At 73.0% G+C, this 57,671-nt stretch carries 44 protein-coding genes and 1 tRNA gene (1 of these 45 running past the window's edge); 11 read left to right on the top strand and 34 right to left on the bottom strand.

Annotated features, from left to right (window positions below; genetic code table 11):
- The 14 genes from glyA to ABT263_RS09510 all read right to left on the bottom strand — a co-directional run.
- Positions 1-130, bottom strand: partial view of a serine hydroxymethyltransferase gene (gene glyA, locus ABT263_RS09575; protein ID WP_352289370.1) — the 5' end (the start) only. Its footprint begins 1,175 nt before the window's first position; the window shows 130 of its 1,305 coding nt (coding positions 1-130); its start codon is at positions 128-130; its stop codon lies off the left edge, out of view.
- Between the two features lie 123 nt (positions 131-253).
- Complete coding sequence (locus ABT263_RS09570) at positions 254-904, bottom strand: arsenate reductase/protein-tyrosine-phosphatase family protein (RefSeq protein ID WP_329492247.1); 651 nt, start codon at positions 902-904, stop codon at positions 254-256.
- A 29-nt stretch (positions 905-933) separates the two neighbouring features.
- The gene (locus tag ABT263_RS09565; RefSeq protein WP_329489610.1) at positions 934-1,581 is read right to left on the bottom strand and encodes an L-threonylcarbamoyladenylate synthase; all 648 of its coding nucleotides are present in this window, start codon (positions 1,579-1,581) and stop codon (positions 934-936) included.
- Between the two features lie 78 nt (positions 1,582-1,659).
- Entirely contained in the window at positions 1,660-2,526 is an 867-nt protein-coding gene (gene prmC, locus ABT263_RS09560; RefSeq protein WP_329489609.1) for a peptide chain release factor N(5)-glutamine methyltransferase, read from the bottom strand.
- Between the two features lie 60 nt (positions 2,527-2,586).
- Positions 2,587-3,663 carry a peptide chain release factor 1 gene (prfA, locus tag ABT263_RS09555; protein ID WP_329489608.1) on the bottom strand — a complete coding sequence of 359 codons (1,077 nt, stop codon included), beginning with the start codon at positions 3,661-3,663 and terminating at the stop codon, positions 2,587-2,589.
- 127 nt (positions 3,664-3,790) lie between these two features.
- Positions 3,791-4,012 (bottom strand): 50S ribosomal protein L31, encoded by a 222-nt coding sequence (gene rpmE, locus ABT263_RS09550; RefSeq protein ID WP_329489607.1) that lies wholly within the window; start codon positions 4,010-4,012, stop codon positions 3,791-3,793.
- Positions 4,013-4,203: 191 nt separating this feature from the next.
- Complete coding sequence (locus ABT263_RS09545) at positions 4,204-5,349, bottom strand: LCP family protein (protein WP_352289367.1); 1,146 nt, start codon at positions 5,347-5,349, stop codon at positions 4,204-4,206.
- A 126-nt stretch (positions 5,350-5,475) separates the two neighbouring features.
- Positions 5,476-7,590, bottom strand: a complete 2,115-nt coding sequence (gene rho, locus ABT263_RS09540; protein WP_352289364.1) for a transcription termination factor Rho — start codon at positions 7,588-7,590, stop codon at positions 5,476-5,478.
- A gap of 604 nt (positions 7,591-8,194) precedes the next feature.
- On the bottom strand, positions 8,195-9,130 hold the full coding sequence (gene thrB, locus ABT263_RS09535) for a homoserine kinase (RefSeq protein ID WP_352289361.1): 936 nt from the start codon (positions 9,128-9,130) through the stop codon (positions 8,195-8,197).
- A gap of 781 nt (positions 9,131-9,911) precedes the next feature.
- The gene (thrC, locus tag ABT263_RS09530) at positions 9,912-11,000 is read right to left on the bottom strand and encodes a threonine synthase (RefSeq protein WP_352289358.1); all 1,089 of its coding nucleotides are present in this window, start codon (positions 10,998-11,000) and stop codon (positions 9,912-9,914) included.
- 8 nt (positions 11,001-11,008) lie between these two features.
- A complete protein-coding gene (locus tag ABT263_RS09525) occupies positions 11,009-12,301 on the bottom strand; it encodes a homoserine dehydrogenase (protein WP_329489602.1) in 1,293 nt (430 codons plus the stop codon).
- A 136-nt stretch (positions 12,302-12,437) separates the two neighbouring features.
- A complete protein-coding gene (gene lysA, locus ABT263_RS09520; protein ID WP_329489601.1) occupies positions 12,438-13,829 on the bottom strand; it encodes a diaminopimelate decarboxylase in 1,392 nt (463 codons plus the stop codon).
- Positions 13,830-13,916: 87 nt separating this feature from the next.
- Positions 13,917-15,578: an arginine--tRNA ligase gene (gene argS / locus ABT263_RS09515; protein ID WP_352289355.1), complete on the bottom strand. Its 1,662-nt coding sequence runs from the start codon at positions 15,576-15,578 to the stop codon at positions 13,917-13,919.
- A gap of 73 nt (positions 15,579-15,651) precedes the next feature.
- Positions 15,652-16,071 (bottom strand): response regulator, encoded by a 420-nt coding sequence (locus tag ABT263_RS09510; RefSeq protein WP_359803315.1) that lies wholly within the window; start codon positions 16,069-16,071, stop codon positions 15,652-15,654.
- Positions 16,072-16,247: 176 nt separating this feature from the next.
- On the opposite strand from ABT263_RS09510, the gene ABT263_RS09505 reads away from it, so the two are divergent.
- Positions 16,248-16,319: transfer RNA gene (locus ABT263_RS09505), tRNA-Arg, on the top strand.
- Positions 16,320-16,464: 145 nt separating this feature from the next.
- On the opposite strand, the gene ABT263_RS09500 is transcribed toward ABT263_RS09505, so the two are convergent.
- The 5 genes from ABT263_RS09500 to ABT263_RS09480 all read right to left on the bottom strand — a co-directional run bounded on the left by ABT263_RS09500 (position 16,465) and on the right by ABT263_RS09480 (position 22,912).
- Positions 16,465-17,298 carry an LppX_LprAFG lipoprotein gene (locus ABT263_RS09500; RefSeq protein WP_352289349.1) on the bottom strand — a complete coding sequence of 278 codons (834 nt, stop codon included), beginning with the start codon at positions 17,296-17,298 and terminating at the stop codon, positions 16,465-16,467.
- Positions 17,299-17,384: 86 nt separating this feature from the next.
- The gene (locus ABT263_RS09495; RefSeq protein ID WP_352289346.1) at positions 17,385-18,386 is read right to left on the bottom strand and encodes a trypsin-like serine peptidase; all 1,002 of its coding nucleotides are present in this window, start codon (positions 18,384-18,386) and stop codon (positions 17,385-17,387) included.
- A 274-nt stretch (positions 18,387-18,660) separates the two neighbouring features.
- The gene (locus tag ABT263_RS09490) at positions 18,661-20,208 is read right to left on the bottom strand and encodes an MFS transporter (RefSeq protein ID WP_352289343.1); all 1,548 of its coding nucleotides are present in this window, start codon (positions 20,206-20,208) and stop codon (positions 18,661-18,663) included.
- A gap of 246 nt (positions 20,209-20,454) precedes the next feature.
- Positions 20,455-22,158 carry a DUF885 domain-containing protein gene (locus ABT263_RS09485; RefSeq protein WP_352289340.1) on the bottom strand — a complete coding sequence of 568 codons (1,704 nt, stop codon included), beginning with the start codon at positions 22,156-22,158 and terminating at the stop codon, positions 20,455-20,457.
- A gap of 64 nt (positions 22,159-22,222) precedes the next feature.
- A complete protein-coding gene (locus ABT263_RS09480; RefSeq protein ID WP_352289337.1) occupies positions 22,223-22,912 on the bottom strand; it encodes a rhomboid-like protein in 690 nt (229 codons plus the stop codon).
- A gap of 239 nt (positions 22,913-23,151) precedes the next feature.
- On the opposite strand from ABT263_RS09480, the gene ABT263_RS09475 reads away from it, so the two are divergent.
- Positions 23,152-23,886 carry a TetR/AcrR family transcriptional regulator gene (locus ABT263_RS09475; protein WP_329489594.1) on the top strand — a complete coding sequence of 245 codons (735 nt, stop codon included), beginning with the start codon at positions 23,152-23,154 and terminating at the stop codon, positions 23,884-23,886.
- Positions 23,887-24,010: 124 nt separating this feature from the next.
- On the opposite strand, the gene ABT263_RS09470 is transcribed toward ABT263_RS09475, so the two are convergent.
- From ABT263_RS09470 to ABT263_RS09435, 8 genes are all read right to left on the bottom strand, one after another.
- On the bottom strand, positions 24,011-24,862 hold the full coding sequence (locus ABT263_RS09470) for a fumarylacetoacetate hydrolase family protein (protein WP_352289334.1): 852 nt from the start codon (positions 24,860-24,862) through the stop codon (positions 24,011-24,013).
- A gap of 332 nt (positions 24,863-25,194) precedes the next feature.
- Positions 25,195-26,463, bottom strand: coding sequence for a serine/threonine-protein kinase (locus ABT263_RS09465; RefSeq protein WP_352289331.1), 1,269 nt, complete (start codon positions 26,461-26,463; stop codon positions 25,195-25,197).
- A gap of 93 nt (positions 26,464-26,556) precedes the next feature.
- Complete coding sequence (locus tag ABT263_RS09460) at positions 26,557-27,546, bottom strand: ABC transporter substrate-binding protein (RefSeq protein WP_352289328.1); 990 nt, start codon at positions 27,544-27,546, stop codon at positions 26,557-26,559.
- A gap of 59 nt (positions 27,547-27,605) precedes the next feature.
- The gene (locus ABT263_RS09455) at positions 27,606-28,358 is read right to left on the bottom strand and encodes an amino acid ABC transporter ATP-binding protein (protein ID WP_352289536.1); all 753 of its coding nucleotides are present in this window, start codon (positions 28,356-28,358) and stop codon (positions 27,606-27,608) included.
- A 20-nt stretch (positions 28,359-28,378) separates the two neighbouring features.
- Complete coding sequence (locus ABT263_RS09450; RefSeq protein WP_352289325.1) at positions 28,379-29,395, bottom strand: amino acid ABC transporter permease; 1,017 nt, start codon at positions 29,393-29,395, stop codon at positions 28,379-28,381.
- A gap of 40 nt (positions 29,396-29,435) precedes the next feature.
- Entirely contained in the window at positions 29,436-30,386 is a 951-nt protein-coding gene (locus ABT263_RS09445; protein WP_352289322.1) for an ABC transporter substrate-binding protein, read from the bottom strand.
- Positions 30,383-30,943: a GNAT family N-acetyltransferase gene (locus tag ABT263_RS09440; RefSeq protein ID WP_352289319.1), complete on the bottom strand. Its 561-nt coding sequence runs from the start codon at positions 30,941-30,943 to the stop codon at positions 30,383-30,385. The genes ABT263_RS09445 and ABT263_RS09440 overlap by 4 nt, the downstream gene beginning before the upstream one ends.
- Positions 30,940-32,106, bottom strand: coding sequence for an LLM class flavin-dependent oxidoreductase (locus ABT263_RS09435; protein ID WP_352289317.1), 1,167 nt, complete (start codon positions 32,104-32,106; stop codon positions 30,940-30,942). The genes ABT263_RS09440 and ABT263_RS09435 overlap by 4 nt, the downstream gene beginning before the upstream one ends.
- Positions 32,107-32,914: 808 nt before the next feature.
- Here ABT263_RS09435 and ABT263_RS09430 point away from each other — a divergent pair.
- The 3 genes from ABT263_RS09430 to ABT263_RS09420 all read left to right on the top strand — a co-directional run bounded on the left by ABT263_RS09430 (position 32,915) and on the right by ABT263_RS09420 (position 38,670).
- Positions 32,915-33,955 (top strand): amino acid ABC transporter permease, encoded by a 1,041-nt coding sequence (locus ABT263_RS09430; protein WP_352289314.1) that lies wholly within the window; start codon positions 32,915-32,917, stop codon positions 33,953-33,955.
- Positions 33,952-35,982 (top strand): FAD/NAD(P)-binding protein, encoded by a 2,031-nt coding sequence (locus ABT263_RS09425; protein ID WP_352289311.1) that lies wholly within the window; start codon positions 33,952-33,954, stop codon positions 35,980-35,982. The genes ABT263_RS09430 and ABT263_RS09425 overlap by 4 nt, the downstream gene beginning before the upstream one ends.
- A 402-nt stretch (positions 35,983-36,384) precedes the next feature.
- Positions 36,385-38,670 carry an FdhF/YdeP family oxidoreductase gene (locus tag ABT263_RS09420; protein WP_352289308.1) on the top strand — a complete coding sequence of 762 codons (2,286 nt, stop codon included), beginning with the start codon at positions 36,385-36,387 and terminating at the stop codon, positions 38,668-38,670.
- 41 nt (positions 38,671-38,711) lie between these two features.
- Here the strand turns inward: ABT263_RS09420 and ABT263_RS09415 are convergent, their stop codons facing one another.
- Entirely contained in the window at positions 38,712-40,349 is a 1,638-nt protein-coding gene (locus ABT263_RS09415) for a C40 family peptidase (protein ID WP_352289305.1), read from the bottom strand.
- A gap of 336 nt (positions 40,350-40,685) precedes the next feature.
- On the opposite strand from ABT263_RS09415, the gene ABT263_RS09410 reads away from it, so the two are divergent.
- The gene (locus tag ABT263_RS09410; RefSeq protein WP_352289302.1) at positions 40,686-41,870 is read left to right on the top strand and encodes an inorganic phosphate transporter; all 1,185 of its coding nucleotides are present in this window, start codon (positions 40,686-40,688) and stop codon (positions 41,868-41,870) included.
- Positions 41,871-41,896: 26 nt separating this feature from the next.
- Complete coding sequence (locus ABT263_RS09405) at positions 41,897-42,151, top strand: hypothetical protein (protein WP_329489580.1); 255 nt, start codon at positions 41,897-41,899, stop codon at positions 42,149-42,151.
- 85 nt (positions 42,152-42,236) lie between these two features.
- Here the strand turns inward: ABT263_RS09405 and ABT263_RS09400 are convergent, their stop codons facing one another.
- Together ABT263_RS09400 and ABT263_RS09395 are read right to left on the bottom strand one after the other, a co-directional pair.
- Entirely contained in the window at positions 42,237-43,733 is a 1,497-nt protein-coding gene (locus ABT263_RS09400; RefSeq protein WP_502885778.1) for an MDR family MFS transporter, read from the bottom strand.
- Positions 43,734-43,947: 214 nt separating this feature from the next.
- Positions 43,948-44,406 carry a MarR family winged helix-turn-helix transcriptional regulator gene (locus ABT263_RS09395; RefSeq protein ID WP_329489578.1) on the bottom strand — a complete coding sequence of 153 codons (459 nt, stop codon included), beginning with the start codon at positions 44,404-44,406 and terminating at the stop codon, positions 43,948-43,950.
- Between the two features lie 110 nt (positions 44,407-44,516).
- Between ABT263_RS09395 and ABT263_RS09390 the strand changes: the two genes are divergently transcribed.
- Complete coding sequence (locus ABT263_RS09390) at positions 44,517-45,560, top strand: ABC transporter permease (protein ID WP_329489577.1); 1,044 nt, start codon at positions 44,517-44,519, stop codon at positions 45,558-45,560.
- A 40-nt stretch (positions 45,561-45,600) separates the two neighbouring features.
- Here ABT263_RS09390 and ABT263_RS09385 read toward each other — a convergent pair whose 3' ends face one another.
- From ABT263_RS09385 to ABT263_RS09370, 4 genes are all read right to left on the bottom strand, one after another.
- Positions 45,601-46,815 (bottom strand): ROK family protein, encoded by a 1,215-nt coding sequence (locus ABT263_RS09385; RefSeq protein ID WP_352289533.1) that lies wholly within the window; start codon positions 46,813-46,815, stop codon positions 45,601-45,603.
- Positions 46,816-46,967: 152 nt separating this feature from the next.
- On the bottom strand, positions 46,968-47,489 hold the full coding sequence (locus tag ABT263_RS09380) for a GtrA family protein (RefSeq protein WP_329489576.1): 522 nt from the start codon (positions 47,487-47,489) through the stop codon (positions 46,968-46,970).
- A gap of 159 nt (positions 47,490-47,648) precedes the next feature.
- Positions 47,649-50,051 (bottom strand): endopeptidase La, encoded by a 2,403-nt coding sequence (lon, locus tag ABT263_RS09375; RefSeq protein ID WP_352289296.1) that lies wholly within the window; start codon positions 50,049-50,051, stop codon positions 47,649-47,651.
- 164 nt (positions 50,052-50,215) lie between these two features.
- Entirely contained in the window at positions 50,216-50,974 is a 759-nt protein-coding gene (locus ABT263_RS09370; protein ID WP_352289293.1) for a rhomboid-like protein, read from the bottom strand.
- A gap of 575 nt (positions 50,975-51,549) precedes the next feature.
- Between ABT263_RS09370 and ABT263_RS09365 the strand changes: the two genes are divergently transcribed.
- The 3 genes from ABT263_RS09365 (at position 51,550) to ABT263_RS09355 (ending at position 57,582) form a co-directional block, all read left to right on the top strand.
- On the top strand, positions 51,550-52,287 hold the full coding sequence (locus ABT263_RS09365) for a response regulator transcription factor (protein WP_209411241.1): 738 nt from the start codon (positions 51,550-51,552) through the stop codon (positions 52,285-52,287).
- Between the two features lie 78 nt (positions 52,288-52,365).
- On the top strand, positions 52,366-53,493 hold the full coding sequence (locus ABT263_RS09360) for a sensor histidine kinase (RefSeq protein ID WP_329489573.1): 1,128 nt from the start codon (positions 52,366-52,368) through the stop codon (positions 53,491-53,493).
- Between the two features lie 336 nt (positions 53,494-53,829).
- Positions 53,830-57,582 carry a multifunctional oxoglutarate decarboxylase/oxoglutarate dehydrogenase thiamine pyrophosphate-binding subunit/dihydrolipoyllysine-residue succinyltransferase subunit gene (locus ABT263_RS09355; protein ID WP_329489572.1) on the top strand — a complete coding sequence of 1,251 codons (3,753 nt, stop codon included), beginning with the start codon at positions 53,830-53,832 and terminating at the stop codon, positions 57,580-57,582.
- The last annotated feature ends 89 nt before the right edge of the window (positions 57,583-57,671 follow it).

Raw genomic sequence — 57,671 nt, 5'->3', positions numbered from 1 at the left:
TCGTCTCGGCGCGGCGCTCGGCCTCGGCGGCCAGCAGATCGGCCAGCTGCGGGTCGGCCCGGCGCAGCGCTTCGGACGCCCACCGCCCCGTCGTCTCGGAGGAACCGGTCGCGGCATCGGTGACGGTCATGGCGGAGCTCCCGGGCAGCGTCGGGCAGGTGCCTCCAGCGTAGGACCGGGCCCCGCCCGCGGCCTGCCGACGCGGACCCGATGCACCCGCCCGGGCGGCGCCGGCCCGGGGGCCGGCGGCGGCTCACCGCACGGAGCGCGGGGAGGGCATGCCGGTGAGGGCGGTGACCACCGGGTCCACCGCGTCGAATATCTCCTCGCCGCAGTTGCGGAACATGCCGATCGGCGCGCCGTACGGGTCGTGGACCTCGTCGGACTCCGGGCTGGCGGCGAGCAGCCAGCCGCGCAGCGCGGCCGCGGCCCGGACCAGGGCGCGGGCCCGCTCGGTGACGTCGGCGCCGCGGCGCGGGTCGGGCAGGGTGCCCGGGTCTATCGTCCGGACCAGGCGGGTGAACTCCTTCAGGGTGAAGGTGCGCAGCCCCGCCTCGTGACCCATCGAGATCACCTGGGCGCGGTGGTCCAGGGTCGCGGTGAGCACCAGGTCGGCCTCGACCACGTGCTCGTCGAGCAGCTCGCGGCCGGCGAACCCGCCGCTGTCGGCGCCGTACTCGTCCAGCACCGTGGCGGCGTGGTCCTCCATCGGCGCGCCCACGTGGCCCCAGGTGCCGGCGCTCTCCACCAGGATCCGGCCGGCCACCCGGGGGCTGAGCCGGGTGTCCAGTTCACGCCGGGTGAGCCGCTCGGCGATCGGCGAGCGGCAGATGTTCCCGGTGCAGACGAACAGGATGCGGAAGTGGTCCAGCGGCCTGGGGCCCACGCTCAGGTACGGCGATATGCCGGGCCCGGAGTGGAGGGAGGCGGTCGTCAACTGCCGGCCTCCAGGTCGGGGACGACCTCCCTCAGCTGCTCGGCGCTGATCGCGCCGGCCCGCAGCAGGACCGGGACCTTGCCCGTCACGTCGACGATGGAGGAGGCGACGGCGTGGTCGGCCCGGCCGCCGTCCAGGTAGACGGAGATCGCGTCGCCGAGCTGCTGCTGGGCCTCGTCGCAGGTGGCGGGGGACGGGCCGCCGGTCAGGTTGGCGCTGGAGACGGCGAGCGGGCCGGTGGCGTTCAGCAGCTCGATCGCGACCGGGTGCAGCGGCATCCGGACGGCGACCGTGCCGCGGGTCTCGCCGAGGTCCCAGCGCAGCGAGGGCTGGTGCTTGGCGACCAGGGTCAGCCCGCCCGGCCAGAAGGCGTCGACGAGCTCCCAGGCCTGCTCGGAGAAGTCCGTGACGAGTCCGTGCAGGGTGGTCGGCGAGCCCACCAGGACGGGCGAGGGCATGTTGCGGCCCCGGCCCTTGGCGGCCAGCAGTGCGGCGACGGCCTCCGGCGAGAAGGCGTCGGCGCCGACCCCGTACAGGGTGTCGGTGGGCAGCACGACGATTTCGCCGCGGCGGATGGCCGAGGCGGCCTCGCGCAGACCGGTGGCGCGGTCCCCGGCATCGGCACAGTCGTAGCGGCGGCTCATCGGTGCGGTCCCCTTCCGAGATGACTCATGACGGCGTTCACAGCGCGGCTCCGCGCCCGGTGGTGGTGCACCGGGTGTTCACAGCGAGACCCTTCGGGCCGTCGTGAAGCGGGGCCGGTTGTTGAGGTCGCGGTGGTCGGCGGTGTCCGTCCAACCGCCTTCCTCGTTGAAGATCCACGGCACCTGGCCGCCCTGGGTGTCGGCGTGCTCGATCACCACGGCGCCGCCCGGGCGCAGCAGGCGGGCGGCGACCCGCTCGATGCCGCGGATGGTGTCCAGCCCGTCCTCGCCGGAGAACAGCGACATCTGCGGATCGTGGTCGCGGGCCTCGGGGGCGACGTACTCCCACTCGGTGAGCGGGATGTACGGCGGGTTGGAGATCACCAGGTCGAAGCGGCCGTCCCAGGAACGGTCGTCCTCGAAGGCCTTGGTGGCGTCGCCGGCGTGCAGGGTGACCCGGGCCCGGTCGGAGCTGGCCTCGATGTTGCGCCGGGTGTACCGCAGCGCCCCCTCGTCCAGCTCGAAGGCGTGCACCGTGGAGCGCGGCAGCTCCTGGGCGAGGGCGAGCGCGATGGCCCCCGAGCCGGAGCAGAGGTCGACCACCAGCGGCTCGGCGACGTCCATGTCGCGGACGGCGTCTATGGCCCACTCCACGACCGACTCGGTCTCCGGGCGGGGCACGAAGACGCCGGGGCCGACCGCCAGCTCCAGGTAGCGGAAGAACGCGCGGCCGGTGATGTGCTGCAGCGGTTCACGCGCCTCGCGGCGGGAGACGGCCTCCCAGTACCGGGCGTCGAAGTCCGCGTCCTTCACCGTGTGCAGCTGGCTGCGCTTCACGCTGTGGACGTGCGCGGCCAGCTCCTCCGCGTCGAAGCGCGGCGACGGCACGCCGGCCGCGGCCAACCGCTGGGTGGCCTGGGCCACCTCGGCAAGCAGCAGGTTCACGAACGACCTCTTGTTTCTGCGCTGCGGCTTCTCTGGTGCATTCGGGCCCGGAGGCCGGTCTCAGTTCTGCTGGGCCGCGGCGAGCTTGGCCTCGGCGTCCGTGTCCACGCAGGACTGGATCACCGCGTTCAGCTCGCCGTCCAGGACCTGGTCCAGGTTGTAGGACTTGAAGCCCGTGCGGTGGTCCGAGATGCGGTTCTCGGGGTAGTTGTAGGTGCGGATGCGCTCGGAGCGGTCCACCGTGCGGACCTGGCTGCGACGCGCGTCCGAGGCCTCCCGCTCGGCCTCCTCCTGCGCGGCGGCCAGCAGCCGCGAGCGCAGGATGCGCATCGCCTGCTCCTTGTTCTGCAGCTGGCTCTTCTCGTTCTGGCAGGACGCCACGATACCGGTCGGGAGGTGGGTGATCCGGACCGCCGAGTCGGTGGTGTTGACGGACTGCCCGCCGGGACCGGACGAACGGTAGACGTCGATCCGCAGGTCGTTGGCCACGATCTCGACCTCGACCTCCTCGGCCTCGGGGGTGACCAGCACGCCGGCCGCGGAGGTGTGGATGCGGCCCTGCGACTCGGTGGCGGGGACGCGCTGCACGCGGTGGACGCCGCCCTCGTACTTCAGCTTGGCCCAGACGCCCTGGCCGGGCTCGGTGCTGCCCCTGGTCTTCACGGCCACCGAGACGTCCTTGTAGCCGCCGAGGTCGGACTCGTTGGCGTCGATGATCTCGGTCTTCCAGCCGATCCGCTCGGCGAAGCGCAGGTACATCCGGAGCAGGTCGCCGGCGAAGAGCGCCGACTCCTCGCCGCCCTCACCCGCCTTGATCTCCAGGATGACGTCCTTGTCGTCGTTCGGGTCACGCGGGACGAGCAGCAGGCGCAGCTCCTCGGTCAGCTCCTCGCGCCGGGCCTCGGAGTCCTTCACCTCGGCGAGGAACTCCGGCTCTTCGGCGGCGAGTTCGCGCGCTGCCTCGATGTCCTCGCCGGCCTGGCGCCAGGCCCGGTAGACCCGGGTGATCGGCGTCAGCTCGGCGTACCGCTTGGCGAGCTTGCGCGCGTTGGCCTGGTCGGCGTGGACGGAGGGGTCGGCCAGCCTCGTTTCGAGGTCGGCGTGCTCGACGAGGAGCTCTTCGACTGCCTCGAACATGAAGGGGCCTTCTTCCCTGGGAACCGGTGGAGGGATGACACGGACGAGTCGTGGGACGCGAACGGCGCCGGTCTCCAGCGCCCCCGGAACGAGTACGGGGGCACCGGAAACCGGCGCCGAGGGAGCGCTAGGCCTTCGCGCTGTGCTGCTTGCCGAAGCGGGCCTCGAAGCGGGCCACGCGGCCACCGGTGTCGAGGATCTTCTGCTTGCCGGTGTAGAACGGGTGGCACTGCGAGCAGACCTCGGCGCGGATCTCGCCACTGGTCTCGGTCGAGCGGGTGGTGAACTCGGCGCCGCAGGTGCAGGTCACATGGGTGACCACGTACTCGGGGTGAACGTTGGGCTTCAAGGGGATCTCCTAGGTTCGGGAGGGCACCGGGTCGGCGGCTTGAATGCCGCACGTGAACCGGGACCGACGTACCAGTCTGCCAGGACCGGTCGCTTCTTCCCAAACCGGGTCGCGTTCCGGGATATTCCGGGCCCGGCCGACGGGACCGCCGGGGCGGCCACGGGGCGGCCGCCGGCCGGTCGGCGGACGGGTCAGCGCCGCGGCGAGGGGCTCGCCGCGGTACCCGCGGCGGGCTGCGCGGAGGCCCTGCCGGAGGCCTTGGGGGCCGCCGTGGGGGCCGCCGGGGTGGTCTGGGCGGGGTTCTGCGGCTGCTCGGCCAGGACGGCCTGCGGGAGCGGCTGGTCGGCCTTCAGAGCCGCCCAGAGCTGGTCGGCCCGGGGCTGCTGGGCGACCACCCGGTTGGCGTCGCCAGGCGCCGTCACCACCGGCAGGGTGACCATCGAGAGCTGGTCGGGGCCGATCCCCTTGAGTTCCTCGGCCAGCCCCACCAGCGAGTTCACCGAGGCCAGCGCCGAGTCGGTGGTGATGCTGCGGGTCAGGGTGTCGCCGACCGACCAGAGCTTGACCGGGTTGCCGAACAGCCCGATCCCGCCGGCCTGGCCGAGCAGCGACTTCACCATCTGCTTCTGCAGCTCGATCCGGCCGAGGTCGCTGCCGTCGCCGACGCCGTGCCTGGTCCGGACGAAGGCCAGCGCCTGCTGCCCGTCGAGGTGGTGCTCGCCGGCCGCGAGGTTCAGCCCGCTGTCCTTGTCGTCGATCGGGACGGTGGTGGTCACGGTGACCCCGCCGAGCGCGTCGACGACCCGGGCGAAGCCGGCGAAGTCGATCTCGATGTAGTGGTCCATCCGCAGGCCGGTCAGCGCTTCGGTGGTCTTGACCGCGCACGCGGCGCCACCGGTCTCGTACGCGCTGTTGTACATCGCCCGCTTGGCACCGGCGGCGGTCTTGCCCTTGCCGTCCGTGCAGTCGGGGCGGGTGACCAGGGTGTCCCTGGGTATCGAGACCACGTCGGCCCGGGTGTGGCCCTGGTCGACGTGCACCACCATCGCGGTGTCCGAACGGGCGGTGTCGCCGGTGTCCCCGCCGGCCAGCGCGCCGTTCCCGCCGGCCCGCGAATCCGAGCCCAGGACGAGGACGTTGAACGAGCCGTCGGTGGCGGACGGCGGCCGGGCCGTGCCCAGCCGGGCGTCGATGTCGACGCTCTTGATGTTGCCGTTCAGCTTGAAGTACGCGTACCCGGCCGCACCGGCGCCGAGGACGACGAGCGCGGCGAACGCGCAGGCGGCCGCCCGCAGGACCGTGCGGCGGCGGCTCGGGATCCTCTTGTGGTCGGCCATACGGTCCAGAGTAAATCGGACAACATGATCCATAGGGTTCCAAATGTCCCAACTCTGGAACAAGCAGAGAACCCTGGCCCGCTCGCGCGGACCAGGGTTCTGTGCTCACGAGCCGCTCGGCAGCGGTCAGTCGCCGGACCCGGGGGTCGTCTTGGCGATCTGCATGAGGAACTCGGCGTTGCTCTTGGTCTGCTTCATCTTGTCCAGCAGCAGCTCGATCGCCTGCTGCGAGTCGAGCGCGTGCAGCACCCGGCGGAGCTTCCAGACGATGGCCAACTCCTCGCTGCCCAGCAGGATCTCCTCCTTGCGGGTGCTGGAGGCGTCGACGTCGACGGCCGGGAAGATGCGCTTGTCCGAGAGCTTCCGGTCGAGCTTGAGCTCCATGTTGCCGGTGCCCTTGAACTCCTCGAAGATGACCTCGTCCATCCGCGAGCCGGTCTCGACCAGCGCGGTGGCCAGGATCGTCAGCGAGCCGCCGTTCTCGATGTTGCGCGCGGCACCGAAGAACTTCTTCGGCGGGTACAGCGCGGTCGAGTCGACACCACCGGACAGGATGCGGCCGGAGGCCGGCGCCGCCAGGTTGTAGGCGCGGCCCAGGCGGGTGATCGAGTCCAGCAGGATCACCACGTCGTGGCCCAGCTCCACCAGGCGCTTGGCGCGCTCGATGGCCAGCTCCGCGACGGTGGTGTGGTCCTCCGCCGGGCGGTCGAAGGTCGAGGAGATGACCTCGCCCTTCACCGACCGCTGCATGTCGGTGACCTCTTCCGGACGCTCGTCCACCAGGACAACCATCAGGTGGCACTCGGGGTTGTTGTGGGTGATCGCGTTGGCGACCGCCTGCAGCACCATCGTCTTACCGGTCTTCGGCGGCGCGACGATCAGACCGCGCTGGCCCTTGCCGATCGGCGACACCAGGTCGATGATCCGGGTGGTCAGGATGCCCGGGTCGGTCTCCAGGCGCAGTCGGTCCTGCGGGTAGAGCGGGGTCAGCTTGTTGAACTCGGGACGGCCGCGGCCGCTCTCCGGGTCCATGCCGTTGACGGAGTCCAGCCGCACCATGGCGTTGAACTTCTCGCGGCGCTCGCCGTCGCGCGGCTGGCGCACCGCGCCGGTGATGGCGTCACCCTTGCGCAGGCCGTTCTTGCGGACCTGGGCGAGCGACACGTAGACGTCGTTCTGGCCCGGCAGGTAGCCGGAGGTCCGGACGAACGCGTAGTTGTCGAGGATGTCGAGGATGCCCGCGACCGGGATCAGCACGTCGTCGTCGCCGACCTGCGGCTCGGCGGGGCCGACCTCGAAGCCCTCGCGGCGGGTGCCGCGGCCCCGGCGGTCACGGTAGCGGCCGCGGCGGCCGCGACGGCCGTCGCCGAACTCGTCGTCGTCGTAGCCGCCCTGCTGCGCCTGCGGCTGGGCCTGCTGGCCACCGCTCTGGCGGCTCGGCTGGCTCTCGCCCTGACCGCCCTGCTGCTGGCCCTGGCCACCCTGGCCCTGACCCTGGCCGCCCTGGCGGTCGGCACGGTCCCGGCGGTTGCGGCGGTCGCGGCGCGACTCGCGGGAGTCGGCGTCCTGACCGGCCTGGGCGTCGCCGCCCTCCTGGCGGCCCTCGCGCTCGCCGCCCTCGCGGCGGTCGCGGCGGTCCCGGCGGTCCCGGCGGGTCTCGGTACGACCCTCCTCGCGGCCCTCGAAGCCGCGGGTCTCGGCCGGGCGGGCCTCGGCCTGCTTGGCCTCGGTGGCGACGGCGGCGGGCGCCTCGGCGACCGCGTCGGCGGTCGGCGCGCCGGCGGCCGAGGTGGCCCGGCGGCGGGTGCGCTCGGCACGGGCCGGCGCGGCGGTCTCGGCGGCGGCCTGGACCGGGATGTCGATCTGGGCCTGCTCGTCGGCGGCCGGGGCCTCGGCCTGGGCGGCCTTGGTCCGGCGGGCGGGCTTCTCCGCCGGCTCGGCGGAGCCGGCCTTGGCGGCGGTGCGCTTGGCGGCCGGAGCGGCGGCGGGAGCGGCACCGGCGGCGAGCAGCGGGTCCCCGCCGCTCTTCTCCTTGATGGCCTCGATCAGCTGGCTCTTGCGCAGGCGTCCCGTGCCGCTGATACCGAGCGTCGAGGCGAGCTTCTGCAGCTCGGCCAGGACGAGGCCGTCCAGGCCCGCGGCAGCGGTGCGACGGCGCCGGGCCGGGGCCGCGGGGGCGGCGGCTGCGTCCGACGCCTCGGCGTCCGGGCGCGCGCCCATCAGATCGGTGGTGTCGCTCACTAAGGGTCCTTCCCTGGAGCGGACGTCGGCCTGTCTGGCTCGGCGACCGGTTGTGCTGTCCTGACCAACGCTCGACTGCGTCGGTCCGAGGCGGTGATCCCCCGGATGGCGGGTAGCCAGTCGGAGGAGAGCTGCGAGGTGCGGTGCGTGATGCACGGTGGTGCTGATTGGCGCGGTGGGACGGTCGCATGCCGACCCTCCCCCAGCCGGCCATGGCCGGGTGGTACCCCCACGCTGCCTGCGAATCCCGGGCCCCCGTCGCGTGACGGTGGCCCGCGCTCCGCCCGTCCTTGCCTCAAGGTGGGAGGCCGCGGGTGGGAGTCAGGTGCCGTCACGGCTTCGGGATGCGGCCGCAAGTCGCGCAGGCAGGCTGCGTACGCGCTGCGGTGGGCTCCCGGAGAATCGTCGCCCCGTACATCGCCGGGACTCCGCCTGGGCGGAGTGCTGGGATCGGGACGCGGCGCACCGAGCCCCGGAGGGCACCTGGTGCAGCAATGAGGTTAACACTACCGACCCCCTCAGACATTCCCCAGCCTTGCGCTTGCCAATCGTGTCCGGACGGTCCGGCCCGGACACGGCCGGATCCGGGCCGCCGGACCGGTGCTCAGCCGTCGAGCGGGAGCACCGAGGCCCCGGCCCGGTCGAGCTCCAGACGGTGTGCGGCGAACACCGCACCGCCCTGACCTGCGTCCTCGGCGAAGGCCAGCACCTTGTCGGCGCCCGCCTCGTCGGTGAGCGCGAGCACGGTCGGGCCGGCGCCGGAGATCACCGCGGGGATGCCCTCCGCGCGCAGCGCGCCCACCAGGGCGGCGCTGTCCGGCATCGCGGAGGCCCGGTAGTCCTGGTGCAGCCGGTCCTCGGTCGCGGCGAGCAGCAGCTCGGGCCGGCGGGTCAGCGCCTCGACCAGCAGGGCGGCACGGCCGGCGTTGACGGCGGCGTCGGCCAGCGGGACGGTCCGGGGCAGCAGACCGCGGGCGGTCTCGGTGAGCACCTCGGTCGCCGGGACGAAGACCACCGGGACGACCCGGTCGGACGGCTCCAGGGTGACGGCCTTGGCCGACTCCTCGTCCGTCCAGGCCACCGTGAAGTTGCCGCGCAGGCAGGCCGCGACGTTGTCGGGGTGGCCCTCCAGCTCGGAGGCGAGGGCCAGCAGCGCGTCGTCGTCCAGCGCGGACGGGCCGCCGATGGTGACGGCACGGGCGGCCACGATGCCGGCGCAGATCGCGGCGGAGGAGGAGCCCAGGCCACGGCCGTGCGGTATCCGGTTGGCGCAGACCACTTCGAGGCCGCGCGGCTGGCCGCCGAGCCGGTCGAAGGCGGCGCGCATCGCGCGCACCACCAGGTGGCGCTCGTCCCGGGCGAGCGTCTCGGCGCCCTCACCGGCGATGTCGACGGTGAGCCCGGAGTCGGCGACCCGGACGACCACGTCGTCGTACAGACCCAGCGCGAGTCCGAAGGCGTCGAAGCCCGGGCCGAGATTGGCGCTGGTCGCGGGAACCCGGACCCGGACGGCGGCGGCACGGAACGCAGGACCGGCCATGCGGTGGACTCTCCTGGGGAAATCGGGCGGCGCGAAGCGCGTCGGTGCGAGGGTGGGAGGGGGCCGCGGGCCCCGATCGGGGTGGGCGGTCACAGCCGTCGTCGCGGCCCCTGGAGGGGTCGGACCCGGGGCATGTGCCACACGGCCGAACCCAGAGTATCGAAGAGAGGTTCCACAGTGGTACACCCCGTGGGCCTTCGATCTGGTGTGTTGCCGTTTCTGGCCGGAATACGTGCCGGAATGGCACCGGATTACGTGGCTGAATTGACACAAAAGTGTCAGCCGAGAACGGCTGTGGGCCGCCCCCCGAAAGGGGGGGTCGGCCCACAGTGTGTTCGCCCGCTCGCCTCCGGGGCGCTCGACCCGGTGCCGACGGTCGTCGCTCCAACACCCCTCGTTCCTCGGGGTGTCCTCGCTTCTCCCTTTCGGCACCGGCGCGCCCCTTCGGCTCGGGGCGGGTTCGGCTCGGGGCGGGTTCGGCTCGGAGTGTCCTCGCTTCTCCCGCCCCTACGGCGTCACCGTGCCCCCTCGGCTCAAGGCGGGTTCGGGGCGGGGCGGGGTCGGCTCGGGGTGTCCTCGCTTCTCCCTTTCGGCACCGGCGCGCCCCTTCGGCTCGGGGCGGGTTCGGCTCGGGGCGGGGTCGGCTCGGAGTGTCCTCGCTTCTCCCGCCCCTACGGCGTCGCCGTGCCCCCTCGACTCAAGGCGGGTTCGGGGCGGCGGATCCTGGTCCGGGGGCGGTGATTCGGCCAGGTCAGGCGGGTTCCGGCCAGACGGCTTCCGGTCAGTCGAGCAGGCCGAGGCGCTGGGCGGCGGCCTCGGGGTCGATCGGGACGATCTGCGGCTGCGGCGCGCCGGCCACCGCCCAGTCCGGGTCCTTGAGGCCGTTGCCGGTCACCGTGCAGACGATCCGCTGGCCCGGGTCGACCAGGCCGGCCTCCGCCTTGGCCAGCAGGCCGGCCACCGAGGCGGCCGAGGCGGGCTCCACGAAGACACCCTCCTGCGCGGCCAACAGCCGGTAGGCGGAGAGGATCTGACGGTCCGTCACCTTGTCGATGAGGCCGCCCGACTCGTCCCGCGCGGCGAGCGCGTAGTCCCAGGAGGCGGGGTTGCCGATCCGGATCGCGGTGGCGATGGTCTGCGGCTTGAGCACCGGGGCGCCGTCCACGATCGGGGCCGAACCGGAGGCCTGGAAGCCCCACATGCGCGGCGTCCGGGTGGACAGTCCGTCGGCGGCGTACTCGCGGTAGCCCTTCCAGTACGCGGTGATGTTGCCCGCGTTGCCGACCGGGAGCACGTGGAGGTCCGGCGCGTCGCCGAGCATGTCCACGATCTCGAAGGCGGCGGTCTTCTGGCCCTCGATCCGCACCGGGTTCACCGAGTTGACCAGCGCCACCGGGTACTTCTCGGACAGTTCACGCGCAAGGGTGAGGCAGTCGTCGAAGTTCCCGTCCACCTGAAGGATCTTGGCGCCGTGGACCAGTGCCTGGCCCATCTTGCCGAGCGCGATCTTGCCCTGCGGCACCAGCACCGCCGACACCATCCCGGCACGCACCGCGTAGGCGGCGGCGGAGGCCGAGGTGTTGCCGGTGGAGGCGCAGATGACGGCCTGGGCGCCGTCCTCCTTGGCCTTGGAGATGGCCATCGTCATACCGCGGTCCTTGAAGGACCCGGTGGGGTTGGCACCCTCGACCTTGAGGTAGACCTCGCAGCCGGTGCGCTCGGAGAGCACCTGGGCGGGCACCAGCGGCGTGCCGCCCTCCAGCAGGGTGACCACGGGCGTGGTGTCGCTGACCGGCAGGCGGTCACGGTACTCCTCGATCAGCCCGCGCCACTGGTGGGTGTGCGCGCCTCTGGCGATCACGGCGTTCATGGCTCTTCCTACTCCCCTTCGACCCGCATGATGCTGGCCACGTCCCGCACGCTGTCCAGCGCGCGGAGCTTGTCGACCGTCGCCGACAGGGCGGCGTCGGTGGCACGGTGGGTGACCACGACGAGCGAGGCGTCGCCGTCGCGGCCCTGCTGGCGCACGGTGTCGATGGAGACCCCGTGCTCGGCGAAGACGGACGCCACCTGGGCGAGCACGCCCGCGCGGTCGTCCACATCGAGGCTGACGTGGTACCGGGTGACGACCTCGTCCATCGGCTTGGCCGGCAGCCGGGTGTACACCGAGTCGCCGGGGCCGGTGGCGCCGGCGAGCTTGTTGCGGCAGACCGCGACGAGGTCGCCGAGGACCGCCGAGGCGGTCGGCGCGCCGCCCGCGCCCGGGCCGTAGAACATCAGCCGGCCGGCCGCCTCGGCCTCCACGAACACCGCGTTGTACGCCTCGCGGACCGAGGCCAGCGGGTGCGTGAGCGGGATCATCGCGGGGTGGACCCGCGCGGTGACGGACGCGCCGTCGGCCGCCCGCTCGCAGATCGCCAGCAGCTTGACGACGCAGCCCATCTGCTTGGCGGAGGCGATGTCGGCGGCGGTCACCTCGGTCAGGCCCTCGCGGTAGACGTCCGCCGCGGTGACCTTGGTGTGGAACGCGATGCCGGCCAGGATCGCGGCCTTGGCGGCCGCGTCGAAGCCCTCCACGTCGGCCGTCGGGTCCGCCTCCGCGTAACCGAGCGCGGTGGCCTCCTCCAGCGCCTCCGAGTAGCCGGCGCCGGTGCTGTCCATCTTGTCGAGGATGAAGTTGGTGGTGCCGTTGACGATCCCGAGCACCCGGTTGACCTTGTCCCCGGCCAGGGACTCGCGCAGCGGGCGGATCAGCGGGATCGCGCCGGCCACCGCGGCCTCGTAGTACAGATCCACCCCGGCCTCGGCGGCCGCGGCGTGCAGCTCGGTGCCGTCCTTGGCGAGCAGCGCCTTGTTGGCGCTGACCACCGAGGCGCCGTTGCGGAACGCCGACAGGAGGAGGTGTTTGGAGGGCTCGATGCCGCCCACCACCTCGATCACCACATCGATGTCGCCCCGGTTGACCAGGGCCTCGGCATCCGTCGTGATCAGGTGCTCCGGCACGCCCGGGCGCACCCGCCCGGCCCGGCGGACCGCGATGCCGGCGAGCTCGACCGGCGCGCCGATGCGCGCGGCGAGGTCGGCGGCGTCCGTCGTCATGATGCGCGCCACCTCGGAGCCCACCACACCACAGCCCAGCAACGCCACCTTCAGCGGCCGCGTACGCATCATCCGACTCCGCTCTGCATTCTTCGTGCTTCGGTTTCCGGCGGTATTTCGGGGATCCGCCGGATCTTCGGTCTGTACCAGTCTCCGGGACTTTCCGTACGGATCTACGGTCGTTCCATGATCTGAGACAAGAATTTCGTCATCCGATATCGAGACGCAGGAGATCCTCCTCCGTCTCGCGCCGGACGATCACCCGGGCCGCACCGTCCTTGACGGCCAGCACGGGGGGCTTCAGGGCGTGGTTGTAGTTGCTCGCCATCGAGCGGCAGTAGGCACCGGTGGCGGGCACCGCGATCAGGTCGCCCGGGGCCAGGTCGGCCGGCAGGAAGGCGTCCCGGACGACGATGTCGCCGGACTCGCAGTGCTTGCCGACCACCCGGACCAGCATCGGCTCGGCGGCGCTGGCGCGCGACACCAGGGCCACCGAGTACTCGGCGTCGTAGAGCGCGGTGCGGATGTTGTCCGACATGCCGCCGTCCACGCTGACGTAGGTGCGCAGACCCTCCAGCGGCTTGATCGTGCCGACCTCGTACAGCGTGAAGGCGGTCGGGCCGACGATCGCGCGGCCGGGCTCGACGGAGAGCCGGGGGGCGCTCAGGTTCGCGGCGGCGCACTCGCGGCGGACGATGTCGGCCAGCGCGGCGGCGATCTCGGCCGGCTCGCGCGGGTCGTCCTCGCTGGTGTACGCGATGCCGAGGCCGCCGCCGAGGTCGATCTCGGGCAGCTCGACGCCGTGTTCGTCGCGGATCTCGGCGAGCAGGCCGACCACCCGGCGGGCGGCGACCTCGAAGCCGGCCGTGTCGAAGATCTGCGAGCCGATGTGCGAGTGGATGCCGCGCAGCTCCAGGCCGGGGTGGCCGAGCACCCGGCGGACCGCCTCGGCCGCCGCGCCCCCGTTCAGCGAGAGCCCGAACTTCTGGTCCTCGTGGGCGGTGGCGATGAACTCGTGGGTGTGCGCCTCGACGCCGACCGTGACCCGGATCAGCACCGGCTGGCGCACGCCCTGCCGGCCGGCGATCGCGGCCAGCCGCTCGATCTCCTCGTAGGAGTCGAGCACGATGTGGCCGACGCCGGTCTTCACCGCGTGTTCGAGCTCGTCCACCGACTTGTTGTTGCCGTGCAGCGCGATCCGCTCCGGCGGCATCCCGGCGGCCAGCGCCACGGCCAGCTCGCCGACGCTGCACACGTCGAGGTTGAGGCCCTCCTCGTGGAGCCAGCGCACGACCGCCTTGGAGAGGAAGGCCTTGCCCGCGTAGTAGACGTCCGCGCCGGTGCCGAAGGCCTCGCGCCAGGCGCGGGCCCGGGTCCGGAAGTCGTCCTCGTCCATGACGTAGGCCGGGGTGCCGAACTCGGCGGCGAGCCGCTTGACGTCGAGGCCGCCGACGGTGACCACGCCGTCCGCACCGCGGGCGACGGTCTTCGACCAGACCTTGGGGTCGAGCGCGTTCAGGTCGCTCGGCGGCGCCTGGTAGTGGCCCTCGGTCAGCACGTCGCCGTGCCGGGGGCCTGCGGGGTGTGCGGAGCGGCTCATCTCTGCTTACTTCCTTGGCTTATGGCGAGGGGCGGCGACGGTCCTCGTTGACCGTCCGCCGCCCCCGCTGTGCGCTTGGGGGTGGTCCTACATCCGCTCGGGCGCCGTCACGCCCAGGAGCGTGAGGCCGTTGGCCATGACCGTGCGGGTGGCCTCGACCAGCCACAGCCGGGCCCGGTGCGTGTCGTTGAGCTCTTCGTCGCCCTTGGGCAGGAACATGCAGTTCTCGTACAGGCGGTGGTACTTGCCCGCGAGGTCCTCCAGGTAGCGCGCGACCCGGTGCGGCTCGCGCAGCTCGCCGGCCGTGGCCAGGATCCGCGGGAACTCGCCGAGGGCGCCGAGGACGTCGTTCTCCCACTGGGTGGCGAGCAGCTCGGGTTTGAAGTCCCCGGCCGGGCCCTTGTCGACGCCGAGCTCCGCGGCCTTGCGGGCGACGCCGCACATCCGGGTGTGCGCGTACTGGACGTAGTAGACCGGGTTCTCGTTGGTCTGGCTGGTCAGCACGTTGATGTCGAGCGTGATCGTGGAGTCGGTGGAGGAGCGCGCCAGGGTGTACCGGGCGGCGTCCACGCCGATCCAGTCGACCACGTCGTCGATGGTGATGATGTTGCCGGCCCGCTTGGACATGCGGACCTCTTCGCCGTCGCGAAGCATCTTCACGAACTGGCCGATCTTGACCTCGATGTTGCGGTCCATGTCGTCGCCCGCGCAGGCCGAGATGGCCTTGAGGCGGTTGACGTAGCCGTGGTGGTCCGCGCCCAGCATGTAGACGGAGACCTCGGAGCCGCGGTCGCGCTTGGAGAGGTAGTAGGCGGCGTCGGCGGCGAAGTAGGTGGTCTCGCCGTCGGCCTTGACCAGGACGCGGTCCTTGTCGTCGCCGAAGTCGGTGGTGCGCAGCCAGATCGCGCCGTCCCGGTCGAAGACGTGGCCCTGCTCGCGCAGCCGCTCGATGGCCTTCTCGACGGCGCCGGAGTCGTGCAGCGACTTCTCCGAGAACCAGACGTCGAAGTGGGTGCCGAACTCCTCCATCGAGCGCTGGATCTCGGCGACCATGAGCTTGAGGCCCTCGGTGCGGAACACCTCCAGCTGCTCGCCCTCGGGCAGGTCGAGCACGCCGGGGACGCCGTCCACGATCGCCTTGGCGATGTCGACGATGTACTCGCCGACGTAGCCGTCGGCCGGCACGGGCTGCCCGTTGGCGGCGGCCTTCAGCGAGCCGGCGAACTTGGAGATCTGCACGCCGGCGTCGTTCAGGTAGTACTCGGTGGTGACGTCGGCGCCGGTGGCCCGCAGCACCCGGGCGAGCGAGTCGCCGACGGCGGCCCAGCGGACGCCGCCGATGTGGATCGGGCCGGTCGGGTTGGCGGAGACGAACTCCAGGTTGATCTTCAGGCCCTTGAGCGCCTCGTTGCGGCCGTAGGACTCGCCCGCCTCGACGATGCTCCGCGCCAGCGCGCCCTGGGTGGCGGCGTCGAGCGTGATGTTCAGGAAGCCCGGCCCGGCGATGTCGACCTTGGCGACCCCGGGCAGTTCACGCAGACGGGCGGCCACCAGGTCGGCCACGGCTCGCGGCGGCCGACCGGCCGACTTCGCGAGCTGGAGGGCCACGTTCGTCGCGTAGTCGCCGTGGTCCCTGTTCTTGGGTCGCTCGACCGTCACGTGCTCGGGCACGGCGACGGCCAGCTCGCCCGCCTCGACGGCGGCGCTCACTGCGGCCTGGACTGCCTGGGAAAGCTCTGCGGGGGTCACGACGCCAAGCGTAGGCGAGACGGGGTACCCGCTCGCCACCCCGTTTGCCGGTTGAGACGCCCGCGCGCCGTGCTCAGCCGCGATCCGTGCGCTCTGTTCGCTCAGGGCGAAACCCGTCCGGCCTCGCCGCCCGCGCCATCAGCCGCCACACCAGCGCCACCAGATCGGCGGGGTCGAAGGGCTTGCCCAGGTAGCCGTCCACCCCGACCGCCTCCCCGAGGTCGAGGTCGGCCGGCGTGCAGGCGCTGACGATCGCGATCGGCAGCCCGCTGGTCACCGGCGCCGCCCGCAGCCGGGCCGCCGTCCGCAGGCCGTCCAGCCGCGGCATCACGACGTCCAGCGTCACCACGTCCGGCCGCACCCGGCGGACCACCTCCAGGCACTCGGCGCCGTCGGCGGCGGTCACCACCTCGAAGCCTTCCAGCTCCAGGTTGACCCTGATCAGCTGACGGATCACCTCGCTGTCGTCCACCACGAGGACCCGCCCGGACACTCCCGACACCTCACCGAGGGTATCGGCGCGCCCGCCGCCCCGTCCGGCCTTTCCGGACTTCCGCTCCCCCTCCGCTCCCCGCCGCCGGGCCGGTGGTGGAAACCCGTGCACGGACCACGCCCCGGGCCTGGTAATGTTCTCCACGTCGAAGCGAACGCGACGACAACACCAAGCAGGCCCCCGTAGCTCAGGGGATAGAGCACCGCCCTCCGGAGGCGGGTGCGCAGGTTCGAATCCTGCCGGGGGCACTTCGCGAGAAGTGCAACAGAGGCCCAGATCAGTGGAGTTCATCCACGGATCTGGGCCTTCGTCATGTCGGCGGCGGGGCGGGCGGCATGACCGGGGCCGCCGCCCGGGAAGGACGGCGGCCCCGGCGCTCCGGGCGGCTCGCGGTCAGCCGGCCACCGGGGCGGCGAAGGTCTCGGCCGGGCCGAAGTCGGAGAAGGTGACCTTGTTGACCGCCTTCACGCCCTTCATCTCGACCTGCTGCTCGGCGTAGCGGGTGCGGCCCGCGCGGTCGATCCACTGGTCGAAGTCGAAGCCGGTGGTGCCCTTCGCCTTCAGCGACTTGTACGTCCGCGGGTCGACGCTGCTCAGCTGTTCGGTGCTGATGTGGCCGGTGAGGTGGTAGACGGCGACGCCGTCACGCGTCTCCATGCCCTTGCGCGCACCGGGGCCGGCGGCCAGCAGCAGCTTGGCGTAGTCGGTGTAGTCGACGACCGCGTTGTCGGTGGAGTGCGGCATCTTGGCCCACTCGTCACCCGGCGTGGACAGGTCGCGCAGGTAGCTGGCGTCGGCCGTCGTCAGGCTCTCGATCCAGAGGATCGGCTCGGCGACACCGGGCGCGGTGGTGCGCATCTCCATCCGGCCGGTCCAGACGCCGTTGAGGTTGCTGCGGCCCTTCATGGTCGACAGCGCCACCCCGCCACTCTCGGTGATCATGACCACCGAGACCGCGTAGGGCGACTTGTCGGCCGCCGCCAGGGCCTGCTCGGGGTCGAAGGCACCCTCGGCGGCCGGGCTCGCGGACGCGGTGGCGGCCGAATTCGCGGGCGCCGGGGCGGTGGTGGCCGGCGAGGAGGCGGTGGCCGTCGGGGAGGCCGAGGCCGCGGCGGAGGTCGGGGCCGGCTGGGCGGCCGACCCGGTGTCGTCGTTGCACCCCGCCACGGTGGCGAGGGCCAGGGCCGTCGCCGCGATCGTCAGGGCGGTGGTGCGGGAGGTGGTCACGGTTGGGGCTCTCCGGGTGTGTCGGTTTCGTCGACGGAGAGTGTTTCATGTGAAGAACGCCGTTCGAACCGCTGTCCGGGCCGGGCTCAGGAGGCCGCGTCCACCGCCTCCTCGTAGAGGGCCGCCACGGTGTGGTCGAAGGCGGCGCTGTAGGAGGTGTCGGGGCTGTCGCCGCCCTCCTGGTAGCCGCCGATGACGCCGACCACATGGCCGGTGGTGGTGCTGATCCACGGGCCGCCGCTGGTGCCGCCGGGGTAGCCGGGGCAGTCGACGACGCGCTGGTAGGTGCTCTGGCGGCCGGTGGTGTTGCCGCACAGGAGCGGCGCCTCGGTGCCGCTCGGGTACCCGTAGAGGCGGACGGTGACGCCGAAGGGCTCGTCGGTGCCGAGCTGGTTGGCGCCGACCACGTCCTCGATCCGGCGGCCGTCGTCGGACGCGGTCTCCAGGACGGCGAAGTCCTCGTCCTGGTCGCCGTCCCGCGACCAGCCGGTGGTGGTGTGGATCGCGGTGACCCGCCAGGTGCCGTAGGGGGCGGCGCCGTCGCGGTAGCCGGGGACGAAGGTGACGCCGGCGGCACTGTCGAGGCAGTGGGCGGCGGTGATCAGCAGGTTCTTCGTGGGGCTGTGCAGCACGCTGGCGGTGCAGAAGTGGTCGCCCGCCGTGACCTTGCCGCTGAACAGGGCTCCCACGGTGGCGGATTCGGGCGTGGCCGGGGCCACCGCGGTGGTGCCGAGCGGGCCCGGGACGGTGACGGCGGCGGTGGCCGGGTCGGTGGGCGCCTCGGCGGCGGCCTGGTCGGTGGTGGCCTCGCCGGCGGCCCCGTCCGTGGGCGCCCCGGTGGCGGCCGGGGCCGCCGCGTGCGCCGCCGCGTCCGGCGCCGAGGCAGAGGACGAGGGCGCGGGCGCGGGCGCGGGGGACGACGTGGCGGCCGCCGGGGCGGTCACCGTCGGGCTGCCCGCCGCCGTCACCTCCGAGGTCACGCTGTGCGCGCCCGTGACGACGGCCGCCACGGTGAGCACCGAGAGCAGGGTGAGGAGGGTGGGGGCCAGAAGCCGGCGTCGGGGCTGAAGGCGACGGTGCTGGCCCATGCCTGGTCCTCCTGACCTGGATGTCGGTGCGAGTACCGTCCGACTATGGCCCAGGGAGCTGGGAGGGCTGTGATGTCCGGCTGGGAGCCGGATGAGAAATCCTCCGCCCGGCGGCCCGGGGCCGGTCGGTCCCGAGGCGTCACCCCGGGGTCCGGCGCCCCCCGGCACGGCGGCGCCTCCCCGCTCCCGGGGTGGCCGGGAGCGGGGAGGCGCCGGAGGTCGACTGCGGGACCTCGGGGCATGTTTCAGTCGGCGCGGGTACCGGGGCCGCGGCTCATCGGGCGCGCTGCCGGTGGCTCGGCGCCGCCGCCCCCGCGGTGGCCGTCGCGCCGGCCTGCCCGCCCGCCCCGGACACGGTCTCCCCGGTGGCCTCGCCGGGTGCCGGGCGGTGGTTGATCATCAGGAAGGCGATCAGCGCCGCCGCCAGCAGGATGCCCATCGCCACCCAGGTCGCGATCACGTACCCGTGCACCGCGCCCTGGGCCTGGACCTGGGGATTGCCGGCGATCCGGGTGGCCAGGTACGTCGCGGTGGCACTGGCCGCGATCGTGTTCAGCAGCGCCGTACCGACGGAACCGCCCACCTGCTGGGCCGAGTTGATGGTGGCCGACGCGGCGCCGGCCTCGTTCGGGGCGACGCCCAGGGTGGCCAGGCTCATCGCCGGCATGAACACCAGGCCCATCCCGAAGCCGAGCAGCAGCTCGGCGGGGAGCACCATGCCGGCCCACGGACTGTCCACCTTCATCTGGGTCAGCCAGGCCATCGCGGCCGCGGCCAGCAGCAGCCCGGGCCCGATCAGGTTGCGCGAGGGCACCCTGGTCATCAGCCGGGCCGCGAACCCGGTCGAACTGATCACGATGGCGGCCGTCATCGGCAGGAAGGAGACGCCGGACATCACCGGCGAGAAGTGCTTGATCACCTGGAGGTAGTAGGTGAGGAACAGGAACAGGCCGAACATCCCGACCATCGCCAGGCCGATCGAGAGCGCGGCGCCGCCGCGGTTGCGCTCGCCCACGATGTGCAGCGGCAGCAGCGCGTGTTCGGTGCGCCGCTCCACCAGCACGAAGGCCACCAGCAGGAGCGCGCCGAGCGCCAGCGAGCCCAGCACCAGCCAGTCCACCCAGCCCCGGCTGACCGCCTCGGACGTGCCGAAGACGATGGCGAGCAGGCCGCCGCAGCCCAGGAAAGCGCCGGGCAGGTCGAGTTTGACCCGGCGCCCCTTGGCGACGTGGTCCGAGGTGAGGATCGAGAAGGCGGCGAAGGCCGTCGCGATGGCGATCGGGGTGTTCACGAACAGGCACCAGCGCCAGTTCAGGTACTCGGTCAGCAGGCCGCCCAGGAGCAGGCCGATCGCGGCGCCGCCGCCGGCGATGGCACCGAAGATGCCGAACGCCGTACTGCGTTCCCGTGGATCGCTGAAGGTGGTGGAGAGCAGGCCCAGGGCGGACGGGGCGAGGAGCGCGCCGAAGGCGCCCTGGAGGGCGCGGGCCGCGAACAGCATCGCCGACCCGGACGCGGCGCCGCCGATCGCGGAGGCGAGGGCGAAGCCGAGCAGGCCGATGATGAAGACGCGTTTGCGGCCGAAGAGGTCGCCGAGCCGGCCGCCGAGGAGCAGCAGGCCACCGAAGGCCAGCGTGTAGGCGGTGATCACCCACTGCCGGTTGGCGTCGGATATCCCGAGGTCCTTCTGGGCCGAGGGCAGGGCGATGTTCACGATGGTGATGTCGAGGACGATCATCAGCTGGGCGATGGCGATGACCGCCAATGCCCACCAGCGACGACTGTCCGCCGCCTTGTGACCGGTGGCAGGTTGAGCAGACACTGGGGGAGCCTTCCGCAGGGGTTCGGAGAGGTCACGCAGTCGCCTTCCAGCCAAACGCTCCGCGCGGCGAATGGCAAGGAAAAAGCTCACCAAATCGGACGAATAGGACTAATTCACCACTCGCCCGGGACCACGGGACCAGGCCCGCCCCGGCCGGAGGCGGCGAAGAGCCCCCGGGTGCCCCTGCACCCGGGGGCCGTGCCGTCGGCCGCCCGGGCCGGGGCACCCGCCGTCGCCGGCACCGCGCTACAGCGCGGCCAGCTCCGCCACCAGGTCGTCCAGCCCCAGCGAGCCCTGCGAGAGCGCCGCCATGTGCCAGGCCTTGAGGTCGAACTCCTCGCCGCGCGCCTCGTGCGCCGCCCGGGCCGCCGCCCGGCCGCGCTGCCAGGCCCGCTCGCCGAGCTTGTAGCCGATCGCCTGGCCGGGCATGCCGAGGTAGCGGACCAGCTCGCTGTCCAGGACCTCCGGCGCCAGCCCGCAGTACCGGCCGAAGAACTCCCGGGCGGCGTCCGGCAGGACGGCCTCGCCCGGGCGGAACGGGGAGTCCGCGGGGAAGTCCAGCCCGACGTGCATGCCGATGTCGACGATCACCCGCAGCGCGCGCATCATCTGGGCGTTGAGGTAGCCGAGCCGGTGGCCCGGGTCGGTGAGGTAGCCCAGCTCGTCCATCAGGCGCTCGGCGTACAGCGCCCAGCCCTCCATGTTGGCGCTCACCCCGCCGATGCTGACCTGGTAGGTGGAGAGCCGGTCGGCGACGTAGTTCCACTGCGCGAGCTGGAGGTGGTGGCCGGGAACGCCCTCGTGGTACCAGGTGGAGACGAGGTCCCAGACCGGGAAGCGCTCCCGGCCGATGGTCGGCAGCCAGGTCCGCCCCGGGCGGGTGAAGTCCAGCGACGGCGAGGTGTAGTACGGCGCGGCCGCGCTGCCCGCCGGGGCGATCATCGACTCGACCCGGGTGACCGGCTCGGCCAGGTCGAAGTGGGTGCCCTGGAGGTCGCGGATCGCCCCGTCCATCAGCCCCTGGAGGTACTCACGCGTCGCTTCGGCGCCCTGGACGGCGGGGCCGTCGCTCTCCAGCCACCGCATCGCCTCCATCGGGGTGGAGCCGGGGAGCACCTTCTCGGCCTCCGCCTCCATCTGGGCGAGCAGGCCGTGGAACTCCTGCCAGGCCCAGCCGTACGCCTCGTCCAGGTCGAGGTCGGCGCCGGTCCAGTAGCGCACCCACCGGCCGTAGCGCTCGCGCCCGATGGTGTCGGAGGTGCCGGCGGCGGCCGGGCCGTAGACGTCGCGCAGCCAGTCGCGCAGCGCGGCCACCGCGGCGGCCGCGGCGGCGGCGGGCCCGGCCAGCTCGGCGCGCAGCCCCTCGGGCGCCTGCCGGACGAAGACGCCGAACCAGCCGGCCTCGTCCCCCTGCAGCCAGTCGCCGAGCTGCTCGACCACGGTGCTCACCTGACGGGGGCCGGAGAGCAGACCGCGCTCGATGCCCGCGGCGAGGGTGGCCCGGTACTGCTCCAGCGTGAGGGGCACCCGGGCCAGCCGGCGCCCGATCACCGCCCACTGCTGCTCGGTGTCGGCGGGCATCAGGGTGAAGACGTCCCGCACGTTGTGGACCGGCGAGGCCAGGTTGCGAACCGCGCGGAAGCCCTCCCCCGCGTCGTGGACGGCGAGCGAGGCGGTGAGCCGCTCGCGCAGCAGCCGGGCGCAGCGGCGCTCGGCCTCGTCCTCGGCAGCTCCGGCCCGCTCCGCGTCCGCGAGCCGGGCGAGCGTGCGGCGGCCGAGTTCGGCGAGCGCCTCGTCACCGGCCGGGGAGAGGTCGGGGAGTCGGTCGTCGTCGAGGTTGAGCCCGAGGTACACCGCGGTCAGCGGGTCGAGCTCGGCCAGGGCCTGCACGTAGTCGTCGGCAATGCGGCGCGGGGTGGTGCCGTCGGAGCTGATCAGTTCTTCAACCATCCGGACATCATTTCGCGGCCCGGGCCGATTGCAAGCCCCTACCCTGTGGCATGGACCGGCCATTTCAGACCTCCGCCCGGCGCTCCCGCCTGCGCCGGAGCAGCAGTCCCGGGTCCCACCTGGACCGGCCGCGGGCCAACCGGAAGAAGCAGAGGCCGATCAGCACCGCGCAGAAGTGTCCGAGGTCCGTGAAGGCGTGCGAACCGACCAGCGGCACCAGGTAGAAGGCCAGCACGCCGCCCCCGTACAGCAGCCGCCAGCGGCCGGCGAAGCGGTACGTCAGCACGGCGACCACACCGGCCAGCGCGTACGAGACGCCGACGTCCACCGTGCCGGCCAGGCTCTCCCCCAGCCGGCCGCGCATGATGCCCCGGGCGACCACCCCCTCGCTGACGAGGGTGGCCAGCACGTGGGCGGTGGCGGCCACCGTGAACCAGCGCGGCGTGCCCAGCCAGCGCTCCGCGTTGGCGTGGAAGAGGGTGAACAGCACGAAGTAGAGGAGGAAGCTCGACTGCTCGGTCCAGAGCGCGCTGGCCACCAGGACGTGCACCGGGTCCGAGCGGAGGTTCTCCAGGTTGGTCGAGCGGGCGGCCAGGAACCAGTCCAGCCGCGCCGGGTCCATCCGCGCCACCACGAAGCTCGTGGCCGCCAGGAGCAGCAGCCACAGGTACGTCCCGGGCGCCGACCGGACCCACCGGAGGACCGCCCCCGGCACCCGGCGCACGGCCGCCGTCCACTGCACTGCCCGCGCCATCCGGCGGCCCTCCTCGAAGCGACGGCGACGATCCGTCCCCATGGTCGGCGCCCGGCCCGCCGTGCGGCGGGCCGACCCGCCGGGGCGGGCGGTCGCGGGGCGGCGGGCCGGGCGGGGGCCGGGGCGGCGGCGGGTCACGAGCGGCCGGGTGGCTGGGGCGGCCGGGCGGCAAACATCCGTTCGGAATGATCGGTGCAGGCAAGGATCCGATCGGACCGGCGACCATTACGCTGACCGCCATGGAAGCCAGCTCAGCGCCCGTCCCACCGTCCTCCGAGGCCCGGCCGCGGCGCAGCGGGTACCGGCGGCTGACGGTGCAGCAGCGACGGGACCAGCTGATCGCGGTCGCCCTGGAGCTGTTCGCCTCGCGTCCGCCGGACGAGGTGAGCCTGGACGACGTGGCGGAGGCCGCCGGGGCCTCCCGGCCGCTGGTGTACCGCTACTTCGCGGGCGGCAAGCAGCAGTTGTACGAGGCCGCGCTGCGCACCGCCGCGGAGGAGCTGACCAGCCGGTTCACGGTGCCGCTGACCGGCAGCCCGACCGAGCAGCTGGCCGCCGTGCTGGAGAGCTACTTCGCCTTCGTGGCCGAGCACGACGCCGGGTACTCGGCCCTGCTGCGCGGCGGCTCGGTGGTGGAGACGCAGCGCACCTCGGCGATGGTGGACGACGTCCGGCGGGCGGCGCTCAAGCGGACCCTGCGCCACCTCGGGGTCCGGGAGGCCGGGCCGCGGCTGACCCTGCTGGTGCGCTCGTGGATCGCGGTGGTCGAGGGCACCTCGCTGACCTGGCTGGACGAGGGCCGCGCGCTGCCGGTGGACGAGCTGCGGGAGTGGCTGGTGGACCAGTTCGTGGCGATGGCCGCGGCGACGGCGCTGCACGATCCGCAGACGGCGCAGGTGCTGACCGCGCTGCTGGCGCTGGAGGGCCCGGACGCACCACGGACCGCCCGGCTGCGGGCCGCGCTCGGCGGCTGAGGCGGGGGCCGCGCTCGGCGGCTGAGGCGCGGGGCGCGGCGGTTCTTCGCGGGCGGGTCCGGCTCGCTCTCGCGGCCCGACCCGCGACCCCCGTGCCCGGGGTCGGGGTCGGGCCGCCCGGACGTCAGGCCTTGCCGAGCACCTGACGCTGGCGGCCCAGCCCGTCGATCTCGATCTCCACGACGTCCCCGGCGGTCAGGAACGGGGTGCCCGGGTGGCCCAGGGTGACGCCGGCCGGAGTGCCGGTGACGATCACGTCGCCCGGCTCCAGCACCATGAACTGGCTGACGTACCGGACGATCTCCAGCACCGGGAAGATCATCTCGGCGGTGGAGCCGTCCTGCCGCAGCCCGCCGTTGACCCAGAGGCGCAGCCGCAGCCGCTGCGGGTCGGCGACCTCGTCCGCGGTGACCAGCCAGGGGCCGAGCGGCGTGAAGGTCTCCGCCGACTTGCCCTTGTCCCACTGGCCGCCGCGCTCCAGCTGGAAGGCCCGCTCGGTGACGTCGTTGGCGATCGTGTAGCCCGCGATCGCCTCCGCCGCCTCCCGGTGGCCGGCCAGGTACCGGGCGGTGCGGCCGATCACGATCGCCAGTTCGGCCTCGTAGTCGGTCTTCTCGCCGCCCCGGGGCACCAGCACCTCGTCGTACGGGCCGACCACGGTGTTGCTCGGCTTGAGGAAGATCACCGGCTCGTCCGGGATCGCCGCGCCGGCCTCGGCGGCGTGGTCCCGGTAGTTGAGCCCGATCCCGACCACCTTGCCCGGCCGGGTGACCGGAGCGCCGACCCGCTGCCCGGCGACGTCGGCCACCGGCAGCAGGCCGGCGGCCGCGTCGCGGGCCAGCGCGGCCGGATCGAGCCCGGCCAGGAAGGCGCCGTCGATGTCCCGGGCGCGCCCGGAGAGGTCGTACGCGGTGCCGTCGTGGCCCAACGCGATCGGACGCTCGGCGCCCGGTGGTCCGACACGGAGGAGCTTCATCTGAGCCTCACCACCACTTTCGTCTCAGCTCGCCGGTACGGCCGCACACACCGCACCGAACTCTTGTTGCGAGGTATATCAACGGCCGCCGCCTGCGAACCAGACAGTCCAGCTCGGCGAATTCCTATCAATTCCCACAACCCGGAGCAGCACCGAATCAGGTGCCCGTACGGTTGACAGCCCCCGGCCCGGGCGACGGCCACCGGTCGGGCCGGTCGGCACGGGGCTCCACCACAGGGCTCCACCGTGGGCGGACGGGCCTCCGCCCGGGGTGAGCGCGCGAGTGGGCGGGCCGTCGCCGGTCGGTCATCGGGCGACCGCCGGGGCGGGCGTCAGCTCTGCGCGGGGCCGCCGAGGAGCTGGTCCAGGGGTTGCGCCCGGGCCGGGCCGGGGCCGGCCTCGTCGCGCTCCCGCTCCCAGCGGTCGAGGTCGCGCAGGACGTCCGCGTGCGCCCTCGGCTCGCCGGACAGGGCCGGGGCCAGCTCGCGCAGCAGCGCGGCGGCGGCGCCCGGGCTGCCGGCGCGGGCGAGCCAGAGGGCGAGGTCGTGACAGGTGCGCAGGGTGCGGAGGTCGGCCGGGCCGAAGCTGCGGGCGAACCGCGGGATCAGCTCGGTCAGCATCCGCACGGCCTCCTCGGGCCGGCCCTCCACGCCGTACTCCCAGGCCCGGTCGGCCCGCTGCCGCAGCGCCTCGGGCGGCTCGGGCGGCTCGGGCGGCGGGGCCGGGGCGGCCGGGGTGCTCCGGCCGACCGGGGTGCTCTGCCCGACCGGGGTGCTCTGCCCGACCGGGATCTCGCGCAGTCGGCGGCGCACCTCGGCGGCGTCGGCGGGCCGGTCGGCCGGGTCCTTGGCGAGCAGCCGGCCGATCAGGGCGGCGAGCGCCGGGTAGGGGGTGCGTACCGGCGGCGGCGGGTCGTTGAGGTGCTGGTACATCATGGCGACCGGCGATCCGGCGTTGAACGGGCGCTGTCCGGTGCAGAGTTCGAAGAGCACCACGCCGAGCGCGTAGAGGTCGGCCCGGCCGTCGATGGCACCGCCGGCCCAGCACTCGGGAGCCAGGTACGGCGGGGTGCCGATGACCACACCGGTCGACGTGAGCCCGGTGCCCGACTGGGTGAGCAGCCGGGCGATGCCGAAGTCCAGCACCTTGGCCTCGCCGCTCTCGGCGATCATGATGTTCTCCGGCTTGATGTCCCGGTGCACCACGCCCGAGCGGTGGGCGGCGTCCAGCGCCTTGCAGACCTGCCGGGCCCACTTCAGCGCGAGCGCCGGGTCGGGCGTGCCCTCCTTGAGCACCGCGGACAGCGGGCGGCCGCGGACCAGCTCCATCACCAGGTAGTGGGTGAACCAGGCACCCTGCTGGACCCGGCCGTAGTCGTGCAACGTGACGATGTGCGGATTGGACAGGCTGCCGGCGGTCTTGGCCTCGCGGACGAACCGCGCGACCGCCTCCTCGTCGCTCGCCTTCTCCTCGGAGAGGACCTTGACCGCGACCGCCCGCCCGATGTTGTCGTCGTGGGCCGCCCAGACCACCCCGAAGCCGCCCCGGCCGAGCGTCCGGTCCAGCCGGTAGCGGCCGTCCAGAACCTCCCCAGCCCTCATGTCTCCCCCAACCCCCGGGTGCACCGGATACGAACAGCGTCCACCGTGACCGGGGCCACCATAGCGTCGGGGGAGGACATGGGGGTGAACGGGCTACGGCTTGGGCTTGGGCAGGCCGGGCGGGTTGATCTCGGAGGTCTGGACGGCCTCGCCGTCGAGCCCCCAGCGCTTCAGCGCCTGGCCGTAGGTGCCGTTCTTGATGATCTCGTTGATCGCCCCGTTCAGTGCCTGGACCAGCCCGTTGTCCTTCTTGGTGGTCGCCGCGATCTTCCCCAGGACGTCCGCGCCGCCGCCGGAGTAGGTGCCGACCACCTCGGTCTGACCGGTCTGCACGGCGTGGAAGGCCGAGCTCGGGTTGGGGCCGACGTAGGCGTCGATCCGGCCGGAGGAGAGCGCCAGGTAGTAGTCGGAGGAGCTCTGGAAGTACTTGATGTCGGCCGGCTTGAGGCCGTTCTTCACGTTCTCCTCGTTCCAGGAGATCAGCAGCTTCTCCTGGTTGGTGCCGGAGGAGACGGCGATCGTCTTGCCGGCCACGTCCTTGGGGCCGGTGACCTTCCAGCCGGTGCCCTTCTTGGCCTCGAAGCCGAGGATGTCCAGCCGGTAGGTGGCGAAGTCGTACTTCTCCTTGCGGGCCTCGGTGACGGTGATGTTGGTCATGCCGACGTCGAACTTGCCGCTGTCCAGGCCCACGAAGACGTTCTCCCAGGAGACCGGGTTGAACTCGACCTTCAGGCCGAGGACGTCGCCGACCAGCGAGGCGAGGTCGGGCTCGACCCCGATGATGGTCTTGTCGTCGTTCGCGTAGAAGTCCAGCGGCGGCGTGGTACCGAGCGAGTTGGCGACCGTCAGCGTCCCTCTCTTTCTGACCTCCTCCGGAACCAGCGCCGCGATGGCGTCCACCTTCGCCGTCGTGATGCGGTTCTGATTTGGCGTCAGGTTCACCGTGGTGCCGTTGGGCGCGGTACTGCCCTTCGCGGGGGCGAGCTCCGCGGCGGCGTCCGTGGAACTGCCGCAGGCGGCGAGGGTGAGGGTGGCGGCGAGCGCGGCGGCGGCGGTCACGAGGGCGCGACGGGGTAGGGACATGGCGGAACTCCTGATGGCTGGAAGAGGGTCGGGGAGCGGGAGGGGGTCGGCGAGGGGGGTCAGAGGACCTTGGCGAGGAAGGCGCGGGTGCGCTCGTGCTGCGGATCGTCCAGGACGGCCTTCGGCGGGCCCTGCTCGACCACCACCCCGCCGTCCATGAAGACCACGGTGTCAGCGACCTCGCGGGCGAAGCCGATCTCGTGGGTCACCACGATCATGGTGGTGCCGGCCTGGGCGAGGTCCTTGATGACGTCCAGCACCTCGCCCACCAGCTCCGGGTCGAGCGCCGAGGTCGGCTCGTCGAAGAGCAGCACCTTCGGCTCCAGCGCCAGCGCCCGGGCGATCGCCACCCGCTGCTGCTGGCCGCCGGAGAGCTGGCGCGGGTAGGCGTCCGCCTTGTCGGCGAGGCCGACCCGCTCCAGCAGCGCCAACGCGGCCGCCCGGGCCTCGGCCTTGGGCCGGCGCAGCGCGCTGACCGGGGCCTCGATGATGTTCTCCACCACCGTGAGGTGCGGGAACAGGTTGAAGTTCTGGAACACGAAGCCGATGTTGGTGCGCTGGCGCAGGACGTCGCGCTCCCTGAGCTCGTGCAGCCGGTCGCCGGAGCGGCGGTAGCCGATCAGCTCGCCGTCGATCGCGACGAAGCCGCGGTCCAGCTTCTCCAGGTGGTTGATCGAGCGCAGCAGCGTCGACTTGCCGGAGCCGGAGGGGCCGAGCACCACCGTCACCGAGCCGGCCGGCACGTCGAGGTCGACGCCGCGCAGCACGGCGAGCGGGCCGAAGCTCTTGTGCAGGCCCCTGACCTGCACCATGGGTTCCACGACGGGGGTGGTCACGAGCGTCCTCCGGTAGCGGTCTCGACGGGGGTGCGGTCGGCCCGCAGGCCCTGGACGAAGGCCCGGGCCCGCTGCAGCGGGGTGGGCGGCGGGGTGCGTTCGGCGCCCCGGGCGAAGTAGCGCTCGACGTAGTACTGGCCGAGCGACAGCACCGTGGTCAGCAGCACGTACCAGACGGTGGCCACCATCAGCAGCGGCACCACCCGGCCGGTGCGGCCGTAGACGACCTGCACCTGGTAGAAGAGCTCGCCGATGGCCATCACGTAGACCACCGAGGTGCCCTTGAACAGCGAGATCACCTCGTTGGCGGCGGCCGGCAGGATGCCGCGCATGGCCTGCGGCAGCACGATCCGCCAGGCCTGGCGCCAGCGCGGCACGCCCAGCGCGGCGGCGGCCTCGCGCTGCCCGCCGTCGACCGCGATGATGCCGCCGCGGATGATCTCCGCGGCGAACGCGGCCTGGTGCAGGCCCAGCCCCAGCACGGCGGCGCCGAGCGCGCCCAGCACCCCCATCGTCTCGAACTCGGCGAAGGTCGGGCCGAACGGGATCCCGATGCCGAACCGCTTGTAGAGGTAGGAGAGGTTGAACCAGAAGACCAGCTGCACGATCAGCGGGATGGAGCGGAACGCCCAGACGTAGGCCCAGGCGATGGACTGCAGGATCGCGCTGCGCGACAGCCGCATCGCCGCCACCACCGCACCCAGCAGGAAGCCCAGCAGCGTTCCGTAGAAGGTGAGTTCGATGGTGCGGCCGACGGCGCGCAGGATGGTGTCGGCGGAGAAGTAGACCCGGAAGGTCGCCCAGTCCCAGCCGGGGTTGGTGGCCAGGCCGTGGGCGAACTGGAGCAGGACGACGACGGCGGCGAGGCCGGCCGCCCAGCGCCACGGGTGGCGGGCCCGGACGGTCCGCAGACCGGCCAGCTCGCCGAGGTCGACGCGCCCGGCCGGGGCGGCCGGCGCCTTGGTGGCGGTTCTTCCGGCCGGCGGACCGGCCTCGGTGGTGGTGATGCTCATGGGGGGATTCCTCCAACAGGCCCGGGGCCCGGACAGGGGGTCACACGTGCTCGGGCGGGCTGATCTGGGATTCCTTGATCGCCGAATCGACGACTCCCCACTTCTTGACGATCTTGTCGTACGTCCCGTCCTTGATCAGCTGGTTGACCGCCGCCTGGAAGGCCGGGGTGAGCGGGGAGCCCTTCTTGAACGCGAAGCCGACGTCCAGCCGGTGGAACTCGCCGAGGAACTTCGTCCCCGACGCCTCCTGGGACGCCTGGTAGCGCAGGCCGTTGATGGTCGACATCACGACGTCGATCCGCCCCTGCTGGAGGCCGGTCAGCGTGGCGCCGTTGTCGCTGAACGCCTTCACCTCGAAGGGCTTCTTGCCGGCGTCGGCGCAGACGTTCTTCTTGGCGTTCAGCGTGGTCTCGAAGGTGGTGCCGGCGCCGGTGCCGATGACCAGCCCGCAGAGCTGCGCGAGGTCGGTGACCGGCTGGACGCTGGTGTTGTCCTTCTTGACCGCGAAGCCCTGGCCGTCGTCGATGTAGGTGACGAAGTCGATGGTCTTCAACCGGACGGCGGTGACCCCGAAGTTGCCGGTGCCGACGTCGTACTTGCCGCTGCCCAGCGCGGGCAGGATGGTCTCGAAGGCGGCCTCCTCGCGCTCCACGGTCAGGCCGAGCACCTTGGCCACCGCGTCGGTGAAGTCGATGTCCACCCCGGCCGCCTTCTTGGTGGCCTGGTCGGCGTAGAAGGCGGCGGGCGGCGAGGCGATCGCCGAGCCGAACTTCACCGTCCCGGCCTTGCGGACGTCCTCGGGCAGCAGGGCGGCCGCCGCGTCCGACTTCGCGACGCCGGAGACGAGGTCCTGCGCGGCGGCGTCGACCGCCGCCTGGCCGGCGCCCGGCTGGGCGGCGGTCTTCGGGTCCGAACCGCACGCGGCCAGGGCCAGGACCGGCAGCAGGGCGGTGGCCGCGAGCAGGCGGCGGCGGACGGTGGTGGTTCTCACGGGAGTTGGGCGCCTTTCGGGGTCGGTGCGTGATGGGGTCGCGCGGGGGCCTCGGCCCGCTCGCCGTCGGTGCGGGCCGGCAGGGACTTCTCGAACGCCAGCGGGCCGATCTCCAGCGGATCGGCGTCGACGTCGAACAGCGGGGTGTAGCCGGTCGCCAGGTAGAGCCCCCTGGCCTCGGGCTGGCGCGGGCCGGTGGTGAGGAAGATCCGGGTGTAGCCGACCGCCCGCGCGGCCCGCTCCAGCTCGGCCAGCACCCGGCTGGCCAGCCCCCGGCGGCGGTGCGCGGAATGCGTCCACATCCGCTTCACCTCGGCGGTCCGTTCGTCGTACCGCTTGTACGCGCCGCCGGCCACCGGCTCGCCGTCCTCCAGCAGGAGCAGCAGTACGCCGGCCGGCTCCGCGAAGGCGTCCTTCGGGTACCGGCTCATCTCCTCCCGGGCATCCGGCCCGTAGCGGGTGACGTACTCGTGGGTGAGCTCCCGCAGCAGCGGCTCGACCAGGGGATCGTCGATCGTCACCCGGCGGACCTCGGTCGCCAGGCTGGTGCCGCTCACGCCTGGACCGCGATCAGCTGGTGGCGGTCGCGCTCGGCCCGGGCCTCCCGCTCGGCCGCCCCGGCCGCCTTCGCGGCGTCCCGCCGGGCGACCTCCTCGCGCACCAGCGGGATGACGTACCGGCCGAAGTCGATCGCGTCGTCGAGCAGCGCGTAGCCGCGCGCGGAGAGGATGTCCACGCCGAGGTCGTAGTAGTCGAGCAGCGCCTGCGCGACCGTCTCCGGCGTGCCGACCAGGGCGTTGGAGTTGCCGGCCCCGCCGGTGGCGGCCGCGGTCGGGGTCCAGAGCGCGCGGTCGTAGCGCTCGCCGGCCGCGGCGATCTCCAGCAGCCGCTGCGACCCGGTGTTCTCCGGGGTACGGGCCGCGGCCGCACCGCGCCGGACCAGCTCGCCGGACTCCTTGCGGGCCCGGATCGCGTCCACCGTCCGGTACGCCTTCTCCCAGGCCAGTTCCTCGGTCGGCGCGATGATCGGCCGGAAGGCGACCTGGATGCGCGGCACGTCCGTCCGGCCGGCGGCCCGCGCGGCCTCCTTGACCCGCTCGATCTGCTCGGCGGTCCGGGCCAGCGGTTCGCCCCAGAGGCAGTAGATGTCCGCCTCCGCCCCGCCGGCCGCGTAGGCGGCCTCCGAGGAGCCGCCGAAGGAGACGCCCGGGCGCGGGGCCTGGACGGGGAAGACGTCCGAGACGAAGTCGTTGAAGCGGTAGTACTCGCCCTCGTGGTCGAAGGCCTCCGTGCTGGTCCACGCCTTCTTGACGATCCCGATGTACTCACGGGTGCGGGCGTAGCGCTGGTCCTTGGTGAGGAAGTCGCCCTCGCGCTGCTGCTCGTGGTCGTTGCCGCCGGTGATGAAGTGGACGGTGAGCCGCCCGTCGCTGATCCGGTCCAGGGTGGCGAAGGTCTTCGCCGCGTAGGTCGGGTAGGAGACGTTCGGCCGGTGGGCCAGCAGGATCTGGAGCCGGTCGAGCCGGGCCGCGAGGAACGCCGCGGCCGCCGCCGGGTCGGGGGCGCCGGCGCCGTAGGCGAACAGCACGCGGTCCCAGCCGTTGTCCTCGTGGGCCCGGGCCAGCCGCAGGGTGTAGTCGCGGTCGAAGGCCGCCGTGGAGCGGGGGGTGGTCTCCGAACCATCACCGGTGGCGGCGATGCCGAGGAATTCGACGGGCATGGTGACTGACCTTTCGGGTCGTACGGAATCCGGCGGCTGCGGGTGGGCAGACCGGAACAGGCCGTGGCAGAGCCAGGCTTGGAGCGCGGAGCGAAGGAGGCCGGGCAGGTAGCGGGGAGCGAGAAGGCCGAGCGGGGAGCGCGGAGCGAAGAGGGCCGAGCGGGGAGCGCGGAGCGAAGAGGGCCGAGCGGGAGGGCCGAGCGGGAGGGCCGAGCGGAGCGCGCGGATCGACGGGCACGGGCACGTGACGGTGACGGCGACGGCGGAGCCGTCGACGCCGGCGGAAGGGCGACGGAGAACTGCCGGAGTGCAGTGGGGTACGGAAGGCTGAAGGCGGCAGCGTGCGCCTGAAACGGCCGTCCGTACGGGACTGGACGGCCTACCCGGCCCGCGACGGGGCACCGAGGGAGAGGTCTCCGCGAGGAGGGCCTCCGAGGGAGGAGGCTCCTAGGAGGACAGGGCCGGCTGGACGGCCCGCTGCCGGGTCAGCCGCGACACGCCGCGGACCACACCCGACCGAAGTCGATGTGGTCGCGGGTGACCAGGAGCTGCTCGGCGTACATGAGCACAAGTTGAGCAGTGAAGGATGCGCGGCGTCAACCACCGTCCATTACCGCTCTGTTGCGATCACTTGTCGCCGTGTGCCCCGGCGGCACCACCCTTGACAGCCCTCGTTCGCGCATGCGTACGATCAATGCGGAGAGCAGTGCGGAGCCGGTCGCGTTGAGGGACGCGAGCCGGCCCGACGGCCGTACGTGACCACCCCCGTACCTCCCGCCTGCCCGCAGCTTCCGCCTGGAGCCTCCTCATGGCCACCCCGCAGGACGTCCTTCCCGCGCCCTCCCTCACCGAGAACCCCGTGCCGGCTCCGGAGCCGCCCGCCGGCGCCGTCGTCGACCCCTCGGCCCGGCTCGTCGCCCGCCGCCGGCCCGGCCAGTGGGTCTCCGCCGCCGTCGCGCTGCTGCTGTTCGCGATGGCCCTCAGTTCGGTGATCCGCAACAAGGCCTTCCAATGGGACGTCGTCGCCGACTGGTTCACCGCCACCTCGGTCCTGAACGGCCTCACCCTGACCCTCTGGCTGACCGCCGTCACGCTCGGCCTCGGCTTCGTCCTCGGCACGGTGCTCGCCACCATGCGGCTCTCCACCAACCCGGTGCTGCGCACGCTGAGCTGGACGTACATCTGGATCTTCCGCTCCACCCCGGCGCTGGTGCAGCTGCTGCTCTTCTTCAACATCGGCGCGCTCTACCCGACGCTCGGCCTGGGCATCCCGTTCGGCCCGGAGTTCGTCACCGTCCGGACCGTCAACCTGTTCGGCCCCACCCTGACCGCCGTGGTCGGCCTGACCCTGCTGGAGGCCGCGTACGCCGCCGAGGTGGTGCGCGGCGGGATCCTCTCGGTCGACCGCGGCCAGCTGGAGGCCGCCTCGGCGCTCGGGCTGGGCCGGTGGCGGGTGCTGCGCCGGATCATCGTCCCGCAGGCGATGCGCTCGATCGTCCCCACCGCCGGGAACATGCTGATCAGCGCGCTCAAGGGCACCAGCATCATCAGCGTGCTGGCCGTCTCCGACCTGCTCTACTCGGTGCAGCTGGTCTACCTGCAGTCCTACCAGGTCATCCCGATGCTGATGGTCGCCACCATCTGGTACATCGTGATCACCACCGTGCTGTCCGTCGGCCAGTACTACGTCGAGCGGCACTACGCCAAGGGCGCCACCCGCGACGGCCTGCCGCCCACCCCGCTGCAGAAGGCCCGCGCGGCCTGGCGCCGGCTGCGCGCCGCCGCCGACGCCCCGGCCGGGGCAGACGCCGCGACCGGCGCCAAGACCGCAGCCGGGGGGACGCGTTGACCACCCTGGTGATCGTCGGCGCCGGCCCGCGCGGCACCGGGCTGCTGGAGCGGATCGCCGCCAACGCGGCCGAACTCCTGCCCTCCGAGCGCCCGCTGGAGATCCACCTGGTCGACCCGCACCCGCCCGGCGCGGGCCGGATCTGGCGCTACGACCAGTCCCCGCTGCTCCGGATGAACTCGATGGCCGAGGACGTCACGATGTTCACCGACGAGCGGTCCACCATCGACGGACCGGTCCGCCCCGGGCCCTCGCTGGCCGAATGGGCCGCCCGGCAGACGGAGTTCGCGCCCTACCGGGAGGTCGAGGACCCGGCGGTCCGGGCCGAGCTGGGCACCCTGGCGCCCACCGACTTCCCCACCCGCCGGGCCCAGAGCGCCTACCTGGACTGGGTGTTCCGCCGCGCCGTCGCCGACCTCCCGCCGCACATCACCGTCACCGTGCACCGGGACACCGTCCGCCGGGTCGAGGGCCCGGTGGACGGCCCGCAGCTGGTCCACCTCGGGGACCGGGTGCTCACCGCCGACCACGTCACCCTGACCCTCGGCCACCTCGACTCCGCCCCGCACCCCCGGTACGCCGCGGACGCCGGGTTCGCCGCCCGGCACGGCCGCTTCCACCTGCCGCCCGCCTTCTCCGCCGACGCCGACCTGAGCGGCATCGGCGCCGGCGAGCACGTCGTCCTGCGCGGCTTCGGGCTCGCCTTCGTCGACCTGGTCGCCCTGCTCACCGAAGGCCGGGGCGGCCGCTTCGAGGAGACGCCGGACGGCCCGGTCTACCGGCCCTCCGGCCGCGAGCCGGTGATCCACGTCGGCTCCCGGCGCGGGGTGCCCTACCACTCCAAGACCGGCTACCGGCTCCAGGGGCCGCCCGCCCCGCTCCCCCGCTACTTCGACGCGGCCGCCGTGGACGCCGTTCTCGCGCGCCCCGGACCGCTCGAACTGCGCCGCGACTTCTGGCCGATGATGGCGAAGGACATCGGCTTCGGGCACTACCACGAACTGTTCCACGCCCACCCCGAACGCACCGCGCTCCCCTGGGCCGAGTTCCTCGCCGGCTACGACGCCCACGACTGGTACGCGCCCGAGCTCGCCCGGCTGATCGCCCGGGCCGTCCCCGACGAGGCCGACCGGCTGGACTTCGAACGGCTCGACTTCCCGCTGGCCGGCCTCGAACTCGGCTCCGCCGAGGAGCTCCAGCGCCATCTGCGCGGCTACATCGCCGAGGACGCCGACCGCCGCGCCGACCCGGCCCACAGCGCCGACCTCGGCGCCTTCCTCGCCCTGCTCTCGCTCTTCGGCCAACTGCCCCGCGTGCTGGCCTCCGGCCGGCTCACCGCCCGCTCGGTCGGCGAGGAGGTCGACGAGTGGTTCTTCGGCTACTTCAGCTACCTCGCCTCCGGCCCGCCCGGCTTCCGGCTGCGCCAGCTACTCGCGCTCTCCGAGGCGGGCGTGGTCCGCTTCCTGGGCGCGGGCGTCCGGGTCGACCGGGACGAGGCGACCGGCACCTGGCGGGCGTCCGGCAGCACCGTGCCCGGGCACCGCGTCGAGGCCACCGCGCTGATCGAGGCGTACCTGCCCAAGCACGCGCTGGCCCGTACCCGGGACCCGGTCCTGCGGGACCTGCACCGCGCCGGGCGGATCGTGGAGGAGGTGGTCAGCGACGAGGAGCACACCCACCGCTCCGGGCTGCTCACCATCCGCCCCGGGGACAGCCGGGTCCTGGACCCGGCCCTGGACGGCGGGCCGCACCCGCGGCGCACCGCCCTCGGCCCGCACACCAGTCTGCGCGCGGCGGCCGCCTTCGCCCGGCCGCGCACCGACTCCCCGGGCTTCCGCCAGAACGACGCCGCCGCCCGGGCCATCCTGCGGGCCCTGGCGGCCGTCCCGGCGGCGGGCGGGCGGCCCACCGGGCGGCCCACCGCGCCGCTCGCGGCCCGCGTGGTCGGCCCGGGGCCCCGCCCGGCCGGCTCGGGGCCCGAGCAGCTCCTCGACCAGGTCCTCGGCGGTGACGTGGTCCGGAGCTGACACGATCCAGCCCCCGGTCGACGTGATGCCGGTCCCGCGCTCCAGCGAGGTCAGGCAGGCACCGGCCTCCTGGCCCGAGGCGACGTCCCGGGCCAGAAGGGCGCCGGATCGGCACCGCTGCCCCGGGCGGGGCACTCCTGGGCCGGCGGGCCACCCGGGGCCCCGGCGCGCGGGCAGCGCCGGCCGCTGCTGGTAGGCAGGCCGACAGGTCGTGCCGGGCCCGCGCGGTGGCCGGTCACCCGCGCCCCCGCCTCTCGAAGCGGCCGCACCCCGTCGACGCACCGTGCGGGGTCGGCCGGGACCGGTACCGGGATGGCCCGGACGACTCGAACGGGTGGAAGGATGGACGGCGGGCCACGCGACGGAGCGGCGGCCGGACGAGCACAGCCGAGGAGCGCAGTCATGGCCAAACCGGCCCCGCAGAGCGATCCCGCGCAGGACGCCCCCGTGGTGTCCGCGCCCCAGCACGCCGCGGCCGGACTGCCGGCGGTCGGCCACACCCTCCGGATGGCCACCGAGCAGATGGGTGCCCGACGCACCCTCGCCACCCTGCGCAAGGTCAACCAGCCGGACGGCTTCGACTGCCCCGGCTGCGCCTGGCCCGAGCCCGGGAAGACGCACACCGCCGAGTTCTGCGAGAACGGCGCGAAGGCCGTCGCCGAGGAGGCCACCGAGCGCCGGATCCGCGCCGAGTTCTTCGCCGCCCACCCGGTGGCCGAGCTGGCCGAACGCTCCGGCTACTGGCTCGGCCAGCAGGGCCGCCTCACCCAGCCGATGCTGCTGGACGAGGGCGCCACCCACTACACGCCGATCGCCTGGGACGACGCCTTCGCGCTGATCGCCGAGGAGCTGCGCGCCCTGGACACCCCGGACGGCGCGGCCTTCTACACCTCCGGCCGGACCAGCAACGAGGCCGCCTTCGCCTACCAGCTGTTCGCCCGCCGGCTGGGCACCAACAACCTGCCGGACTGCTCCAACATGTGCCACGAGTCCTCCGGCTCGGCGCTCACCGAGACGCTCGGCGTCGGCAAGGGCAGCGTCAGCCTCAAGGACCTCTACCAGGCCGACCTGATCATCGTGGCGGGCCAGAACCCGGGCACCAACCACCCGCGGATGCTCTCCGCCCTGGAGCGGGCCAAGCGCGCGGGTGCCACCGTCGTCAGCGTCAACCCGCTGCCCGAGGCCGGCCTCGAACGGTTCAAGAACCCGCAGAACGCCCGCGGCCTGGCCGGCCACGGCACCAAGCTGACCGACCTCTTCCTGCAGATCCGGCTCGGCGGCGACCTCGCCCTGTTCCGCGCGCTCAACCGGCTCGTCCTCGACGCGGACGGCGGCGTCGACGAGGAGTTCGTCGCGCGGCACTGCCACGGCTTCGAGGAGTTCGCCGCCGAGGCCCGGCAGACCCGGCGCGAGGAGGTGCTCGCCGCCACCGGCCTGCCGTGGGAGCAGATCGAGGAGCTGGGCCGCCTGGTGCTCTCCTCCCGGAAGATCATCGTCTGCTGGGCGATGGGCCTCACCCAGCACAAGCACGCCGTGCCGACCATCCGCGAGGTGGTCAACTTCCTGCTGCTGCGCGGCAACGTCGGCCGCCCGGGCGCCGGGGTCTGCCCGGTGCGCGGACACAGCAACGTCCAGGGCGACCGGACGATGGGCATCTTCGAGCGGCCCTCGGCGGCCTTCCTGGACGCGCTGGGCGGCGAGTTCGGCTTCGAACCGCCGCGGGCGCACGGCTACGACTCGGTGGACACCATCCGCGCGATGCGCGACGGCCGGGTGAAGGTGTTCTTCGCGATGGGCGGCAACTTCGTCGCCGCCACCCCGGACACCGAGGTCACCGAGGCGGCGATGCGCCGCTGCCGGCTCACCGTGCACGTCTCCACCAAGCTCAACCGCTCCCACGTGGTGACCGGGGCCCGGGCGCTGATCCTGCCCACCCTCGGCCGCACCGACCGGGACGTCACCGCCAGTGGCGCGCAGTTCGTCAGCGTCGAGGACTCGATGGGCCAGGTGCACTCCTCGCGCGGTGGCCTGCGCCCGCCGGCGCCGGGGCTGCTCTCCGAGGTGGCGATCGTCTGCCGGCTGGCCCGCGCGGCGCTCGGCCCCCGGGACGACGTCCCGTGGGAGGACTTCGCCGACGACTACGACACCCTGCGGGACCGGATCGCCCGGGTGGTGCCGGGCTTCGACGGCTTCAACGACAAGGTCCGCCGGCCCGGCGGGTTCACCCTGCCGCACGGCCCGCGCGACTCCCGGACCTTCCCGACCGCGACCGGGCTGGCCAACTTCACGGTCAACCCGCTCACCGCGCCCGAGGTCCCGCCGGGCCGGCTGCTGCTGCAGACGCTCCGTTCGCACGACCAGTACAACACCACGATCTACGGCCTGGACGACCGCTACCGCGGCATCACCGGCGGCCGCCGGGTCGTGCTGGTCAACCCCGTCGACGCCGCCGAGCTGGGCCTGACCGAGGGCGGGTACGTCGATCTGGTCGGCGAGTGGAAGGACGGCGTGGAGCGGCGCGCCCCGCACTTCAAGGTGGTCCACTACCCGGTGGCCCGCGGCGGCGCGGCGGCGTACTACCCGGAGACCAACGTGCTGGTGCCGCTGGACTCCACCGCGGACATCAGCAACACCCCGACCTCCAAGGCCGTGCTGATCCGCTTCGAGCCGGACAGCGGCGCGAGCTGAACCGGCCGACGGCCCGGGGCTCCCCGGGCCGTCGGGCCGAGCTAGTGCTGGCCCGCCGGCAGCGGGGTGGCCGAGGTGGAGCCCGGGGCCGAGGCGGTGGCCGAACCGGTACCGGTGCCGCTGGGCGAGCCCGCGGGAGTCCCGGCCGGCGTCCCGGTGGGGGTGCCCGTCGGGGTCCCGGTCGGCGTTCCCGTGGGCGTCCCGGTGGGGGTGCCCGTCGGGGTCCCGGTCGGCGTCCCCGTCGGAGTGCCGGTGGGCGTGCCCGTCGGCGTCCCCGTGGGCGTCCCGGTCGGCGTGCCCGTCGGGGTGCCGGTCGGCGTCCCCGGGTCGGTGGGTGTGCCGGTGCCGGGCTGCGGGGTGCCGGGCGTCGGCGTCCCCGGGGTGGGCGTACCGGGCGCGGTCGGCGTGCCGGGCGCGGGGTTCGCCGCGTTCGGGTCTACCGGCACCTGGTTGGCCGGGCTCGGGGCGATCGGGGTGACGCTGTCCCAGCCCGCCGGGAGGTCCGGCACCTTCCAGGCACCGCCCGCCTCGTCCGAGGCGGTCTCCGGGTCGGGGCGGACGGCACCGAGGATCGGCATCGAGCCGATCGGCGACACCTTGATCACGGCGCCCGGGCGGGGCGCCTGGACGACCAGCCCGCCGCCGATGTAGAGCGCGACATGGGTGGCGCCCTCGAAGTAGATGACCAGGTCACCGGGGCGCAGCTGGTTCAGCGCGACGTGCTGGAGCTGGGCCCACTGCTCCTGGCTGGTGCGCGGGATCGGCTTGCCGGCGTGCAGCCAGGCCTGCGAGGTGAGGCCGGAGCAGTCGAAGACGTCCGGGCCGGCGCCGCCCCACACGTACGGCTTGTTGAGCTGCGCCAGCGCGTACGCGACGGCGGCGCGGCCGGCCAGCGACGGGGTGCGCTCGCCCTTGCCGAGGGCACCGGAGGCGAGGAAGGCCAGCTGGGCCTCGTCGGCCTTGGCCTTCTCCAGCTGCTCCAGCTCGGTGCGCTGGGCACCGGTGAGCGAGGAGACCAGCTGCTCGACGGCGGCCAGGTCGGTGGCGAGCTTGGCCTTGGCCGCGTCCTGCTGGGCGACCAGTGCCTGGGAGTTCTTCAGCGCCTCCTCGCTCTGCTTCTGCAGGCCGGTGAGCGCTTCGCGGTCGAGCTTGAGCCGGTCCAGGAACTCGGACTGCGAACGGCTCGCGGCGGAGAGCAGTTCGGCGATGGTGACGGCCTCGTACGGGTCCTGGGAGAGCAGCAGTTCGGCGTAGGCCGAGGTGGCGCCGTTGCGGTACTGGGCGGCGGCGAGCTGGGCGGCCACGTCGGTACCGGCGTCCACGAGCTTCTGCTGACGGTCCAGCCGGTCGCCCAGGTCGGTGACGGTGGCCTGCTGCTCGGCGACCTTGGTGACGGCGGCGTTGAACTGCTCGGTGGCGGCCTCCGCCCCCGTGTACAGCTCGTGCAGCCGGTCGAGCAGCGGCCCGAGGGTGGCCTTGGCCTCCGCGAGCGGGTCCGCGCCGGGCACGGCGGCCGGGGCGGTGATGCCCGGGTTGCCCGGGTCCGGCGCCGCGTAGGCGGCCTGGGCGGCCAGCGGCAGCGCCAGCGCGGCGGCCGCCAGGACGGCTCCGCAGCGCAGGGCGGCCCGCACCCACGGTCGTGTTCCCGCTGTCTCCGTGCGCTGTGCGGCCCCGCCCATGGATTCGTTCCTCCCCGCCCCTGCCGATCCCCGGGTTGCCCGGATCCTCGCCGATCCTGTCATGGGTCTCCCGGCAGAAACAGACCGCACCCGTACGGCCGGATGAATTCTTCGGTCGGTTGTGAGACAGGTCTCAGCAAACCGGAGCGAACCAGGACGTTCTGCGCCAATGCCCAGTTCAGCGGGCCCGGGGACACCTCCTGGCAAGGTCATGGCAACCCCTTGGACACGTCCGGAACCACGCAGCCCGTCTCAGTTCACCTTCCGTTCACCGAGGCTCCCTACCGTCGCGATCGACACCAACGTCAGTGCGACAACTACGACGATTGTTTGGGTATGGAACACATCTCGTTCCTGGTGGCCGTTGTGATCATCACGGCGCTCGCCTTCGACTTCACCAACGGGTTCCACGACACCGCCAACGCGATGGCCACCTCCATCGCCACCGGAGCCCTTCGACCCAAGGTCGCGGTCACCATCGCGGCCGTCCTCAACTTCGCCGGGGCGTTCCTCTCGGTGAAGGTCGCCACCACCATCTCCGGCGGCATCGTCAACGAGAAGGCCGGGATCCATCCGGAGATCATCTTCGCCGCACTGGTCGGCGCGATCCTCTGGAACCTGATCACCTGGCTGAGAGGCCTTCCGTCCAGTTCGTCGCACGCGCTCTACGGCGGCCTGATCGGCGCCACCGTGGTCGGCGTCGGTCTCAACGGCGTCAACTTCGACACCGTGGTCACCAAGATCCTCATCCCGGCGATCGCGTCCCCGCTGGTCGCGGGCCTGGCCTCGTGGGGCGCCACGAAGCTGGCGTACGCGATCACCCGCAAGAGCGACGGCGCCACCGTCACCAAGGGCTTCAAGACCGGCCAGGTGTTCTCCTCCTCGCTGATCTCGCTGGCCCACGGCACCAACGACGCCCAGAAGACGATGGGCATCATCACCCTGACCCTGGTCTCGGTCGGCGCCCTGCCGACCGGCGCGCTGCCCCCCACCTGGGTGATCGTCTCGGCCGGTGCGGCGATCGCGCTCGGCACCTACATGGGCGGCTGGCGGATCATCCGCTCGATGGGCAAGGGCCTGGCGGACATCCAGGCGCCGCAGGGCTTCGCCTCCGAGTCCGCCGCCGCGACCGTCATCCTGACCTCCTCGCACATGGGCTTCGGCCTCTCCACCACCCAGGTCTGCTCCGGCGGCATCATGGGCGCCGGCCTCGGCGGCCCGAAGGGCGAGCTGCGCTGGAGCCTGGTGCGCCGCATGGTCTACACCTGGGGCCTGACCCTGCCCGCCGCCGCCACGGTGGCCGGCCTCGCGGCCCTCGTGGTCGAGCAGGGCACCTGGGGCGTGGTCCTGGTGGGCGCCGTCCTGGTCGCCGGCTCGGGCGCGATGTGGCTGATCTCCCGCCGCCAGCCGGTCCACGCGGACAACGTCAACGAGGCCGGCGACATCACCCCGGTCGAGATCACCCCGACCGCCGCGGCCGGCACCCCCACCACTCCCGCCTCGACCACGGTCGCGGCCTGAGCGCCGACGGCTGAGGAGCACACACCATGCACATCAAGTGGAACGCCCTGGCCCAGACCGCCGGCTTCAGCTTCGGCATCACCGTCGCGGTGGTCACCGTCTTCGCGCTGGGCATCCTGGCCCTCTCCCGCCGTGAGGCCGCGCTCACCGCGCAGCGCTCGGCGGCGGGCTCCGACGCCCCGGCCGGCGGCGGCCGACTGGCCCTGGCCGGTGCCTACACCTGCTTCGCGGTCTGCGGCGCCGCCGTCCTCTACGGCCTGTCCCTGATCGCCGGCCACTGACGCACGGAGTACGGCGAAGGCCGGGGAGCGGTGGTCCGCTCCCCGGCCTTCGCCGTGTCCTGCCCCGTGCCCCCGCCGGCGGCGGTCAGCTCTGGTGGCCGGTGCGCAGCACGGTCTCGCGGATGAACAGCACCGTCACGAAGGCCAGCAGCGCGAACGGCGCCGCGACCAGGAAGACCACGCCGACCCCGTGCCCGAAGGCGTCCGTCACCAGCGGGACGAGCGGGGCGGGCAGCTTGTGCAGGTCCGGGATGCCGCCGCCGGCCGCGGCGCCGGTGGCCGGGACGTGCGCGGCCGCCAGGTTCTCCGTCAGGTAGTGGCCGACCCGGTTGTTCATCAGGGCCCCGAGGGCGGAGACGCCCATCGCGCCGCCCATGGTGCGGAAGAAGGTGACCACCGAGCTGGCCGCGCCGAGCTCGTGCCGGGGCACCGTGTTCTGCACCGCGAGCACGAGGTTCTGCATGGTCAGGCCGAGGCCGATGCCGGTGATCGCCATGTAGACGGCGAGCAGCACGTAGTCGGTGTCGGCCCGGGCGGTGCCGAGCAGGGCGAAGCCGACGGCCAGCATCAGGGTGCCGGCGACCAGGTAGGCCTTCCAGCGGCCGTACTTGGTGATCAGCTTGCCCGCCACGGTGGAGGCGACGGCCAGGCCGAGGATCATCGGCAGCGTCATCAGGCCGGCGATGGTCGGGGACTTCTCCCTGGCCAGCTGGAAGTACTGGCTGAGGAAGGTGGTCGCGCCGTACATCCCGATGCCGACCAGCACGCTGGCGACCGCCGCCAGGGTGACGGTGCGGTGGCGGAAGAGGCTCGGCGGGATGATCGGCTCGGCCGCGCGCTTCTCGATCGCCACGGCGAGCCCGCCCAGCACCAGGCCGCCGCCGACCATGGCCGCGGTCTGCCAGGAGAGCCAGGCGTAGTTCTTGCCGGCCAGCGTGATCCAGATCATCAGCAGGCTGACGGCGCCGGTGATGACCAGGGCGCCCAGGTAGTCGATCTTGACCTTGCGCTTGACCACCGGCAGCTTCAGGGTGCGCTGCAGCACCGCGATCGCGGCCAGCGCGAACGGGATCCCGACGTAGAAGCACCAGCGCCAGCCGAGCCAGGAGGTGTCCACGATGACGCCGCCGATCAGCGGGCCGCCGATGGTGGCGAGGGCGAAGACCGCGCCGAAGTAGCCGCTGTACCGGCCGCGCTCGCGCGGCGGGACCATCGCCGCCAGGCAGATCTGGGCGAGCGCGGTGACGCCGCCGGCGCCGATGCCCTGCAGCGCGCGGCAGGCGATCAGCTCGCCGGTGTTCTGGGCGAGGCCGGCCAGCGCGGACGAGGCGATGTAGATCACCAGGGCGATCTGCAGGAGCAGCTTCTTGCTGGCCAGGTCGGACAGCTTGCCCCAGATCGGGGTGGAGGCGGTGAGGGTGAGCAGGGTGGCGGTGATCACCCAGGTGTAGGCGGACTGGCCGCCGTGCAGGTCGGTGAGGATGCGCGGCAGGGCGTTGGAGACGACGGTCGACGACAGCACGGCCACGAAGAGGCCGAGCAGCAGGCCGGACAGGGCCTCCAGCACCTGCCGGTGGGTCATGGGTGTGTCGTCGTCGGCGGTGGCGGCTCCGGTCGCGGCTCGGGTGGTGACGGTCATCTGGGTCCTTCGGCGGGTCGGGGCGGAAGCGGGAGGCGGCGACGGGGGACGGAAAAGTCGTTGCCTTAAGCAACCATAGGATCAATGGTTGCTTAAGGCAACTTTCTTCAAGCCCAAGTAAAGTCCCGCCCCGCGACCCGCGCCGGACCGCCGGACCTCAGGTCCCGACGGCCTCCCCGACCACGTCGTTGAAGCGGTGCAGCAGCCCGGCGAAGCGGATCACGTCCTCCTCGGACCAGTTGGCCATCAGCTCGCGCACCCGCTCGATCCGGGCGTCCCGGGCGCCCAGGTAGCGCCGCCGGCCGTCGTCGGTGAGCGAGACCAGCGCGGACCGGCGGTCCAGCGGATCCGCCTCCCGGGTCACCAGGCCCAGCTCCTCCAGCGCCCGGATCTGCCGGCTCACCGTGGCCTTGCCCACCGCGAAGTGCACGCCGACGTCGGTCACCCGCACCCGCCCGGCCTGCTCGATGTAGCCGAGCATGCTGTACGCCGCCCCCTCCAGGCTGGGGTGCACCCGGCGGGAGAGTTCCGCCACCCGGGCCCGGCCCCGGCGGAACATCAGCGCGACCTCGCGCTCCACCGCCAGCAGGGGTTCCTCGTCATTCGCCGCACTCACCGCGCAAGTATCCCGCAGCACAGGGCCCCCACATACGGCGCGGGAAATCGGGAAAGCCAACTACTTGATGGTATGAAGTATCCGTTTTCCCGATACGCAAGGAGATGTGGATGACCACCCCAGGGCAGGGACCGAGGCCAGGACTCGTCGCCGAACTGAAGGGGGCGGTCACCCCGCGCGCGGCGCTGCTGGTGATCGCCGTCCTCCTCCTCCAGCTCGGCTTCATCACCTCGTACGTCGGCGCGCTGCACAGCCCCACCCCGCACGAGCTCTCGATCGCGGTGGTCGCCCCGCCGCAGGTCTCCCCCAAGCTGGTCGAGGCGCTGGAGGGGGTGCCCGACAACGCGGTACGGGCCTCCACCGCGCCCGACGCGGAGACCGCCACCGCCCGGATCAAGGACCAGAAGCTCTACGCCGCGCTGGTGGTGGACCCGGCCGGCACCGAGGACACCCTGCTGGTCGCCAACGCCCGCGGCCCGGCCGCCGCCCGGGCCGCCCAGACCATCGTCACCGCGGTGGACCAGACCCAGGGCCGGACGGTGCGCACCGTCGACACCATCCCGCTGGCCAAGGGCGACACCAACGGCCTGTCCTCCTTCTACCTGGTGATCGGCTGGTGCGTCGGCGGCTACCTGGTCGCCTCGATCCTCGGCGTCAGCGCCGGGGCGAAGCCCGCCAACGCCTACCGGGCGGCCATCCGGCTCGCCGCCCTCGCGCTGTACTCGATCGCGGCCGGCATCGGCGGGGCGGTGATCGTCGGACCGGCGCTGAACGCCCTGCCCGGCTCGTCCTGGGGGCTCGCCGCGCTGGGCGCCCTGGTGGTGTTCACGGTCGGCGCGTTCACCATGGCGCTGCAGTGCCTCTTCGACATCATCGGGATCGGCGTCGCGGTACTGATCTTCGTGGTGCTCGGCAACCCCAGCGCGGGAGGGGTCTTCCCGCCACCGATGGTGCCCCCGTTCTGGCGGGCCATCGGCGCCTGGATCCCGAACGGCGCCGGCACCGACGCGGCCCGCTCGATCGCCTACTTCGGCGCGACCAACCTCACCATGCCGCTGCTCGTGCTGCTGGTCTGGGCACTGGTCGGCGTCGCCGTCACCTTCGCCGCCGTGCTGCGCCGGCCGCGCGGGGGCCGCGAGCTGCCCGCCGGGTAGCCGGACCACCGCCACCGCCCGGGCCGGCCCGACACCGCCCCTACCCGTCGAGCCGGCCCGGGTCCGCGACGATCGCCCGGACCACGCCGACCGCCGCCCCCAGCAGCGGCCCGCGCCGGCCCAGCCGGGAGACCGTCAGCCGCTCCTCCGTCCAGGGGCGGACGGTCACCCGGGCCGCCAGCTCGGCCCGCATCCCCGGCAGCAGCCAGGGCGCCAGCCGGGCGTAGCCGCCGCCCAGCACCACCTCGGCCGGGTCGAGCAGGTTGACCGCCCCGGCCGAGGCGATCCCCAGGGCCGACCCGGCCCCGTCCAGCGCCCCTCGGACCTCCTCGTCCCCGGCCCCGGCCCGCTCGGCGAGCAGGGCGACCCAGTCGCCCCGGATCCCCTCCAGCCCCGCCGCCCGCAGCACCGCCGCCTCCCCCGCGTACTGCTCCAGGCAGCCGTGCGCCCCGCAGGCGCAGCGCGGTCCGTCCGGGTGGACCGGCACGTGCCCCAGCTCTCCGGCGTAGCCGTGCGCCCCGCGCATCAGCCGGCCGCCGACCACGATCGCCGAGCCGACCCCGGCCTCGGCCGAGACGTGCAGGAAGTGATCCGGGGCGCCGCCCAGCCAGAGCTCGGCGAGCCCGCCCAGGTTGGCCTCGTTCTCGGCCTCGACCGGCAGCTCGGCCAGGCCCTGCGCGCCGGCCGCGCGCAGCGCCGGCCGCAGCTCGGCGGCCAGCGGCACGTCCTGCCAGCCCAGGTTGGCGGCGCGCTGGAGCACCCCGTCGCCGTCGCCGACCAGCCCGGGCACCGCGAGCATCAGCCCGGCCGGGCGCAGCCCCGCGTCGACGACCGCCCGGCGCAGCAGTTCGGCCAGGTCGGCCATCACGGCGGCGGGCCGCCGGTCCCGGTTGCGGATCTCCTGACGGTGCCAGGCGCGGACCTCGCCGCGCAGGTCGACCACGCAGGCGCCGAGGTGCTCGACCCCGATCTCGGCGCCCAGACCCGCCGGTCCCTCGGGGTTGAGCCCCAGGGCCGTCCCGGGCCGGCCGACCTTGCCGCTGGGCGCCGCCGGACCCTCCTCGACCACCAGGCGGGCCGCGATCAGCTCCTCGGCGAGCGAGGACACCGCCGCCCTGGTCAGCCCGCTCTCCGCGGCGACCTCCGCGCGCGAGCGAGGGGCCCGCGCGATCACGCCGAGCACCAGCGCCAGATTGGCCCGCCGCATGCCCTGCTGGCTGGCCGGCCCGGCCCGGAGGCCGTCCGTCTCGCGCATCGCGCTCACCCCGCTCAGCTTCCGCCCGCCCCGCCGGTGGGCGGGTCCCGCAGTTCGGACCGGTGTCTGCAGCGTAACCGCGTTCGGCCGGGCGCTCCCGCCGGGCCCGGGGGGGCGGATCGGCCGCTCCGGCGCCCCGCCGCGCCGGGCCGCTACGGGATCCGCTGCGGCTGCTCCACGCGGGGGGCGACGGGCTCGGGGAAGCGCGTGAAGACCCAGCGCTGCATCGCCCAGAAGCGGAAGAGCATCGCCACGAAGGTGCCGAGGACCATGCCGCTCAGGAAGTCGGCCACCTCCTGGGTGAAGGGCGTCACCTGCGGCTCGCGCAGGTCCAGGACGTAGCGCGAGACGATCAGCGGGAGGTCGTTGACGCCGATCGCCACCACGCTGACGAGCAGGAACAGCAGCACCTCACGCCGGTGGCCGCGGGCCCGGAAGGACCACCGGCGGTTGAGCACGTAGGAGACGGTGGTGGCCACCACGGTCGCGATGGTGAGCGCCACCACCGGTTTGTGCTCCAAAAGGGTGAACTTCAGTGAGAAGTTGATCACTGTTGTCAGAACGAAGCACGTGCCCCCGACCAGCAGGACCTTCACCAGCCTGCGGTGCCTGACCAGGAACGGGCGCAGCCCCGCCGGCACCTTGGCCAGGGCGCGCTGAGTGGGGGACGGCATCTTCGCAGTTTCGCACGGGGCCCTCCGACGGAACCGGCGGGAAGGCGGCCCGGCGGCTCCCGCGGCTCCCGGCGCCCGGTGCCCCCGGTCGTGCGAGCGGGCGGCGGCCCGGCGGGAGCAGCGCGCTCCGCCGGGCCGCCGCCCGTTCCCGTCCCGCCGTCAGGCGGCGACCAGCACCTCGGCCGGCTCCAGGGCCAGCTCCAGCACCTCCCGCACGTCCGCCACCGGGTGGACGGTGAGCCGCTCCAGCACCTCGGCCGGGACGTCGTCCAGGTCGGCCTCGTTGCGCTTGGGGATGATCACCGTGCTGACCCCGGCCCGGTCGGCGGCGAGCAGCTTCTGCTTCACCCCGCCGATCGGCAGCACCCGCCCGGTCAGCGACACCTCACCCGTCATCGCCACGTCCGTACGCACCCGGCGGCCGGAGAGCAGCGAGGCCAGGGCGGTGGTCATGGTGATGCCGGCGCTCGGCCCGTCCTTGGGGACGGCCCCGGCGGGGACGTGCAGGTGCACGCCCCGGTCGCGCAGCGAGGTGACCGGCAGCTCCAGCTCGGCGCCGCGCGAGCGCAGGTAGGAGAGCGCGATGTGCGCGGACTCCTTCATCACGTCGCCCAGCTGCCCGGTGAGGGTGAGCCCGGTGCCGCCCGTCTCGGCGTCCGCCAGCGAGGCCTCGATGTACAGCACGTCGCCGCCGGCGCCCGTCACCGCCAGGCCGGTCGCCACACCCGGTACGGCGGTCCGCCGCTCGGCGGGCTCCTGGGCCGCCTCCGGGACGTGGTGCGGCCGGCCGATCAGCGCGCGCAGCTCGCCCGCGCCGATCGCGGCGGGCAGCTCGCGCTCGCCCAGCTCGGACTGCGCGGCGATCTTGCGCAGCACCCGGGCGATCGAGCGTTCGAGGGTGCGGACGCCGGCCTCGCGGGTGTACTCCCCGGCGAGCTTGCGCAGCGCCTCCTCCTCGACGGAGACCTCCTCGCTCGTCAGGCCGGCCTTCTCCAGCTGGCGCGGGAGCAGGTGGTCCCGGGCGATGACGACCTTCTCGTCCTCGGTGTAGCCGTCCAGCCGGACCAGCTCCATCCGGTCGAGCAGCGCCTCCGGGATGGCCTCCAGCACGTTGGCGGTGGCGAGGAAGACCACGTCCGAGAGGTCCAGCTCGACCTCCAGGTAGTGGTCCCGGAAGGTGTGGTTCTGCGCCGGGTCCAGCACCTCCAGCAGGGCGGCCGCCGGGTCCCCCCGGTAGTCGGAGCCGACCTTGTCGATCTCGTCGAGCAGGACGACCGGGTTCATCGAACCGGCCTCCTTGATGGCGCGCACCAGGCGGCCGGGCAGCGCGCCGACGTAGGTGCGCCGGTGGCCGCGGATCTCCGCCTCGTCCCGGACGCCGCCGAGCGCCACCCGGACGAAGGTGCGGCCCATCGCCCTGGCCACCGACTCGCCCAGCGAGGTCTTGCCGACGCCGGGCGGGCCGACCAGGGCCAGCACCGCACCGCCGCGGCGGCCGCCGACCAGGCCGAGCCCCTGGTCGGCCCGGCGCTTGCGGACGGCCAGGTACTCGACGATCCGGTCCTTGACGTCCCCGAGGCCGGAGTGGTCCGCGTCCAGCACGGCCCGGGCGCCGGCGATGTCGTAGGCGTCCTCGGTGCGCTCGTTCCAGGGCAGCTCCAGGACGGTGTCCAGCCAGGTGCGGATCCAGGAGCCCTCGGGCGACTGGTCGGACGCCCGCTCCAGCTTGTCGACCTCCTTGAGCGCGGCCTCGCGGACCTTCCCGGGCAGGTCGGCGGCCTCGACCCGGGCGCGGTAGTCGCCCTCCTCGTCGGCCGGGTCGCCGTTCAGCTCGGCCAGCTCCTTGCGGACGGCCTCCAGCTGGCGGCGGAGCAGGAACTCCTTCTGCTGCTTGGCCACGCCCTCCTCGACGTCCTTGCGGATGGTGTCGTTGACCTCCTCCTCGGCGAGGTGGTCGCGCAGCAGGGTGAGGGCGTACTCCAGGCGGGCCACCTGGTCGGCCTCCAGCAGCACCTTGAGCTTCTGCTCCGCGGTGACGAAGGACGCGTAGCCGATGTTGTCGGCCAGCTCGCCGACGCCCTCGATCTGGGCCACCCGGTCGACGATCTGCCAGGCGCCGCGCTTGCGCAGCCACTGGGTGGAGAGCGCCTTGTACTCCCGGTACTCCCGGACCAGCTCGGCGGCGCGGCCGGCCACCGGCGTGCCCTCCGAGGACTCCCGGAACGGCGTGGCCTCCACCCAGAGCGCGGCGCCGGGCCCGGTGGTACCGACGCCGATCCGGACCCGGCGCACGGCGCGGACCAGCGCGGCCGGCTCCCCGTCGGCCAGCCGCCCGACCTGCTCGACGGTGGCGAGGGTGCCGACCGCCGCGTACGAGCCGTCCACCCGCGGCACCAGCAGCACCTGGGGCTTGGCGGCGCCGGCGGCCGCGGCCCGCGCGGCCTCGACCGCGGCACGCACCTCGGTGTCCTTGAGGTCCAGCGGGACGACCATGCCCGGGAGCACGACCTCGTCGTCGAGCGGCAGTACGGGCAGGGTGAGCGGAGTGGACGTCGATGCCATGATCTCTCCCCAGTCAGCGAAGTTGAGTTGACCTGACTAAGGTTTCGCGGCGATGGAATGTTCCCCCCGCCCTGTTCGCCGGGAGCGAACAAGGAGGAGCCCGGGAAGGGGGTGTCAAAAACGCCTCGCGGGGGCGCGCACCGCCCCCCGGGAGCACCCGGCAGTTACGCGCGGTCCAGCAGGGCGGTCGCCCCCTGGGCCTGCGCCGGGCCCGTGGCGCCGACGGCCGCCGCCTCCGGGCGCCGCCACCGGGGGCCGGGCCCGTTCCGCAGCCAGCGCCAGAGCGCGACCCCGGTCAGCAGCGCCACCGGGTGGCCGACCCCGGTCACCAGGTCCCGGTCGCCGGCGATCTGCTCGGCGACCAGGACGGCGGCGCCGCCGAGCGCGAGCAGCCGCCCGCGCGGCCGCAGCAGCCCGGCCAGCGCACCGAGACTGACCAGCACGCCGTAGCTGACCCCGATGTCCAGGCAGTCCAGCGCGCGGGGCTCCATCCGGCCGGTCGCCACGGCGGTGATCACCACCGACTGGGAGAGCACCGTCGCCGTGACGTGCCCGATCCCGAAGACCGCCGCGGCCCGGACGGCGCCCACCCGGCGCTCCAGCGGCGCGACGGTGAAGGCGAAGGCCCAGAGGTAGGGCATCCAGATCGTCCCGGCCACCCAGAAGCCGCTGAACAGCAGGGCGCGCAGCGGGTGGTGGACCAGGTTGTGCCCGTCCGAGCTGGAGGCCTCCTGCAGCCGGAGCACGAGGTCCGGGTCGGCCAGCCCGGCGAAGGTGGTGGTGGCCACGACCACGGCGAGGTAGCCGAGCGCGAAGGGGTTGCGCCGGGGCGTCGGCACCCGGGCGAGCACCCAGACGGCCAGGCCGGTCCGCAGGCCGAACCGGAGCATCCCGTACGGCGGCCCCGGACGCGGCCCGCTCACCACAGCGTTCCTCCGCAGCTCCGCCATGCCGCCTCCGCTCCAGACCCGCAGCCTCCGGCCCCCGTCCGGTGCTCAACGTACCGGCGCGCGCCGGAAATCCCACCTGTGCGACTTGTCGTGACCACGGTACTTCGGGGTCCTGGGAGCCAGCTGGGAATACCCCGTGAACATCATGTGGCGCGCGACTCCACGATTGGTACAGACCTGCACTCCGTCTACGCACGAGTAGCGGCGCTGACCGGCGGCTTGTCGTCAACTGGAGTGCATACGTACCGTCACGCAGTGAAAAATCGGCGGGTAAGGTACTGGCCCGTGCCCACTTCCGAGTGGGTCCGACGGGCGGCCGGACGGCCGGCCCACGGGCCGGAAACATCCGGTCCACCTGCCGGGAACCACCGGGTGTCCGTACGCTGCGAAGTGTGCGGGAGTGGTGGGCAGTCCACACCTGTCCCCCGACTCAGCACGCGCTACGGGACGGCGGACCCGGCACAGTCCACGACGGAACAAGACTACGAGCGGAGCCTCGCCATCCCCACAGGTGGCCGGCCCGCAGCCCTGGGGGCGGTGGCGTGACCGTGACAGAAATTCAGCAGGACAACCAGAACAGCGGCGGCACGGTGAGCAGCCAGCGCAGAGTGCTGGTGGTGGAGGACGAGCCCACGATCGCCGAGTCGATCGCGGCCCGGCTGGGCGCGGAGGGCTTCAAGGTCGCCGTGGCCCACGACGGCCCGGGCGCGGTCGACGGGTTCCACACCTGGCAGCCCGACCTGGTCGTGCTCGACATCATGCTGCCCGGCTTCGACGGCCTTGAGGTGTGCCGCCGGATCCAGGCCCAACGCCCGGTACCGGTCCTGATGCTGACCGCGCGTGACGACGAGACGGACCTCCTGGTCGGCCTCGGCGTGGGCGCCGACGACTACATGACCAAGCCGTTCTCCATGCGGGAGCTGGCGGCCCGGGTCAACGTCCTGCTGCGCCGCGTCGAGCGCGCCCAGCAGGCGGCCCGCACACCGGCGCTCGGCTCGCTGCGCTTCGGCGAGTTGGAGATCGACCACGTGCAGCGCCGGGTCCGGCTGGCCTCGGGCGACGTCCACCTGACGCCGACCGAGTTCGACCTGCTCGCCTGCCTGGCCGCACAGCCGCGGGCGGTACTCACCCGCGAGCAACTGCTGGCCGAGGTCTGGGACTGGACGGACGCGTCCGGCACCCGCACCGTGGACAGCCACGTCAAGGCGCTGCGCCGGAAGATCGGCGCCAGCTGGATCCGCACCGTCCACGGGGTCGGCTACGCGCTGGAGGCCCCGCTCTCCTAGCGGCGCCTCGGGCACCGGGCCTCCGGGGGGCCCGTGTCCCGAACCGCCGCGCGGACCCGCGGGGATCACAGGGGACCAATGACCTTTCCACAGCAACGCAACGGCGACGCCGACGGCGCCCGGCCCACGCTGGCCGCCCGCGCCGCCCACCGGGTGTGGGCCGACATCCGGCCGCTCGACCCGGTCCGCTCGATCAAGGGCAAGCTCGCCCTCCTGGTGATCGTCTCGGTCTTCCTCGCCACCGGCATGGTCGTGGTGGCGATCCGCTCCGAGACGCAGATCCGGATCATCATGGTCTTCTCCATGATCGCTTCGCTGCTCTTCATGCAGTTCCTCGCGCACGGGTTGACCGCCCCGCTGCGCGACATGACCGCCGCCGCCCGCGCGATGGCCTCCGGCGACTACAGCCGCCGGGTCGAGGTGAGCTCCCGGGACGAGATCGGCGAGCTGGCGGCCACCTTCAACCACATGGCGGCCGACCTGGAGGCCGCCGACCGGCACCGCCGCGAGCTGGTCGCCAACGTCTCCCACGAGCTGCGCACGCCCATCGCCGCGCTGCGCGCCGTGCTGGAGAACGTCGTCGACGGCGTGGTCCAGCCCAATCCCGCGACCCTGGGCGCCGCCCTGGAGCAGACCGAACGGCTCGGCCGGCTGGTCACCCACCTGCTCGACCTGTCCAAGATCGACGACGGGGTGGTGGACCTGGACGCGCGCCCCTTCGAGGTGCGCGAGTTCCTGGACGGCGTGCTGCGCGGGGTCACCGTGGACGGCGCGACGGCCGGCGGGGCCTTCTCCCGGCGCGGGGACGTCCGGCTGGCGCTGGAGGTCAGCCCGGCCGGCCTGACCGGCGTGGCGGACACCGAGCGGCTCCACCAGGTGGTCGCCAACCTGGTCGACAACGCCTGCAAGCACTCCCCGCCCGGCGGCACCGTGACGGTCCGGGCCCGGCCCGGCGGCGAGCCCGGCGCGCTGCTGCTGGAGGTCGAGGACGAGGGGCCGGGCATCCCGGCGGCCGACCGCACCCGGGTCTTCGAGCGGTTCAGCCGCAGCGGCACCGCCACCGCCCAGGGGCCCGGCTCCGACGGCGGCACCGGGCTGGGGTTGGCCATCGCCCGCTGGGCGGTGGACCTGCACGGCGGGCGGATCGAGGTGGCGGAGGCCTCGCCCGGCTGCCGGATCGAGGTCCGGCTGCCCGGCCCGCGGTAGCGCCCGCCCGGGGTCCGCTCGGCGGCCCCGGGCACCCGCCCGCGTCGATCGGACGTCGCCCGCATGTCACAGAAGCGACACAGACGTGGACGGACGATCCGGGTGGCTCCGGACTATGATTTGTCCGGTTTCATCCATATATAGCGGCTGATCGGAAGCGATCGCTTCCCATCCGAGGCGGCTTTCTAACGCACATTTTCAGCCAACCTGCAGGTCAGGACTGTGATCTGGGCGACGCCTGAGCCCTGGGGACTGCGCGATCACTGGTCAGGGGCGTAGCCTTAATCCCCGCTGTCCAAACATCCCAAAAGGAAGCGGAAGAGGGCGGTTGCCGCCGTGTCGCCACAGTCCCAAGAAACCCCCAACAGCTCGGCAAGCTCCACTGGCTTCGGCCCCAATGAGTGGCTCGTCGACGAGATCTACCAGCAGTACCTCCAGGACCCGAACTCGGTCGACCGAGCCTGGTGGGACTTTTTCGCCGACTACAAGCCCGGTACCGAGGTGACCCCAGTGACCCAGGCCGCGACCCAGGTCGGCCCCACGCCGACCCCCGTTGCCGCCCCCGCGCCCGCCGCTGCTGCTCCGGCCGCGCCCGCCCCCGCCGCACCGGCCGCGCCAGCGCCCGCCGCCGCGGCCCCGGCGCCCGCGCCCCTCGCCGCAGCTCCTGCCGCGCCCCCGGCCCCGAAGGCCGCCGCTCCGGCGCCGGCCGCGCCCGCCGAGACCGGCCCCGAGCTGGTCCAGCTCCGCGGCCCCTCCAAGGCGGTGGCGACCAACATGGACGCCTCGCTGGAGGTGCCCACGGCGACCTCCGTGCGCGCCGTGCCGGCCAAGCTGTTGATCGACAACCGCATCGTCATCAACAACCACCTGCAGCGCGCCCGCGGTGGCAAGGTCTCCTTCACGCACCTGATCGGTTACGCCCTGGTCCAGGCCATCAAGGCCTCGCCGGGCATGAACCACAGCTACCAGGTGAAGGACGGCAAGTCGTACCTGGTCAAGCCCGAGCACGTGAACCTGGGCCTGGCCATCGACCTGGTGAAGCCGAACGGCGACCGCCAGCTCGTGGTCGCGGCGATCAAGAAGGCCGAGACCCTCGACTTCTTCGGCTTCTGGCAGGCCTACGAGGACATCGTCCGCCGGGCCCGCGCCAACAAGCTGACCATGGACGACTTCACCGGCGTCACGGTCTCGCTGACCAACCCCGGCGGCATCGGCACCGTGCACTCCGTGCCGCGCCTGATGCAGAACCAGGGCACCATCGTCGGCGTCGGCGCCATGGAGTACCCGGCCGAGTTCCAGGGCTCCGCCCCGGAGACGCTGTCCCGGCTGGGCGTCTCCAAGATCATGACGCTGACCTCGACCTACGACCACCGCGTCATCCAGGGCGCGGCGTCCGGCGAGTTCCTGCGCGAGATCCACCGGCTGCTGCTGGGCGAGAACGGCTTCTACGACGAGATCTTCGAGTCGCTGCGGATCCCGTACGAGCCGGTCCGCTGGGCCACCGACGTGGCCACCACGCACGACGACGAGGTCAACAAGACCGCCCGCGTCATCGAGCTGATCCACTCCTACCGGGTCCGCGGCCACCTCATGGCCGACACCGACCCGCTGGAGTACAAGCAGCGCAAGCACCCCGACCTCGACGTCACCACGCACGGCCTCACCCTGTGGGACCTGGAGCGCGAGTTCGCGGTCGGCGGCTTCGGCGGCCAGCGGATGATGAAGCTGCGCGACATCCTCGGCCTGCTGCGCAACACGTACTGCCGCACGGTCGGCATCGAGTACATGCACATCCAGGACCCGACGCAGCGCAAGTGGCTGCAGGAGCGCCTGGAGAAGCCGTACACCAAGCCGGAGCGCGAGGAGCAGCTGCGCATCCTGCGCCGGCTGAACTCGGCCGAGGCCTTCGAGACCTTCCTGCAGACCAAGTACGTCGGGCAGAAGCGCTTCTCGCTCGAGGGCGGCGAGTCGCTCATCCCGCTGCTGGACGCGACCATCGACTCGGCGGCCGAGCACCGCCTGGACGAGGCCGTCATCGGCATGGCCCACCGCGGCCGCCTCAACGTGCTGGCCAACATCGTCGGCAAGCCGTACGGCAAGATCTTCGGCGAGTTCGAGGGCAACCTCGACCCGAAGTCGATGCACGGCTCCGGCGACGTGAAGTACCACCTCGGCTCCGAGGGCACCTTCACCGGCCTGGACGGCGAGACCATCAAGGTCTCGCTCGCCGCGAACCCCTCCCACCTGGAGGCCGTGGACCCGGTCGTCGAGGGCATCGCCCGCGCCAAGCAGGACATCCTGGACCAGGGCGGCACCACCTTCCCGGTGCTGCCGATCCAGATCCACGGCGACGCGGCCTTCGCCGGCCAGGGCGTCGTCGCGGAGACCCTGAACATGTCGCAGCTGCGCGGCTACCGCACCGGCGGCACCGTGCACGTCGTGGTCAACAACCAGGTCGGCTTCACCGCCGCGCCCGCGAGCAGCCGCTCGTCGATGTACTGCACCGACGTGGCCCGCATGATCGAGGCGCCGATCTTCCACGTGAACGGCGACGACCCGGAGGCCGTGGTCCGCGTCGCGCGGCTCGCCTTCGAGTTCCGTCAGGCGTTCCACAAGGACGTCGTGATCGACCTCATCTGCTACCGCCGCCGCGGTCACAACGAGGCCGACAACCCGTCGTTCACCCAGCCGCTGATGTACGACCTGATCGACAAGAAGCGCTCGGTGCGCAAGCTGTACACCGAGGGCCTGATCGGTCGCGGCGACATCACCATGGAAGAGGCGGAGCAGGCGCTCCAGGACTTCCAGGGCCAGCTGGAGAAGGTCTTCGCCGAGGTCCGCGACGCCGCCCAGACGCCGGCCCCGGCCTCCAACGGCAAGCCGCAGGCGGACTTCCCGGTCAACATCCAGACCGGCATCTCCCAGGAGATGGTGAAGCGGATCGCCGCCTCGCAGGTCAACCTGCCGGACTGGCTGACCGTTCACCCGCGCCTGCTGCCGCAGCTGCAGCGCCGGGCCGCCTCGGTCGAGGACAACACCATCGACTGGGCGATGGGCGAGACCCTCGCCATCGGCTCGCTGCTGATGGAGGGCCACCCCGTCCGCCTCGCCGGCCAGGACAGCCGCCGCGGCACCTTCGGCCAGCGCCACGCGGTGCTCATCGACCGGGTCTCCGGCGAGGACTACACCCCGCTGCTGTACCTGACCGAGGACCAGGCCCGCTACACCGTGTACGACAGCCTGCTGTCCGAGTACGCGGCGATGGGCTTCGAGTACGGATACTCGCTGACGCGGCCGAACTCGCTGGTCATGTGGGAGGCGCAGTTCGGCGACTTCGTCAACGGCGCGCAGACCGTGGTGGACGAGTACATCGCCTCCGCCGAGCAGAAGTGGGGCCAGCACTCCGGCGTCACCCTGCTGCTGCCGCACGGCTACGAGGGCCAGGGCCCGGACCACTCGTCCGCCCGCCCGGAGCGCTTCCTGCAGCTGTGCGCGCAGAACAACATGACGGTCGCCATGCCGACCCTGCCGTCGAACTACTTCCACCTGCTGCGCTGGCAGGCGCACAACCCGCACCACAAGCCGCTGGTCGTCTTCACCCCGAAGTCGATGCTGCGCCTGAAGGCCGCGGCGAGTGCCACCGAGGAGTTCCTGTCCGGCTCGTTCCGCCCGGTCATCGGTGACACCACCGTCGACCCGGCGAACGTCCGCAAGGTCGTCATCACGGCGGGCAAGTTCTACTACGACGTCGAGGCGGCCCGTACCGAGCGCGGGGTCACCGACACCGCGATCGTCCGGGTCGAGCGGCTCTACCCGCTGCCGGTGGCCGAGCTCCAGGAGGAGCTGGCCCGCTACGGCGACGACGTCCAGTTCGTCTGGGCGCAGGAGGAGCCGGCCAACCAGGGTGCCTGGCCGTTCATCGCGATGAACCTGGTCGACCACCTGCAGGTCGTCATCGGCCGCAGTGCCAACGGTTCGCCGCGGCTGCGCCGCGTCGCCCGCACGGCCTCCTCGGCCCCCGCGGTCGGCTCGGCCAAGCGTCACGCCGCCGAGCAGCAGGCGCTGCTGGAGGAGATCTTCACCATCTGAGCCCGCCCCGGCCCCGGTCGGGCTCGAACGGCCCCGGCCCCCCCCCCCCCCCCGCGCGGGCCGGGGCCGGTCCCGTGTACCGCGCCCGA

The sequence above is a fragment of the Kitasatospora sp. NPDC001603 genome, from assembly GCF_040298365.1.
Taxonomy (GTDB): Bacteria; Actinomycetota; Actinomycetes; order Streptomycetales; family Streptomycetaceae; genus Kitasatospora.
The sequence above is the reverse complement of the archived record's forward strand: the minus strand, read 5'-3'. Positions and strand labels throughout refer to the sequence as shown.

Bases quoted from the DNA above. Each gene is read 5' to 3' on its own strand.
- lon (WP_352289296.1), bottom strand. From the start codon at position 50,051: ATGGCATCGACGTCCACTCCGCTCACCCTGCCCGTACTGCCGCTCGAC.
- ABT263_RS09450 (WP_352289325.1), bottom strand. From the start codon at position 29,395: ATGAGCATCACCACCACCGAGGCCGGTCCGCCGGCCGGAAGAACCGCC.
- ABT263_RS09475 (WP_329489594.1), top strand. From the start codon at position 23,152: ATGGAAGCCAGCTCAGCGCCCGTCCCACCGTCCTCCGAGGCCCGGCCG.
- ABT263_RS09545 (WP_352289367.1), bottom strand. From the start codon at position 5,349: ATGGCCGACCACAAGAGGATCCCGAGCCGCCGCCGCACGGTCCTGCGG.
- ABT263_RS09360 (WP_329489573.1), top strand. From the start codon at position 52,366: ATGACCTTTCCACAGCAACGCAACGGCGACGCCGACGGCGCCCGGCCC.
- lysA (WP_329489601.1), bottom strand. From the start codon at position 13,829: ATGAGCCGCTCCGCACACCCCGCAGGCCCCCGGCACGGCGACGTGCTG.
- ABT263_RS09455 (WP_352289536.1), bottom strand. From the start codon at position 28,358: ATGGTGCAGGTCAGGGGCCTGCACAAGAGCTTCGGCCCGCTCGCCGTG.
- ABT263_RS09380 (WP_329489576.1), bottom strand. From the start codon at position 47,489: ATGCCGTCCCCCACTCAGCGCGCCCTGGCCAAGGTGCCGGCGGGGCTG.
- ABT263_RS09525 (WP_329489602.1), bottom strand. From the start codon at position 12,301: ATGATGCGTACGCGGCCGCTGAAGGTGGCGTTGCTGGGCTGTGGTGTG.
- ABT263_RS09435 (WP_352289317.1), bottom strand. From the start codon at position 32,106: ATGCCCGTCGAATTCCTCGGCATCGCCGCCACCGGTGATGGTTCGGAG.
- ABT263_RS09480 (WP_352289337.1), bottom strand. From the start codon at position 22,912: ATGGCGCGGGCAGTGCAGTGGACGGCGGCCGTGCGCCGGGTGCCGGGG.
- prfA (WP_329489608.1), bottom strand. From the start codon at position 3,663: ATGTTCGAGGCAGTCGAAGAGCTCCTCGTCGAGCACGCCGACCTCGAA.
- ABT263_RS09400 (WP_502885778.1), bottom strand. From the start codon at position 43,733: ATGACCCACCGGCAGGTGCTGGAGGCCCTGTCCGGCCTGCTGCTCGGC.
- ABT263_RS09405 (WP_329489580.1), top strand. From the start codon at position 41,897: ATGCACATCAAGTGGAACGCCCTGGCCCAGACCGCCGGCTTCAGCTTC.
- ABT263_RS09410 (WP_352289302.1), top strand. From the start codon at position 40,686: ATGGAACACATCTCGTTCCTGGTGGCCGTTGTGATCATCACGGCGCTC.
- ABT263_RS09460 (WP_352289328.1), bottom strand. From the start codon at position 27,546: ATGTCCCTACCCCGTCGCGCCCTCGTGACCGCCGCCGCCGCGCTCGCC.
- ABT263_RS09430 (WP_352289314.1), top strand. From the start codon at position 32,915: ATGGCCACCCCGCAGGACGTCCTTCCCGCGCCCTCCCTCACCGAGAAC.
- ABT263_RS09495 (WP_352289346.1), bottom strand. From the start codon at position 18,386: ATGGGCCAGCACCGTCGCCTTCAGCCCCGACGCCGGCTTCTGGCCCCC.
- ABT263_RS09485 (WP_352289340.1), bottom strand. From the start codon at position 22,158: ATGGTTGAAGAACTGATCAGCTCCGACGGCACCACCCCGCGCCGCATT.
- thrC (WP_352289358.1), bottom strand. From the start codon at position 11,000: ATGAACGCCGTGATCGCCAGAGGCGCGCACACCCACCAGTGGCGCGGG.
- ABT263_RS09565 (WP_329489610.1), bottom strand. From the start codon at position 1,581: ATGAGCCGCCGCTACGACTGTGCCGATGCCGGGGACCGCGCCACCGGT.
- ABT263_RS09415 (WP_352289305.1), bottom strand. From the start codon at position 40,349: ATGGGCGGGGCCGCACAGCGCACGGAGACAGCGGGAACACGACCGTGG.
- ABT263_RS09470 (WP_352289334.1), bottom strand. From the start codon at position 24,862: ATGAAGCTCCTCCGTGTCGGACCACCGGGCGCCGAGCGTCCGATCGCG.
- ABT263_RS09420 (WP_352289308.1), top strand. From the start codon at position 36,385: ATGGCCAAACCGGCCCCGCAGAGCGATCCCGCGCAGGACGCCCCCGTG.
- ABT263_RS09390 (WP_329489577.1), top strand. From the start codon at position 44,517: ATGACCACCCCAGGGCAGGGACCGAGGCCAGGACTCGTCGCCGAACTG.
- thrB (WP_352289361.1), bottom strand. From the start codon at position 9,130: ATGGCCGGTCCTGCGTTCCGTGCCGCCGCCGTCCGGGTCCGGGTTCCC.
- ABT263_RS09385 (WP_352289533.1), bottom strand. From the start codon at position 46,815: ATGCGCGAGACGGACGGCCTCCGGGCCGGGCCGGCCAGCCAGCAGGGC.
- ABT263_RS09465 (WP_352289331.1), bottom strand. From the start codon at position 26,463: ATGAGGGCTGGGGAGGTTCTGGACGGCCGCTACCGGCTGGACCGGACG.